Origin of the sequence: Paenibacillus sanguinis 2301083 = DSM 16941 (assembly GCF_000374825.1) — a bacterium.
Lineage (GTDB): Bacteria > Bacillota > Bacilli > Paenibacillales > Paenibacillaceae > Fontibacillus > Fontibacillus sanguinis.
Genome location: NZ_KB895376.1, coordinates 291809 through 349479, shown reverse-complemented (window position 1 = coordinate 349479; position 57671 = coordinate 291809). Strand labels below are relative to the sequence as shown.

Annotated in this window: 58 protein-coding genes and 1 riboswitch (1 of these 59 cut by a window edge); of the genes, 47 read left to right on the top strand and 11 right to left on the bottom strand. The window is 50.9% G+C overall.

Translation table 11 applies throughout. The annotated features are described in order from the left end of the window. The first annotated feature begins 94 nt into the window (after nucleotides 1-94). Nucleotides 95-850 (top strand): amino acid ABC transporter ATP-binding protein, encoded by a 756-nt coding sequence (locus tag C557_RS0101680; RefSeq protein ID WP_018750080.1) that lies wholly within the window; start codon nucleotides 95-97, stop codon nucleotides 848-850. Between the two features lie 119 nt (nucleotides 851-969). After that, nucleotides 970-1437, top strand: a complete 468-nt coding sequence (locus C557_RS0101675) for a hypothetical protein (protein ID WP_026263235.1) — start codon at nucleotides 970-972, stop codon at nucleotides 1435-1437. A gap of 79 nt (nucleotides 1438-1516) precedes the next feature. Here C557_RS0101675 and C557_RS0101670 read toward each other — a convergent pair whose 3' ends face one another. The 3 genes from C557_RS0101670 to C557_RS0101660 are packed head-to-tail and all read right to left on the bottom strand — an operon-like array spanning nucleotide 1517 to nucleotide 3415. Next, entirely contained in the window at nucleotides 1517-2470 is a 954-nt protein-coding gene (locus C557_RS0101670) for a DUF4097 family beta strand repeat-containing protein (RefSeq protein ID WP_018750078.1), read from the bottom strand. After that, entirely contained in the window at nucleotides 2457-3092 is a 636-nt protein-coding gene (locus C557_RS0101665; RefSeq protein ID WP_018750077.1) for a DUF1700 domain-containing protein, read from the bottom strand. Before C557_RS0101665 ends, C557_RS0101670 begins: the two co-directional genes overlap by 14 nt. Continuing rightward, the gene (locus C557_RS0101660) at nucleotides 3089-3415 is read right to left on the bottom strand and encodes a PadR family transcriptional regulator (protein ID WP_018750076.1); all 327 of its coding nucleotides are present in this window, start codon (nucleotides 3413-3415) and stop codon (nucleotides 3089-3091) included. The genes C557_RS0101665 and C557_RS0101660 overlap by 4 nt, the downstream gene beginning before the upstream one ends. A 236-nt stretch (nucleotides 3416-3651) precedes the next feature. On the opposite strand from C557_RS0101660, the gene C557_RS0101655 reads away from it, so the two are divergent. From C557_RS0101655 to C557_RS0101620, 8 genes are all read left to right on the top strand, one after another. Further along, nucleotides 3652-4041: a Fur family transcriptional regulator gene (locus C557_RS0101655; RefSeq protein ID WP_018750075.1), complete on the top strand. Its 390-nt coding sequence runs from the start codon at nucleotides 3652-3654 to the stop codon at nucleotides 4039-4041. Further along, nucleotides 4023-4850 (top strand): winged helix-turn-helix transcriptional regulator, encoded by an 828-nt coding sequence (locus tag C557_RS0101650; RefSeq protein WP_018750074.1) that lies wholly within the window; start codon nucleotides 4023-4025, stop codon nucleotides 4848-4850. The genes C557_RS0101655 and C557_RS0101650 overlap by 19 nt, the downstream gene beginning before the upstream one ends. Before the next feature lie 434 nt (nucleotides 4851-5284). Then, a complete protein-coding gene (locus tag C557_RS0101645) occupies nucleotides 5285-6529 on the top strand; it encodes a methyl-accepting chemotaxis protein (RefSeq protein WP_018750073.1) in 1245 nt (414 codons plus the stop codon). Between the two features lie 69 nt (nucleotides 6530-6598). Next, a complete protein-coding gene (locus C557_RS0101640) occupies nucleotides 6599-7435 on the top strand; it encodes a uroporphyrinogen-III synthase (RefSeq protein ID WP_018750072.1) in 837 nt (278 codons plus the stop codon). A gap of 1032 nt (nucleotides 7436-8467) precedes the next feature. Further along, nucleotides 8468-9904 carry a DEAD/DEAH box helicase gene (locus tag C557_RS0101635; RefSeq protein WP_018750071.1) on the top strand — a complete coding sequence of 479 codons (1437 nt, stop codon included), beginning with the start codon at nucleotides 8468-8470 and terminating at the stop codon, nucleotides 9902-9904. A 204-nt stretch (nucleotides 9905-10108) separates the two neighbouring features. Then, entirely contained in the window at nucleotides 10109-11002 is an 894-nt protein-coding gene (locus tag C557_RS0101630) for a M15 family metallopeptidase (RefSeq protein WP_018750070.1), read from the top strand. A 227-nt stretch (nucleotides 11003-11229) separates the two neighbouring features. After that, nucleotides 11230-12087, top strand: a complete 858-nt coding sequence (locus tag C557_RS0101625; protein ID WP_018750069.1) for an ABC transporter ATP-binding protein — start codon at nucleotides 11230-11232, stop codon at nucleotides 12085-12087. A gap of 266 nt (nucleotides 12088-12353) precedes the next feature. Further along, nucleotides 12354-13175, top strand: coding sequence for a formate/nitrite transporter family protein (locus C557_RS0101620; protein ID WP_018750068.1), 822 nt, complete (start codon nucleotides 12354-12356; stop codon nucleotides 13173-13175). 135 nt (nucleotides 13176-13310) lie between these two features. Here C557_RS0101620 and C557_RS0101615 read toward each other — a convergent pair whose 3' ends face one another. Further along, complete coding sequence (locus C557_RS0101615) at nucleotides 13311-13637, bottom strand: hypothetical protein (protein WP_018750067.1); 327 nt, start codon at nucleotides 13635-13637, stop codon at nucleotides 13311-13313. A 238-nt stretch (nucleotides 13638-13875) separates the two neighbouring features. On the opposite strand from C557_RS0101615, the gene C557_RS0101610 reads away from it, so the two are divergent. The 3 genes from C557_RS0101610 to C557_RS0101600 all read left to right on the top strand — a co-directional run bounded on the left by C557_RS0101610 (nucleotide 13876) and on the right by C557_RS0101600 (nucleotide 17524). Next, nucleotides 13876-15096: an MFS transporter gene (locus C557_RS0101610; RefSeq protein ID WP_018750066.1), complete on the top strand. Its 1221-nt coding sequence runs from the start codon at nucleotides 13876-13878 to the stop codon at nucleotides 15094-15096. A gap of 57 nt (nucleotides 15097-15153) precedes the next feature. After that, nucleotides 15154-15642 carry a GNAT family N-acetyltransferase gene (locus tag C557_RS0101605; RefSeq protein ID WP_018750065.1) on the top strand — a complete coding sequence of 163 codons (489 nt, stop codon included), beginning with the start codon at nucleotides 15154-15156 and terminating at the stop codon, nucleotides 15640-15642. 100 nt (nucleotides 15643-15742) lie between these two features. Next, the gene (locus tag C557_RS0101600) at nucleotides 15743-17524 is read left to right on the top strand and encodes a glutamine--tRNA ligase/YqeY domain fusion protein (protein WP_051082392.1); all 1782 of its coding nucleotides are present in this window, start codon (nucleotides 15743-15745) and stop codon (nucleotides 17522-17524) included. 100 nt (nucleotides 17525-17624) lie between these two features. Here C557_RS0101600 and C557_RS0101595 read toward each other — a convergent pair whose 3' ends face one another. Then, entirely contained in the window at nucleotides 17625-18842 is a 1218-nt protein-coding gene (locus tag C557_RS0101595; protein WP_040676283.1) for an MFS transporter, read from the bottom strand. A 419-nt stretch (nucleotides 18843-19261) separates the two neighbouring features. Here C557_RS0101595 and C557_RS0101590 point away from each other — a divergent pair, with 419 nt between their 5' ends. From C557_RS0101590 to C557_RS0101555, 8 genes are all read left to right on the top strand, one after another. Then, nucleotides 19262-19957: a TorD/DmsD family molecular chaperone gene (locus C557_RS0101590; RefSeq protein WP_018750062.1), complete on the top strand. Its 696-nt coding sequence runs from the start codon at nucleotides 19262-19264 to the stop codon at nucleotides 19955-19957. 233 nt (nucleotides 19958-20190) lie between these two features. After that, nucleotides 20191-21699, top strand: coding sequence for a cardiolipin synthase (gene cls, locus C557_RS0101585; protein WP_018750061.1), 1509 nt, complete (start codon nucleotides 20191-20193; stop codon nucleotides 21697-21699). 15 nt (nucleotides 21700-21714) lie between these two features. Next, a complete protein-coding gene (gene fni / locus C557_RS0101580) occupies nucleotides 21715-22743 on the top strand; it encodes a type 2 isopentenyl-diphosphate Delta-isomerase (RefSeq protein ID WP_018750060.1) in 1029 nt (342 codons plus the stop codon). 72 nt (nucleotides 22744-22815) lie between these two features. Next, nucleotides 22816-23385 (top strand): ECF-type riboflavin transporter substrate-binding protein, encoded by a 570-nt coding sequence (locus C557_RS0101575; RefSeq protein ID WP_018750059.1) that lies wholly within the window; start codon nucleotides 22816-22818, stop codon nucleotides 23383-23385. Between the two features lie 16 nt (nucleotides 23386-23401). Continuing rightward, complete coding sequence (locus tag C557_RS0101570; protein ID WP_018750058.1) at nucleotides 23402-23881, top strand: GNAT family N-acetyltransferase; 480 nt, start codon at nucleotides 23402-23404, stop codon at nucleotides 23879-23881. Between the two features lie 82 nt (nucleotides 23882-23963). After that, nucleotides 23964-25064, top strand: coding sequence for a redox-regulated ATPase YchF (ychF, locus tag C557_RS0101565; protein ID WP_018750057.1), 1101 nt, complete (start codon nucleotides 23964-23966; stop codon nucleotides 25062-25064). A 117-nt stretch (nucleotides 25065-25181) separates the two neighbouring features. Beyond that, nucleotides 25182-25526 carry a TM2 domain-containing protein gene (locus C557_RS0101560; RefSeq protein ID WP_018750056.1) on the top strand — a complete coding sequence of 115 codons (345 nt, stop codon included), beginning with the start codon at nucleotides 25182-25184 and terminating at the stop codon, nucleotides 25524-25526. Next, entirely contained in the window at nucleotides 25526-25951 is a 426-nt protein-coding gene (locus C557_RS0101555) for an NINE protein (RefSeq protein WP_018750055.1), read from the top strand. Before C557_RS0101560 ends, C557_RS0101555 begins: the two co-directional genes overlap by 1 nt. Before the next feature lie 40 nt (nucleotides 25952-25991). On the opposite strand, the gene C557_RS0101550 is transcribed toward C557_RS0101555, so the two are convergent. From C557_RS0101550 to C557_RS0101525, 6 genes are all read right to left on the bottom strand, one after another. Continuing rightward, a complete protein-coding gene (locus tag C557_RS0101550) occupies nucleotides 25992-27269 on the bottom strand; it encodes an MFS transporter (protein ID WP_018750054.1) in 1278 nt (425 codons plus the stop codon). Between the two features lie 95 nt (nucleotides 27270-27364). Further along, the gene (locus C557_RS22800; protein ID WP_018750053.1) at nucleotides 27365-28117 is read right to left on the bottom strand and encodes an isochorismatase family protein; all 753 of its coding nucleotides are present in this window, start codon (nucleotides 28115-28117) and stop codon (nucleotides 27365-27367) included. Nucleotides 28118-28157: 40 nt separating this feature from the next. Continuing rightward, complete coding sequence (locus C557_RS0101540; RefSeq protein ID WP_018750052.1) at nucleotides 28158-29219, bottom strand: ABC transporter substrate-binding protein; 1062 nt, start codon at nucleotides 29217-29219, stop codon at nucleotides 28158-28160. 68 nt (nucleotides 29220-29287) lie between these two features. Further along, nucleotides 29288-30154 (bottom strand): ABC transporter permease, encoded by an 867-nt coding sequence (locus C557_RS0101535; RefSeq protein ID WP_018750051.1) that lies wholly within the window; start codon nucleotides 30152-30154, stop codon nucleotides 29288-29290. A 28-nt stretch (nucleotides 30155-30182) separates the two neighbouring features. Next, entirely contained in the window at nucleotides 30183-30980 is a 798-nt protein-coding gene (locus tag C557_RS0101530; RefSeq protein ID WP_018750050.1) for an ABC transporter ATP-binding protein, read from the bottom strand. A gap of 132 nt (nucleotides 30981-31112) precedes the next feature. Continuing rightward, complete coding sequence (locus tag C557_RS0101525) at nucleotides 31113-32030, bottom strand: LysR family transcriptional regulator (RefSeq protein WP_018750049.1); 918 nt, start codon at nucleotides 32028-32030, stop codon at nucleotides 31113-31115. A gap of 652 nt (nucleotides 32031-32682) precedes the next feature. On the opposite strand from C557_RS0101525, the gene prfA reads away from it, so the two are divergent. From prfA to murA, 26 genes are all read left to right on the top strand, one after another. Further along, complete coding sequence (prfA, locus tag C557_RS0101520) at nucleotides 32683-33750, top strand: peptide chain release factor 1 (RefSeq protein WP_018750048.1); 1068 nt, start codon at nucleotides 32683-32685, stop codon at nucleotides 33748-33750. A gap of 5 nt (nucleotides 33751-33755) precedes the next feature. After that, nucleotides 33756-34649 (top strand): peptide chain release factor N(5)-glutamine methyltransferase, encoded by an 894-nt coding sequence (gene prmC / locus C557_RS0101515; protein ID WP_018750047.1) that lies wholly within the window; start codon nucleotides 33756-33758, stop codon nucleotides 34647-34649. A gap of 144 nt (nucleotides 34650-34793) precedes the next feature. Next, nucleotides 34794-35069, top strand: coding sequence for a hypothetical protein (locus C557_RS0101510; RefSeq protein ID WP_018750046.1), 276 nt, complete (start codon nucleotides 34794-34796; stop codon nucleotides 35067-35069). A 264-nt stretch (nucleotides 35070-35333) separates the two neighbouring features. Beyond that, the gene (locus C557_RS0101505; protein WP_018750045.1) at nucleotides 35334-36539 is read left to right on the top strand and encodes an FtsW/RodA/SpoVE family cell cycle protein; all 1206 of its coding nucleotides are present in this window, start codon (nucleotides 35334-35336) and stop codon (nucleotides 36537-36539) included. A gap of 165 nt (nucleotides 36540-36704) precedes the next feature. Then, a complete protein-coding gene (gene spoIIR, locus C557_RS0101500) occupies nucleotides 36705-37361 on the top strand; it encodes a stage II sporulation protein R (RefSeq protein ID WP_018750044.1) in 657 nt (218 codons plus the stop codon). A 1313-nt stretch (nucleotides 37362-38674) separates the two neighbouring features. Then, a complete protein-coding gene (locus C557_RS0101490; protein WP_018750042.1) occupies nucleotides 38675-39898 on the top strand; it encodes an L-threonylcarbamoyladenylate synthase in 1224 nt (407 codons plus the stop codon). A 23-nt stretch (nucleotides 39899-39921) separates the two neighbouring features. Beyond that, complete coding sequence (locus tag C557_RS0101485; RefSeq protein ID WP_018750041.1) at nucleotides 39922-40788, top strand: DUF72 domain-containing protein; 867 nt, start codon at nucleotides 39922-39924, stop codon at nucleotides 40786-40788. Between the two features lie 147 nt (nucleotides 40789-40935). Beyond that, nucleotides 40936-41496: a manganese efflux pump MntP gene (locus C557_RS0101480; protein ID WP_018750040.1), complete on the top strand. Its 561-nt coding sequence runs from the start codon at nucleotides 40936-40938 to the stop codon at nucleotides 41494-41496. A gap of 325 nt (nucleotides 41497-41821) precedes the next feature. Further along, nucleotides 41822-42409, top strand: coding sequence for a low molecular weight protein arginine phosphatase (locus C557_RS0101475; protein ID WP_018750039.1), 588 nt, complete (start codon nucleotides 41822-41824; stop codon nucleotides 42407-42409). A gap of 71 nt (nucleotides 42410-42480) precedes the next feature. Further along, a riboswitch (ZMP/ZTP riboswitch) is annotated at nucleotides 42481-42563 on the top strand. Between the two features lie 171 nt (nucleotides 42564-42734). Then, the gene (locus C557_RS0101470; protein WP_018750038.1) at nucleotides 42735-43319 is read left to right on the top strand and encodes a TIGR01440 family protein; all 585 of its coding nucleotides are present in this window, start codon (nucleotides 42735-42737) and stop codon (nucleotides 43317-43319) included. Between the two features lie 121 nt (nucleotides 43320-43440). Then, complete coding sequence (locus tag C557_RS0101465; protein WP_018750037.1) at nucleotides 43441-44688, top strand: serine hydroxymethyltransferase; 1248 nt, start codon at nucleotides 43441-43443, stop codon at nucleotides 44686-44688. A 214-nt stretch (nucleotides 44689-44902) separates the two neighbouring features. Beyond that, nucleotides 44903-45784 (top strand): ROK family protein, encoded by an 882-nt coding sequence (locus tag C557_RS0101460; protein ID WP_018750036.1) that lies wholly within the window; start codon nucleotides 44903-44905, stop codon nucleotides 45782-45784. Between the two features lie 296 nt (nucleotides 45785-46080). Beyond that, nucleotides 46081-46710: a uracil phosphoribosyltransferase gene (gene upp, locus C557_RS0101455; protein ID WP_018750035.1), complete on the top strand. Its 630-nt coding sequence runs from the start codon at nucleotides 46081-46083 to the stop codon at nucleotides 46708-46710. A gap of 293 nt (nucleotides 46711-47003) precedes the next feature. Further along, a complete protein-coding gene (gene wecB / locus C557_RS0101450) occupies nucleotides 47004-48170 on the top strand; it encodes a non-hydrolyzing UDP-N-acetylglucosamine 2-epimerase (protein ID WP_018750034.1) in 1167 nt (388 codons plus the stop codon). A 148-nt stretch (nucleotides 48171-48318) separates the two neighbouring features. Continuing rightward, the gene (locus C557_RS0101445) at nucleotides 48319-48552 is read left to right on the top strand and encodes an AtpZ/AtpI family protein (RefSeq protein WP_026263233.1); all 234 of its coding nucleotides are present in this window, start codon (nucleotides 48319-48321) and stop codon (nucleotides 48550-48552) included. Then, nucleotides 48545-48922 carry an ATP synthase subunit I gene (locus C557_RS0101440; RefSeq protein ID WP_018750032.1) on the top strand — a complete coding sequence of 126 codons (378 nt, stop codon included), beginning with the start codon at nucleotides 48545-48547 and terminating at the stop codon, nucleotides 48920-48922. The genes C557_RS0101445 and C557_RS0101440 overlap by 8 nt, the downstream gene beginning before the upstream one ends. Nucleotides 48923-48956: 34 nt before the next feature. Then, nucleotides 48957-49721, top strand: a complete 765-nt coding sequence (atpB, locus tag C557_RS0101435; RefSeq protein ID WP_018750031.1) for a F0F1 ATP synthase subunit A — start codon at nucleotides 48957-48959, stop codon at nucleotides 49719-49721. 93 nt (nucleotides 49722-49814) lie between these two features. Further along, nucleotides 49815-50027: a F0F1 ATP synthase subunit C gene (gene atpE / locus C557_RS0101430; RefSeq protein WP_018750030.1), complete on the top strand. Its 213-nt coding sequence runs from the start codon at nucleotides 49815-49817 to the stop codon at nucleotides 50025-50027. A 111-nt stretch (nucleotides 50028-50138) separates the two neighbouring features. Next, nucleotides 50139-50630: a F0F1 ATP synthase subunit B gene (atpF, locus tag C557_RS0101425; RefSeq protein WP_018750029.1), complete on the top strand. Its 492-nt coding sequence runs from the start codon at nucleotides 50139-50141 to the stop codon at nucleotides 50628-50630. Further along, a complete protein-coding gene (locus C557_RS0101420) occupies nucleotides 50627-51175 on the top strand; it encodes a F0F1 ATP synthase subunit delta (protein ID WP_018750028.1) in 549 nt (182 codons plus the stop codon). Before atpF ends, C557_RS0101420 begins: the two co-directional genes overlap by 4 nt. Before the next feature lie 15 nt (nucleotides 51176-51190). Then, complete coding sequence (gene atpA / locus C557_RS0101415; RefSeq protein ID WP_018750027.1) at nucleotides 51191-52705, top strand: F0F1 ATP synthase subunit alpha; 1515 nt, start codon at nucleotides 51191-51193, stop codon at nucleotides 52703-52705. 135 nt (nucleotides 52706-52840) lie between these two features. After that, a complete protein-coding gene (gene atpG, locus C557_RS0101410) occupies nucleotides 52841-53701 on the top strand; it encodes an ATP synthase F1 subunit gamma (RefSeq protein ID WP_018750026.1) in 861 nt (286 codons plus the stop codon). A gap of 35 nt (nucleotides 53702-53736) precedes the next feature. Beyond that, nucleotides 53737-55128, top strand: coding sequence for a F0F1 ATP synthase subunit beta (atpD, locus tag C557_RS0101405; RefSeq protein WP_018750025.1), 1392 nt, complete (start codon nucleotides 53737-53739; stop codon nucleotides 55126-55128). A 61-nt stretch (nucleotides 55129-55189) separates the two neighbouring features. Further along, a complete protein-coding gene (locus tag C557_RS0101400; RefSeq protein WP_018750024.1) occupies nucleotides 55190-55603 on the top strand; it encodes a F0F1 ATP synthase subunit epsilon in 414 nt (137 codons plus the stop codon). Between the two features lie 296 nt (nucleotides 55604-55899). Continuing rightward, nucleotides 55900-56151 (top strand): DUF1146 family protein, encoded by a 252-nt coding sequence (locus C557_RS0101395; RefSeq protein WP_018750023.1) that lies wholly within the window; start codon nucleotides 55900-55902, stop codon nucleotides 56149-56151. Between the two features lie 258 nt (nucleotides 56152-56409). After that, nucleotides 56410-57671: the 5' portion of a UDP-N-acetylglucosamine 1-carboxyvinyltransferase gene (gene murA / locus C557_RS0101390; RefSeq protein ID WP_018750022.1), read on the top strand. Its footprint extends 82 nt past the window's final position; 1262 of the gene's 1344 nt are visible here — the first part of the coding sequence; it begins with the start codon at nucleotides 56410-56412; its stop codon lies beyond the right edge, outside the window.

Genomic DNA, 57671 nt, shown 5'->3' with positions numbered 1-57671 from the left:
CATTCAGCAGCCGTATGTCCATTTTGTGAAGGAGCTTACAAGAATCTATTGAATCAGGAAAATCCATAAGGGGCAGCGATCGGAAGAACCTTATATGATACAGGTGCGCGGTTTGCACAAATCATTTGGAGCGCAGAATGTGCTCAATGACATTGATCTACAAATCGACCCGGGCAAGGTACTGGTTATTATCGGCCCTTCCGGCTCGGGCAAAACAACGTTATTGCGCTGTCTGAACCTGCTGGAGACCCCGGATGGGGGAAGGATTCAGATTGGCGATATTAGTCTTGCGTTTGGCAAGATTCTGAAGCACAAGCAAAGTGAAATTCTGGCACTCCGCAAGAAGTCGGGCATGGTGTTCCAGTCCTGTTATTTATTTCCACATATGACGGCTTTGCAAAATGTGATGGAAGCCCAGGTTCAGGTGCAAAAGAAGAGTAAGCAAGAGGCTCGTTTATGTGCCGAGGACTTGCTTGCCAAGGTAGGATTGGGCGACCGTAAAGAATTCTATCCGCACCAACTTTCCGGAGGCCAGCAGCAGCGGGTGGGCATCGCTCGGGCCATGGCGGTTAGTCCGGAATTGCTGCTTTTTGACGAACCCACCTCAGCACTTGATCCTGAACTGGTTGGGGAAGTGCTAAAGGTTATGAAGGAGCTAGCCCGTGAGGGCCGTACGATGGTGGTAGTAACCCATGAAATGAAGTTTGCTGCTGAGGTGGCGGACCGGGTTGTATTGATGGATGCCGGGAAAGTGATTGAGTCTGGCACACCCGAGAGGGTACTGGAGCACCCCTCTAGCGAACGGGCGCGGGCCTTCCTGAATCGGATTGCCCAAAAGGAGCTTGTCTAGAATGTACAAGGACAGGATATCCGCTTGCTTGCTTTTGCTTTCAGCGCTGCTAATCTATAATAAATGACAGAGGAAATGACGTGGAAGCCTCGTATTCTACTCAAAGCAAGGAGATTTACGTGAACAGAAGGAAAGCACGGCAAATTATCCGTGAGCTGCTCAACCGCTCGGACGCCGAGGTTGTAGTTCGCTTGCATAACCGTTATCCCGGCCCACGCATGATTGGTGGCAAGTATAGCATGGGGGATCGTTCCGTGACGATGTACCTTGGGGAAGTCAGGAAACAATGTCGATTGTTATTTGGTTCCGTCCAAGGATGGAGAACGTTCTTTGCTATCGTGTTTGCCCATGAGCTGGGGCATGCCAGAGACCCTGAGCTCCCGGCGTTATGCGAGCGGCTGGATGCCTGCGAGAGCGAACGAGAACGCAGCGAGACGGCTTTGCGGATCGAAGAGAATGCCTGGAATTATGCACGAACCTTGATTCCGGATATCGATCCGGGGATGCTGGAACGAGTTATCGACAATTCGTTGCTGGCATACCGGCAAGCAGTGGCTGATAAGCTGGAGGGATCACTTAAAGCCTAGAAGTGCAATGAACAAACAAGCGAGAGATGGGAGTGAGGTTGCAACTCCCAAGCTCTCGCTTGTTTTCGTTACCAGAATATTATTTGATCCGAATATCACCGGAAAAGGATCGGGCCTTGATGATATCTTCGGTCTGTCGCAATGACTCGGGTGCAGTAATCTTGCCCGCACTGGTCTGCAAGTCATACCAACCCTTGAAGGCTGCATCCGGTGACAACCGAATCTCACCAGATTCAGTGGAGATATCCAGATTATCCGAACGTTGATTTTTGAGCCTGATATCCCCGCTAGTGGTTGCTAAGACGCCATTGCCGGTATAGTGGTCCAATTCAATCCTTCCAGAGAGGGTAGTAGCCTGGATCATGCCCGTTGTATTCCGGACAGACATATTGCCCTCCTGCGTCTCGGCCGTGAGGGTCCCTTGCAGAGCATCCACCTGGATGCGGCCGGAATCCACTTTGATATCCGTATCTCCCTCGATCTGCTTGGCCGCGATATTGCCGCCCTCAGTTGCCAATTGCAAGCGATGAGCGGTGATGGACTCCGCCTTCAGATTGCCGCTAGCGGTAGATAAAGTGATGTTGTCCGCCCGCAAATTTCGGAACTCTCCATTAGCCGAGCTTGCTGAATAGCTGATATTCTGGAGTGAATCTGAGCTTGCAAGTGCTACGGTAATTCGTTGCCGTGTGGATTGGAAATTCATGCTGAAAAAGCTCCATTTTGGCGAATGTTGCAACGAGAGCTGCAGGGCATCGCCCGATGAATTCGTGTCGATCAAGTGATTGATCACCTCTGGATCCATATTGCCGCTAATTTCGACATAGCTGGTCCCGTCCGGGCTATCAACAAACTCTATGTCTGTACTATAAGTGCTGTCGATAGCCAGGTTCTTTAGTTGTCCCTCTTCAAAGGTCCACCTTTGTTGGTGGGAGGGCAGAGAATCGCCAAAATCAAATTTTTGCCAGACCATTCCTGCGAAGCCGACGAGAATGAGCCCCAGACCGAATAATAACCATTTTTTATGGCTGTTCATGGCCAACCCCTCCTTTCGCCCAACGCTTATTCCATCTGAAATAGGAAACGCTAAAGGCTAGCGTTTTCCGGATCATCACCCGGGCAGGAAGGAATACAAGAATCCCTAAGCCTGCCAATGTTATCGAGGCAAAAAGCTTGCCCAAATGAAAGTTGTCATGCACGGCGTATTCCAGACCGACGAGAAGCGGGCTCAGCATGAAGCTCATTGAAGCGAGTGCAAGGCTTACCATCAGGCACCAAAGGGTTAACAACAAGGGGAATCCTGCGATGTTCAAGAAGAACAGCCCTATATAGATGAGCACTTGAGTAAAGGCATTCCTCCGGGCCGCTGGCTTGGTTCTCGCCGATTTTTCCCGATCGCTGAATCCTTGCTGCTCACTGGCATAATTGGGTCCGCCATACCAATATACAGGTTCCTTCGGTACATATCGGTTACCAAGTGCTTCCTTGGCTAACTCGGCCGGATCGCCCAACTCGGCAACAATGTCTTCCTCTGATCTGCCGCTCTGAAGCCCAAAGGCAAAATGGGATTCATAATCCTCCAGTAGCTCATGCTGTTCTTCTGGCGGAAGGGGGGATAAGTGGATTTTGAGGAGTGCTAAAAACTCACTTCTATTCATATCGTGCTTCCTTTCTCAATTAAGGTTGATACGTTGTGTACGAACTGTCTCCACTCCACCACCAATTTCCGGGTATGGGCTTCACCTGCAGATGTAAGCTTGTAATACTTGCGAGGAGGACCCCCCGTAGATTCTTGTAAATAAGTAGTGCAATAGCCTTCGGCCACCAGTCTGCGAAGCAATGGGTATAATGCGCCTTCGGCGACTTCAATATGCTTTGAAACGGATTGCGCCAGTTCATAACCATAGCGGTCGTGCTGGCGAATCAGTACCAGGACGCAAAGCTCCAAGGCGCCCTTCTTAAACTGGATGTTGATGTCCAAGGTTGCTCCGCCCCCATCCTATTTATAAATATCACCTGGCGTTATACACCTCATGTATCCGAGGTACTGAATAATGATTAATACCGTATTTACACCATATCACACACTACTGATCAATACAAGGTAGTGGAAATCAAAGGGCAGCTCCGCATGTGTCTGTTCAGGTTGTTCCGTTGACTTACTCTAAAATAAGACTTATACTAATTCTAAAAATAAAAATAAGGATCTGATCATATATGAAGTCATTAAATCTCACAACCCAGCGTCAAGCTGTATACGACGTAGTCCGCCATGCCAACGACCATCCGACTGCTGCGGAGGTTATGAACCGTTTGGTGGAGAAGGGTTATAATTTTGCCTATGGGACCGTGTATAACTCCCTGCGCTATTTAACGGATAAGGAGATGATCCGTGAACTCAAGCTGGGGGAAGCCGCCAGCCGTTATGATGCGAAGATGGATGATCATCAGCATATCCTGTGTGAGGTATGCGGACGCGTGGATGAAGTGATGAGCGGCTTGCCGCCGGAGTGGAACAGTACCGTTGCTAAAGAGACCGGGTATGAGGTGCATCATGCCCATGTCGTATTCGGGGGGGTGTGCCCGGCATGTCAACAGAAGAGATGACATCGCGCAACTTGGTTAATGTGGCCGAAGCTCGCGGGATTTCCCCCGCTACAGAGATAGGCTTCCTAGCGGAAGAGCAGACAGAAGCAAGAGTAGCCTGTCCGATTACCCAGCGGGTGATACTGATCAGCCCGTTCCCACGGGATGTTCATGAACTGGTGCGGGACCTGTCGGAGGAATGCTTTGATGTATTGGTGTTCCACCACTGGGAGCAAGGCCTTCGCAACTCGCTGCACGCCGATCTATTGATCTTTGACGTGACCTCCTTCCGGGAGGGGGAAGAGATTGAAACACTGGCGTCTTTAACAGAGCAAGAGACGGGTGGCATCCCTTCGTTGTTGCTCGTTCACGAGAAGATGTTGTCCTCCTTGGGCGGCCAAGGATTAACGAATCATGAGCTGCTGGTCTGGCCTGCTCGTCCCAAGGAAGCGGTGTACCATGTCCAGCGTATTATACGGGCACATGGAGCCCATCCACGGCCTGTAGCTTCTCAGCTTCTGCCCGGTACCTCTCCCGCAATCTATAAGGACTTGTGGGTAGACCGCAAGAAGATGTCTGTCTATCGGAACGGGGCCCGAATTGAGCTTACGAAGACGGAATATGAGCTTCTGGTGAAGTTGCTGGAGCAAGAGGGAGCCGTCCTGTCGCGGGAGGAGCTGCTCGCAGAGGTGTGGGGCACTTCCTTCCTTGGTGGAAGCAACGTGGTTGATGTGCACATCAAGAGCCTGCGCAAGAAGCTGGGGGATAATGCGGCACGTCCTATGTACATCACTACAGTTCGGGGCGTTGGCTATCGACTCGCCGATTGACTATCGAAGATTAGACCGGCTATATGTTTCCAGCTGCTTTTCCTTAGGGAGAGCGGCTGTTTTTCTTATTTCAAACCGGGGAAGGAGTGAGTATAATTAGGAGGATAGGCCTACTAAATATTTCTAAATAGAGCGAGTTCAAAAAGTGGGGTTTACAGGACCGAAGCTTAGGCTTCCGATGTGCGTTTTTTCAAAACGCTTGAGCCCCGATGAAGCCAGGGACGTAAGAAACGGAGCTACACGTTTTCGCAGAAAACGACTTCGGAAGCAGGGGTATGCGAGCAACTGAAATGTTTCTGAAGGAAACATACTGCGTAAGCATAGGCTAGTCCCGGCTGAATTCAAGATTCGATGTTGAATCTACTCCTCGAACAGCTTCGTCCTGGGAAGACGACTTTTTGAACAACCTCTAAAAGAGAAGGGATTAGAAGACGATGAAAAAGCGCATACGGTTGTCTCTGTTATCAACAACGGTTATTGCGGCTCTTATTCCATGCATCTTGGATTGGCTGTTGAATGGCGGAGTGGGGGGAACGTGGTTCCTGATTGCCGGAATATCCATTGTACTTGCCGTCGTGGCGGCAGCGGTGAATATTTGGTTGGTGGTTGTGCCGCTGGATCGGTTAGGCGAAACGACAAAGAAAATCAGTGAAGGCGATTTGACGAAACGGGTGGATTATTTACAGCGCAGAGATGAGATCGGAATGTTGGCCAATCAGGTTCAGCGGATGGTGGACAACCTCCATGATATGATCACAAGCGTTCAGAATACAACAAATCAAGTTACGCTATCGGCGGGGCAACTCTCTGCCGGGGCGGAACAAACCACGAAAGCGATTGAACATGTGACGGTGGCAATTCAGGAGATGGCTACCGGCAGCGACCAGCAGTTGCAGCAGGTGGAGAACGGTGCTGATGGTGTGGAAGACATGTCTCGTCAGGTCATGACAATTTCAGAGCAAATTCAGGCAGTAACGGAGACGATGGAGCAAACGACAGGGGTAGCTGAAGAGGGCAATAGCTCGGTGCTTAGTGTGGTGGAGAAGATCGAGCATATTCAGCAGACCGTCGACCAATTGGGTTCGGTCATTCAAACGCTGGGCGAGCACACCGACAACATTGGCAATATTGTTGAGGTCATTACAGGTATTGCCCAGCAGACTAATCTGCTCGCACTGAATGCTTCCATTGAAGCAGCCAGAGCAGGGGAAGAGGGCCGGGGCTTTGCCGTTGTCGCTTCCGAAGTACGCAAGCTGGCCGAAGGCTCAGAGCAGTCAGCTCATCAAATCGCCGATCTGGTGGGAGGCATTCAGGCGGAGATGCAGCGTGCTGTCGCTTCGATGGAGCAAGCCAAGCAAGGCGTTCATGATGGCATTTTGGCCGTCGACACTTCCGGGCGCTCGTTCTCTCGTATCCGCAAGGCTGTTCGCGGAGCCGCAGTAAAGATGGAAGGCGTGGCCCAAGCCGCTGTTGAATTGGCTGCTGGAGCCGGTAAAGTAACAGAGTCGATCAAGGATATCCGTTCGATATCGGAAGAAACGGCTGGCAATACACAGACCATTTCAGCCGCTGCCGAGCAGCAGCTTGCTTCGATTGAGGAAATAGCTGCTTCCTCCACAGACCTGTCACGTATGGCCACAGATTTGCAGGAATTGGCCAGTAAATTCAGGGTTCAATAATCATAGATGGATAAGCGGATTACAAATCAATAATTCAAGTCGGAAGATATCTTGATTAGGAGGCACGATATGGCACGGAGACTGGAAGGAAAAAGAATTGCACTCACAGGTCCGCGCCGGGCGGAGGAATTAGGCAAGCTGGTGGAAAATATGGGAGGTATTCCACTGTACCGGCCTGCACAGGGAACGGTGCTGCTGGATGATGATGATTTGCGCAGCGGGCTTGTTCATTGGATCGAGCATCCACCGGACTGGTCGATCTTTACGACAGGCATGGGGCTGGAAGCGATATTTGGCATGGCGGAGAATATGGGCGTTGCCCGGCAGCTCTGGGACCATTTGCATTCCTGCTCCATTGCTGCGCGGGGTTATAAGACTGTCAATGCATTGAAGAAGCGGCAACTGAATCCCATTGTTCGCGACGATGATGGCAGTACGGAAGGTTTGATTCGCGGCTTATCCGGGCATCACTTGCGAGGGATGGAGGTTCTGCTGCAATTGCATGGTGATCCTGCCCCGCGGCTGGTCGCCTGGCTGGAGGAGCAAGGGGCGGTGTGCCGGCAGATATTGCCTTACCGCCATATTGCTCCTTCGGATGAGCAACTGTCCAGGCTGCTGTCGGAGCTTGTTGGCGGACAGGTCGATGCGGTCACGTTCACCAGTGCCCCGCAGGTGCGCTTTCTCATGGAGCATGCCGAGAAGCAGGGGCAACTGAACGAACTGCTGGCAGCGCTTGAGGGGCCGGTGCTGCCTGTAGCGGTTGGCCGGATTACGGCCATGGGCCTGTATGAGGCAGGAGTACCGCGAGTGCTTGCGCCCAAGGAGGAACGCATGGGCAGTATGATGGTGGAACTGGCCCGTTATTATGCAGGGGATGCTCAGCCGCTCATGCGTATGCCAGACTAGGGCGTGGTGGAGAAATAGGGCGAGCCTCGAGTGAAATTGCTTACTTGCGGGACAAGGATTCGCATTAAGCGTCCGAACCTGACGGCCCCAACCTGGCGTCCGAACCTAGCGTCCGAACCTGGCGGCCCCAACCTGGCGTCCGAACCTAGCGGTCCCAATCTGGCGGCCCAACTTAGCGCCGTAACCTTGCGTTCTAACCTTGTAGGAGTTTCACATAAGGGTGGGAATAGAGCTAGAAAGCCTCCCACTCATCTATGGATTTGGAATGGTTTCGATAATTCGTGAGAATAGTGGGAAATCCTCCCGATAATTCGTGAGAATTTGCTGTTTTTCATATTTTAGGTGGAAAACCTCCATATAAATCAGTGTATTTGGTTCATTTCTGGTGTTTTGGACAAAAATATATGGAGGAATTCCCGCTAATTCCCTCTAATGGTTAAATGAATGGATTTTAGTTGGATGATTTCCTGTTAAATAGGGCTTCTACTGTTCCAAACATACGCTCCACTACTGCCCTCAAAAGGCCTGTTCTCAAAAGGCCTGTCCTTAAAAGCCTATCCTCATCCTCAAAGGCTTATACCAACAGCCTATATCGAAATATTATATTGAATCCTATATCGAAAGCTTATCTTATATCGAAAGCTTATATCGAAGGCCTATCCACGCTTAGCGTTTTGAACAAAAACACTCGGAAGTCAGATTTGAGAGATGTGGCCTTAACTTTTTGAACAGGAAGTCAAGGCAGTCAGGCAAGTAAGGCTGAGGAGGTGTACTCTGGGGCTGAAAAACATCCTAAGCTCCTTCAAATCTCCAAGCCCTCCTAAAAACAAAGCCCTTTTAAAATCTAAGCCCTCTTTAAAATCTAAGTGCGCTTTAAAATCTAAAATGTTGAATCTAATTGTAAGTGTTTGCTGGGTGGGATCCTTCCCTCTTTTGAAACTTGGAGGTGTTCTGTTACAATAAGAAGGCCATTTCCTTAAATATAGTAATTGAGTGGACAAACACGAATTGAGATAGGTTGAGGTGAACTTGTTGACAACTTTTGAGAACCTGGGTCTTTCGCCAGCCGTATTGGGTAAGCTGCAAGGGCAAGGCATTACGACGCCAACTCCGGTCCAGGCGGCATCGATTCCGGTGCTCATGTCCGGTGAAGATGTGATTGTACAGGCGCAGACCGGTACAGGCAAGACTCTTGCCTTTCTGCTGCCCATTCTGGAGAAGATTCGTCCCGACCGGACGGATGCCCAGGCATTGATTATTACGCCAACCCGTGAACTGGCGATTCAGATTACAGCAGAGGCTCGCAAGCTGGCCGAAGCCCGCGAAGGCCTATCCGTTCTGGCTGCATATGGCGGTCAGGATGTGGAGCGCCAACTCCGCAAGCTGAAAAACGGAACGCAATTGGTTATCGGCACGCCGGGACGGCTGCTGGATCACTTGCGGCGCGGCTCGCTGACCCTTGGCTCGGTCCGTATGCTGGTGCTTGATGAGGCGGATTTGATGCTGCATATGGGCTTCCTGACGGAAGTGGAGGAGATTATCTCTCTGGTGCCCCGCAGTCGGCAGACGATGCTATTTTCCGCTACGATGCCGGACAATGTAAAGCGGCTGGCGCGAGCGTATATGAATAAGCCTCATGATATACGCATAGCAGAGACGACACGGGTAACGCTGGACAGCATCCGCCAGATTCTGGTGGAATGCACGGATCGCACGAAGCAGGCTGCGTTGCTGGATATGATCCGCAAGGAGCGGCCATATCTGGCGGTTATCTTTTGCCGGACGAAGCGCCGGGCCAGTACGCTGAACGAAGCGCTCCAGGGCGCGGGATTCCAGTCCGCTGAGCTGCATGGCGACTTATCGCAGGCGAAGCGCGAGCAAGTGATGCGCGCCTTCCGCGAGGCGAAGCTGGAGCTGCTGGTAGCCACGGATGTGGCGGCGCGCGGGATTGACGTGGAGGGTGTCACCCACGTGTTCAATTACGATATTCCGCACGATGTGGACAGCTACATTCACCGCATCGGGCGGACGGGCCGCGCGGGAGAAAGCGGCGTGGCGGTGACGTTTGCAGCGCCGAAGGATGTGGAGGAGCTGCGTCTGATCGAGCGAGGCATCGGCCGCAAGCTGGAGCGCCAGCGATATGAGAAGTCCGGCACGGGCGACGGTGCCGAGCGGCGCGGCAGCACTGGCCGGGGCGAAGACGGCGGTGCAGGTGCGGGCAAGCCGCGCCGCAGCGGGCGCGATGAGCAGCGCGGTGGCGCGAAGCGTCAAGGCGGGCGCAGTGGCGATGCCGCAGGAGGGCGTGGCCGCTCTGCCGGAGCGCCGGCCAAGGGAGGCCGCGGCGGGAACAGCCGCCGCGGTGAGGATGCGCGCGCTCAGCGCGGCTCCGCCGGGGGCGCGTCGCGCGCGCAAGGCCAAGACCGCCGTGGCCGCGATGACGGCGGCGGGCGCGGGCGCCGGGGGAGATAGCCCCAGCGCAGCATGGTCCTGCGTGAGCGTGAGCCTTGGGCCCGCGCTGGTCTGGGGCCAACGCGAAGGGGCCGGAGCATACGCTCCCGCATTTGACCATGCAACATCCGGACGGGTAAATCCGTCTATGGATGTACAGAGCAACAAAGAACCGGTCAACCCCTGACCCAAGAATAGGGGGGGCCGATCAGGGAGGAACGAGAAATGCATAGCAGGAAGAAGAGTACGTTTGCGGCAGTGATCGTGCTTATGCTCCTTACCGTTATATGGATCGCTGGTTGCGGCGACAAGCAAGCCGAGTTATCGCCGGCATCCGATGAGAACGAGGCCAACGTATCCGGAGAGAATCAGGGAACACTGGGAGATGACAAGGAGCCTGATGGATCTGATCAGAAGGGAACCGGCGAGGGCAATCAGGCCACGGATTTGGACGGTGCTCCAGAAGGAGAGCCGGGGCAGGATGGTGCTGGAGAGGGTAATAGTGCAGGTCCGGATCAGGCAGCGGCAGCCGACCCACAGAGTATTGCGGTGTTGATCAACAAGCAGTTCGCATTGCCTGAGGATTACGAGCCGCAGGATCTTGTCTATCCGGATGTGCGCTTTACGTTCAAGGAGAAGATCGAGAAGCGTATGCTGCGCAAGGAAGCTGCTGCTGCGCTTGAGGAGCTGTTTGCGGGAGCGGAGAAGGAAGGTATTTATTTGGCCGGTGTATCCGCTTATCGTTCCCACAAGACACAGACGGCATTGTTTAACCGCTATGTGGCCAAGGATGGGGAAGAGGTGGCCAAGACTTATAGCGCTGTTCCCGGCCATAGTGAGCATGAGACAGGTCTAGCTATCGATGTCTCGGGCAGCGACGGCAAATGTGCGGCGGAAAGCTGCTTCGGCGATACAAAGGAAGCCGCCTGGCTTGCCGATCATGCTGTAGAATACGGCTTTATCATTCGTTATCCTGAGGGCAAAGAGAGCATCACCGGCTACAAATATGAACCATGGCATCTTCGCTACGTCGGTAAGGAAATTTCTACGGATATCAGCGAGCGCGGCATTACGCTTGAAGAGTATTATGATGCGGTTCCGGTATCCGGGCAGCCTTAATTTGCTTTGGATGTGCGGCCATTATAAACTGTCTATGAAAGAAAGGAGGGCCTGGCAAACACCAGACACCTTCCTTTCTTTTTTGTTTCACTTCATCAAGCTTTTGAACCTGGCAAATTAACGGTTGACAGATGATAATGATTATCAGTATCTTTAGTTGTAGATGAAAAATAACCCTTGAGCCGATGATTGAGCTGTAAAGCTGCATTCTGGAAAGGAAGAGTGGTATGAATTTCTTAAATACTTCCCATTTAGATATTGCCTACGAGGATCGCCTGATAGTTAAGGATTTAAATATTTCGATTCCCCAAGGAAAAATTACCGCACTGGTAGGGGCCAATGGTTCGGGGAAGTCAACCGTGCTGAAGACGATGGCCCGGATTCTGAATCCCAAGTCAGGCAGCGTATTGCTGAATGGAAAATCCATTCATAAGCAGTCAACAAGGGAAGTTGCCAAGCAACTGGCAATTCTTCCGCAGAACCCAACGGCTCCCGAGGGGCTGACCGTCTATGAACTGGTGTCTTACGGCCGATTCCCTCATCAGAAGGGATTTGGGGGCTTGAAGGCGGAGGATCGCCAAGTGGTAGAATGGGCGATTGAAGCTACCCGCATGGGTGAATTTAGCGACCGTGCTCTGGAGCAGCTATCCGGTGGCCAACGGCAACGGGCCTGGATCGCAATGGCGTTGGCTCAGGAGACGAATATTCTGTTCCTGGATGAGCCGACAACTTTCCTGGATATGGCGCATCAGTTGGAGGTTCTGCAACTGCTGGAAGAATTAAATGCCGACTCGGCCCGTACCATCGTGATGGTGGTGCATGATTTGAACCATGCGGCCCGATATGCTCATTATATGATTGCTATCAAGCAAGGGCAGGCTGTTGCTTCAGGAAGCCCGGAAGAGGTCGTCACCTCTCCCGTACTGCGGGATGTGTTTGGAATTGAGGCAGATATCGTAACCGACCCGCGTAGCGGTGTGCCGCTATGTCTTCCTTACGAGCTGTACCGTGCGGCTACAGAGGGCAAAGTGCGAAAGAGCAAGAACGACGGCCCGGAGATGCCACCAGCCGCAGCTTCATCTTAATAGATTGGGTTTTTAGTGAAATGGCAACTCGCAGCAAGCGCCAGGTTATTGTCAAGAGACTAGCAGCCGCCCAAGCGGCGTAAGCGTGCAGCTTCCTTCATGGAGGCTGCGCTTTTTTTCTGCCAATCCTTTCTGCATCGGAGATTGTGATTTATGTTACTTATTCAGAAAAAAGAGCGGGCTACAATAGATTGGACTGTAAAACTTCGGTGCTGAAAACCTGACTTTAGGAACACACACTTAAATGGATAAAGGAGATTTGGATTATGGCGTATTATAAACCTGCGCAAATTGCTGAAGTTACCGTAGAGAACGGGATCAAGAAGGCGCATAACCCGCTGCTGACCGTGCTGATTCTTGGCTTTCTGGGCGGAGCTTTTATCGCCCTCGGCTTTTTGCTTGATATTCGTGTCATCAGCAATACCCCGGCAGAATGGGGCAGTATAGCTAACTTTGTTGGGGCTGCGGTGTTCCCGATCGGGCTGGTACTTGTTCTGCTGGCGGGGGGAGAGCTGCTGACCGGCAATATGATGGCCGTACCCCTTGCCCGGATGGCGAAGCGGATTACGACCTTGGAGATGTTCAAGAACTTGGTGCTCATTACACTGAGTAACTTCGTGGGCGCTTTGTTCGTTGCTTATTTCTTCGGCCATATTGTTGGCTTGACCTCCAGTGGACCTTACCTGGAAAAGTTGGTGGATATGGTTGCGCATAAGCTGGATGATAGCTTCCTGCAAGCCTTTATTTCCGGTATCGGATGCAACTGGCTGGTTGCTTTGGCCGTATGGCTGTCTTATGGTGCTGATAACATGAGCGGGAAAATCATGGGAATCTGGTTCCCGACGATGGCCTTCGTAGCGATCGGCTTCCAGCACGTGGTGGCTAATATGTTCCTGATTCCGGCAGCCATCTTTGAGGGCTACTATTCCTGGGGGGATTACCTGCGCAATTTCGTTCCTGTATGGCTTGGCAACCTGACGGGCGGAGCAATCTTTGTAGCGGGAGCCTATTGGGCTGCTTATTTGAAGGATAAAGGACATGCGCCGGCTGCTGGACAGTCGACGGACTCGGTCTCCGTTAGCAAATAATATATCTGTCTGGATCACAGTACAAGCGAATTTGCTTTTGGCAAAAACAGCGCAAGCTCTCCAGCCGATTTTGGCTGGGAAGCTTGCGCTGTTTCTCTCATGAATCAAGCTTTTTGAAGCTTGTAGAGGATCAGGCTACCGCTGTGGCCGATATTTCTGTTCCAGGTCTTGCACATAGGTTTTGGCATCGATTAGCGACATACCGGTGGCTATTCTAACCTCCTTGATGGCCCTGATGGTTTGATTCTCCATAATAAGCGCATAAAGCTTTTGCTCCAAATCGGGGTTAATAGCTGCGGCCATGGATGAGGGAGCATATGAATTTACGTTCGTGGTAGAACCAGACTGCCACTTTAGCGAGTTGATTTCCTCCTTCAGCGTATTTAATTGGTTTTCTAAATTGGATAAGCGATTCCACAGCACAACAACCAACAGCAGGGCTACAATTCCGATGTATTCCATACCAACTTTCAACCTCCAGTATCCCAGTTCGTTATTTACTATCTACCTTAGCATGTTATGCCTCTACAACATAGGAACTATTGTCATGGCACCGCAGTCACATGCGTTTTGGACCGTATGAAATGCAAAATTTGCCCCATCAATGCGGCGATGGATGTACTTGCCTGCTCAGTTGTTTTAAGCGATACTATTCTAATCTGTTTATATATTGACGTTGCTGCAGAAGGGAGTGGATAACATGAAATGGCTGCAATCCTATCCACGTGAAGTCAAAATTTTTCTGGCTGCCAGCTTGATTAGCTCGGCCGGGGGCTCATTGATGTGGCCTTTGGTGACGATGTTTGTATTCAAGGTGCTCGGTCGAACGGTTACGGATGCCGGGCTAGTTATTTTGGTTATGTCCGTTGGCGGGATCGCCGGACAATTGCTTGGAGGTGCGCTCTACCACCGATTGGGTGTAAAACGTCTGATTGTAGGCGGTATTGGCTTCAATGCGCTGTTTCTGTTGCTTCTGCCCTATGGCAGTGGCCATTGGTATTTATTTATGCTGCTGATGTTGCTGGTGGGCTTCTTTAATGCCACCTCGATGCCGGCCATTCAGGCATTTATCGGCTTTCGCTTTGCCGAACGGCGGGGAGAGCTATTCAACATTATCTATGTTGCCAACAATATTGGCGTTGCTTTGGGGACGGCCATGAGCGGATTTCTGGCGCAAATTTCCTATAATCTGAGCTTTGTGTTGAACGGTCTGACCTCGGCGGCATTTGCTGCTTTCTTCTGGATTTATTTGAATAAGGTTCAGAAAGATGAAGGCGAACTGCATGTGCAAAAACGCAAAAATACCGTGGAGGGTGAGAGTGTCAAGACATTGCTGCGCCGTTACCCTGTTTATCTGTTTATGGGGGTGGGTTCGTTTTTCCTCTGGCTTGGTAACTGTATCTGGAATAATGGGGTATCTCCGTTTACTATTTCGCAGGGGATGCCTGAATGGAATTATAGTATATTATGGACATTAAACGGAGTGTTGATTTTTGTGGGACAACCGTTTATTTTGTGGGTAAAACGGGTGTTTGCCGGCTCAGCTCAAGCGCAGATGACGGTTAGTGCCTTATTCTACATGATGGGTTACGCCATCATTCTTGGTTTTCATAACTACCCCAGCATGATTGCGGGGATGATCCTGACAACCTTTGGAGAGATGTTAATCTCTCCGGCTATTCCAGCCTTTGTATCTGACCGGACGGGCAAGGCGGCGCCATTTTATCTAGGAGTTGTGGGCGGAATGGGGGCTGCAGGACGTGTAGTTGGTCCATACGCGATGGGGGTCCTGTTCGACTGGAACGGGCTGCTTCCGGTGGCATGGCTCGCCGTTGGCATTGCCGGGCTTTCTGCGCTGTCCTTCCTGATTCATGCTGTGATGAACCGGGATGATCATCAGCCAGCCGGCTCGACTTTCTGATTATGGTATATGATAACATAAGGATATCTGTTAAAGGATTAGAAGGGGGGACCTTGTATGGGGCATACATTCACGACGCGGCTGTCAGAAATGCGTGATGCGGCTGCGCTGATGGACATCGACAAGCTGACTTGGGACCGCAACAATACGCCTGCCGAAACGTTGCAATGGAATTCGCGCGAGCACTATTTGAAGTCCTGTCCTCCGGGCAGTCAGATTGTGGCCTGTCTGGGAGAACAAATCTGCGGATATATCGGCTTCAAAACCCCGACCTCTCTGCCAAGCAATCGGCATGTGCTTGATTTGAACATCGCCATTCATCCGGCTTACCAGCGACAGGGTATTGGCCGTCTTCTGATGGACGCCTTGGTTGAATGGGCGGCAGCACAGGGGGTAAGCAAGCTGTCACTCCGCGTGTTGTCCAGCAATCCCGGAGCGATTGCCTTTTATGAAAGCTGTGGATTTACGAAGCAAGGGCGATTAGTTGAGGAATTTCTCATTCAGGGGCAATATGTGGACGATGTCCTGATGTGGCGGAGAGTATAGGCAGCCAGGCATTGAACTATTGGAAATATATCGGTATATTTAGAAGAAGAAAAATCGGGGAAGCATAAACCAATATTTATTGTACGCAGGTTTGACTTCTATGAATAGAAAGGTGATAGCCGTGGAGAACACACTTACTCCTCCCAATTTCATTAAGAACATTATTTCGGAAGATTTGAAGAGCGGCAAGGTTAAGACCGTCGTAACCCGCTTTCCACCGGAGCCGAACGGCTATCTGCATGTGGGACATGCCAAGGCCATCTGGATTAACTTTGCGCTGGCCGATGAATTCGGCGGCCGGACCCATCTGCGCTTTGATGATACGAATCCAGTCAAGGAGGACGTGGAATACGTTAACTCCATCAAGGAGGATGTCAAGTGGCTGGGCTTCGATTGGGACGAGCTTCGCTTCGCTTCCGATTATTTTGAGGAAATGTACCATCGTGCTACCGTATTGATCAAGAAAGGCAAGGCTTATGTAGATGACTTGAGTGCCGAGCAAATTCGCGAGCTGCGCGGAACGTTAACCGAGCCGGGCAAGAATAGCCCTTGCCGCGATCGTTCTGTCGAAGAGAACCTGGACTTGTTCGAGCGGATGCGCGCCGGAGAATTCAAGGACGGGGAAAAGGTGCTTCGCGCCAAGATTGATATGGCGTCGTCGAATATGAATCTGCGGGACCCTGTTATTTATCGGATCATACATGCATCCCATCATAATACCGGGGACAAATGGTGTATTTATCCGATGTATACCTTCGCTCATCCGCTGGAGGATGCCATTGAGGGTGTGACGCACTCGCTTTGCTCCACCGAGTTTGAAGATCAGCGTCCGTTCTACGACTGGGCGATTGCCGAGACCGAGATGCCGCACGTCTCCCATCAATATGAATTTGGACGGCTTAACCTGACGCAAACGGTGACCAGCAAACGCAAGCTGAAAAAGCTGGTGGACGAGAAGGTTGTAGATGGCTGGGATGATCCACGTATGCCAACCATTTCCGGAATGCGTCGTCGTGGCTATACGCCGGAGGCCATTAAAGCGTTTGTGTATGAGACCGGGATTTCCAAGGCTTACGGCAATATCGACGTGAAAATGCTGGAGCATTTCATCCGTGAGGATTTGAAGATGAAGGCGCCACGCACCATGGCGGTGCTTGATCCGTTGAAGGTTGTTATTACCAACTATCCGGAAGGCCAAACGGAAATGCTGGAGGCTGAGAACAATAGCGAGAATCCTGAGATGGGCCATCGGCAAATCCCTTTTTCACGAGAGATTTATATCGAGCGGGAGGACTTTATGGAGAACCCGCCAAGCAAGTATTTCCGCTTGTTTCCTGGGAATGAAGTGCGCTTGAAGCATGCTTATTTCATTAAATGCAATGAGGTTATCAAGGATGAGCATGGCGAAGTGGTGGAAATCCACTGCACCTATGATCCGGAAACCAAGAGCGGTAGTGGCTTTACCGGACGTAAGGTGAAGGGGACGATTCATTGGGTGGAGGCGAACCAGGCGGTGCCGGCAGAATTCCATCTCTTCGAGCCGTTGATTCTGGAAGAAGAGGTTGAGGGCGTAACGCTGGATGAGCCAGAAGAAGGTTTGCATGGTATCGCTGAAGGGTTGCTGGATGAACCTGATCCAGCATCTACAGATCCGGAGAAGGAGTCGGCAGAGGAGAAGACATTCCTTGATCTGATTAATCCGAATTCACTAACCATTGCCCAAGGCTTTGTAGAGCCGGGGATGAAGGATGCTCAGCCGCAGGATAAGTTCCAATTTTTCCGCCACGGCTATTTCAATGTGGATACCAAGTATTCCGCACCGGGACGGCCGGTGTTTAACCGGGTTGTATCGCTCAAGAGTTCATTTCAATTGCCTAAATAAACCGGGCTGAACTTTAAAAGTAAAGGGCCCTTCGCCTTCAAGCTATGCTGGACACCAGATAGTTTGTAGGACGAAGGGCCCTGTTTGTTTTTTTATTGACCTACGGCTCCCCTTGGAGGATCACCGGAGAATATCCATGGCGGCGGATGCGATACCACATAGACGCTAGACCAAGCGCTCCAATTAGGGTTAAGGCAACTCCCGAACGATACATGATGACGGCCCCGAAGTTCTGAAACATCCAGCCACCGTAGAGACTGGCAAAAATGCCAGCCAGGCCGCTTACGGCAAAAGCATAGGCAGCCTGTCCTGCTGAGCGCAGCGGCTTTGGCAGGAACAAACCGATCAACCGGGTGCCTACATAGAAGAACCCGGCAAATGTGACGGAGTGCAGCAGTTGAATAAGCAGTATCTGTCCTGGACGAGTGGCCTCCGACATTAAGTCCCAACGCACTGCCGACAGGATGCTGACGATGGTAATACAAGCCATTAGCATCGTCATTTTCTTTTTCAAGTATCGATTCAACAGGAGGAATATCAGCATTTCAAAGGCTGTGGAAAGAGCTACGGCTCCTCCCACCTCAAGGCGCGAACCACCCAGATCGACAATGAATAGAGGCATGAAGATGTTGTTCATAAAGTTCGGAATGGCTACCAGCGTGCCAAAGATCACAAAAGCGACAAAGTATTTATATTGCAGCACTTGGCCAAGCTCCTTCTTCCCGAACCAGGGAGTATGGAGCGTTTGCCGTATGGAAGGCAATAGCAGTGTTGAACCGATAGCCAGCATAAGCGTGCTGCTGAACAGCAGGGAGATTCCGTGATGTCCTACCGAATCGATGATCGGGCCGGCGGCCAAGGCAAAGATGGTCCAGCCTAACGAACCAAAGAGGCGATAGCTGCCAAATTTTCGTTCCGTATTGTCGGTATAGCCCAATATCAGCGTATTGCTTTGCGATAAAATAGGGCTCTGAAAGAAATATAGCAAGAGGATAGTCAGATAAAGCATCGTGAATGTAGTTGCCTTGAACATGAGATGCCCCGTCAGGAGCATACCCAGCATCATCACAAGCAATACTGCACGCGGATTGTGCCGTTGATCCCCCCAATGACGCCAGAATGGATGGGCAAGTAACGAGACAAAGGGGCCGATCGCCATCAAACTGCCAATCTCCAGCTTGTCCATACCGATATCCTGTAGATAAAGCTGAAAAAAGGCGGCAAAAATAACCATAGTGCCGTATATGAAAAAGTTAAGGAGTCTTAGCGGCATCAACGAAAAGGACGAATGTCGTTTTGTGTCCTGCAAACGCGCCATTCCTTTCTACCCGGTCCTGATTCGTCACAAGTAGGCATGTGACTATAATCCCAATGTAACACACAGATGAAAAGGGGCACAAACCAAGTTTTAATTTAATTTCCATTGTTTATAGATTTGCGAGAGTGAATGTCCGTTTCCTTACAGGTTTTGATCAGGGTTATACGCGAGACTGACACATACTGTTCAAGTATATGTCAGTCGCTTAAGCGATACAATGAAATAAGGAAGAAATTGTAACAAAGATCACATTAAAGCGCTTACATTTAGGGTTATAATGCAGTTAAGCGATACGTGATCCCCCTTAATCATGTGTCGGTATATGCATCCAAGATGATTTCCGGCAGAACTTAAGGAAGTCATCTTTTTTTAACCCTGAGGCTGCAAGGAAGCGCAACAAGTTAAGGAGATGAATTCAGATGGCTATGCTGTTCAAACCTTTGGTCTACACACAGGAGCAGGTTAGGTGGCTGGAAACTCGCGGATTGGTGTATCATGTGTTAATGGATTTCTTGAGCCGTCCTCCGCGAATGTCCTTGATCGCTCAGTGGAGACACAGATTGGGAATGAACCATAGAATTGAGGGTGACGAAGGTTGGCGCAAGCTCAGGTTGTTCCTGGAGAGTATTGACGAAGACAGCTTCCGCCGCGTATGTCATCAGGAAGCTGAAGAATATACACGTCTGTTCACCGGGCATGAGGCGATTGTGCCCGCTTGTGAAAGCATTTATCGCTCCCGACTAGAAGGAGAGAATGCCGTTGCCTGCATCGCCCGAGTGAGCAAAAATTACATGGACAACGGTATCGTGTTCAATAAGCTGAATGGAGAGCGCGATGATCATATCGCACTGGAATTGGAGTTTATGGCCGTGCTGGCAGAGGGAATGCTGGCGAAGGTTAATTTGCAACAGAGCTGCCTTGCTCTGGCTGATTCACAGATCAGCTTTCTGAGACTTCATCTGTTAAGATGGGCTCATCTGTTCTCCCGGGAATTATTGCAGGCGACAGATAGTCCATTATATCAAGCAGTAGCCGAACTGATGGATCTTTTTCTGACAGAGGATTTCAACTCGCTTTGTGCTTGGCGCAATAGTCAACAAGAAGCGGAGCACTAAACAAGCCCCCTCAACTTTGGAGCTTCTCATGCTGGATTCATGCAGCACGAGGAGCTTCTTTGCGTTTGGGCTATGTAATGAAAAAGCAGGATAACCTATACCTTTATAACACTATAGGATTGCCACGATTGTCCAGGAAAGAAATTTTCATCTATCTGGCTAGGAAGAACGCAGACGTTCATGTAGAATATAAACAAGCTATTCTCGCGAAAACTCATACAAAGGAGACAACCATGCGACGAGGACTACAAATCATAATCATTGTCCTAGTTCTATTTGCGTTTTATTTCCTTGGATTTGGCGTCTTCGGGAAATTTGGGGGGACGCTGCTTAGTATATTCCAGACACTTACAGTTATCACCATCGGGTTGGCTATATTTATGCAGAACCGCAATCCTTCCAGCACACTTGCCTGGATTATGGTATTAGCCCTGTTGCCAGGGGTTGGGCTTGTTCTTTACTTCCTGCTGGGTCAAAATTACTTCCGTCGGCGGAAATTCGATAAAAAAGCCGAACAAGACCGCTTAAGCTATGAACGGATTGACCGTGGCGGCAAATTATTGCCTCGCGATTTGTCCCAATTCAGCCCGGGGCAACAACGATTGCTGCATCTGTCGCAGAGGTTGGCGCGGACGCCCTTCACTATGGCCACTCGTACACAGGTGCTTACCAATGGAGAAGAGACATTCTCTACACTGCTGCGAGAGCTAAAGAAGGCCAAACACCACATTCATATGGAGTATTACATCTATCGTGCGGACGATATCGGGCGGGAGATACAGAAGACGCTGATCGCGAAGGCCCGTGCCGGGGTAGAGGTCCGCTTTATGTTTGATGCTGTGGGCAGCATTGGTTTGCCTAAGGCGTTCATTCATGAGTTAAGGGAGGCTGGCGTCAAGGTTGGCATCTATGGCGAGGTCCGCTTTCTGGCCTTATCAAGCCGGGTGAATTACCGTAATCACCGCAAAATTGTAGTGGTCGATGGCAATACCGGCTTTATCGGCGGGCTTAACGTAGGCGATGAGTATCTGAGCCGGAGCAAGACCTATGGATTTTGGCGGGACACGCATATGCTCGTGAAGGGTGAAGCGGTTCGCTCACTGCAAATCATATTTCTCCAAGACTGGCAATACGTCACTGGTGAAAAAATTATGGATCCGTCTTATTTGTCGCCGGAGATGGAGCAAGGGTGTAGCGGAGCGGTACAGATCGTACCTAGTGGTCCCGATAACGAAAGTCGTACACTCAAAAATATTTTCTTCGCCATGATCACCTCGGCCAAAAAGTCAGTATGGCTGGCTACACCATACTTCATCCCGGATGAGGATATTATGACGGCGCTTCGGGTGGCAGGTCTGGCTGGCATCGATGTCCGTCTGCTGTTCCCGGCCAAGCCGGATAAGCGTCTTCCTTTCCTGGCTTCGCATTCCTACTTTCCCGCATTGCTTGAGGTAGGGGTGAAAATTTATGAATATGAGAAGGGATTTCTTCATTCCAAGCTGTTGATCATTGATGGGGAAGTGGCTACGGTGGGAACGGCGAACATGGATATGCGAAGCTTTCACTTGAACTTTGAAGTGAACGTGCTGTTGGTGCATGACGACAGTATCGGGAATATGGTCAAGGATTTCCAACGGGATTTGTTATCGACCAAGCTGATCGACAAGGATGAATTCATGAATAAGAAGTTTCTGGTTCGCCTGGCGGAGTCGGCGGCCCGGCTGCTGTCGCCGCTGTTATAGAGGAGGGGAAGCGCGATGAGTAACACATCCGAACGCAAGGCCGAGCATATCAGGCTTTGTCTGGAGGAGCAGGTCAATGCGGAGGGAATAAGCTCCGGCTTGGAGCAATATCGGTTTCGTCATCAGGCAGTGCCTGAATTGAATTTTGCCGAGGTGCATTTGAAGACCGTATTTCTGGGAGCCTCGTTGCGGACACCGTTGTTGATTAGCTCCATGACCGGTGGCAGCAAGCTTGCGGGCGAGATCAATGCACGGCTGGCCGAAGCCGCGGAGCGCCGTGGTTGGACGCTGGCTGTCGGGTCTGTGCGAGCAGCCGTCGAGCATGGCGAACTGGCGCCTACATTTAACGTCAGGCGGTTAGCGCCATCCATCCCTATCATTGCTAATCTGGGCGCGGTGCAGCTTAATTATGGATATGGTCCCGAGGATTGCCGCCGGGCGGTGGAGATTGTCGGCGCGGATATGCTCGTCCTGCATCTGAACAGCTTGCAGGAGGTGTTCCAGCCGGAAGGGAATACGAACTTCAGCGGCCTGTTAAGCCGTATTGAGCGCGTGTGCCGGGAGTTGCCTATTCCGGTAGGCATCAAAGAGGTCGGCTGGGGCATCGACGGTGTGACGGCCAGAAGGCTGCGTGAGGCGGGAGCAGCCTTTATCGATGTTGCCGGAGCCGGGGGCACCTCGTGGAGTCAGGTCGAGAAGTTCCGCGGCAGCGATGCCGTCCGCCGGGAAGCGGCTAATGCCTTTGCCGATTGGGGCATCCCCACCGCCGAATGCATCCGTGAAGTGCGGGCAGCCTTGCCGGAGGCTGCACTGATTGGGAGTGGAGGACTCCATACGGGCGTAGATGTAGCCAAGGCGCTTGCTTTGGGGGCGGACCTGGCGGGGCTCGGCAGAACTTTGCTGGAGCCTGCGGTACACTCTGAGGAGCGGCTGGACATGCTGCTGGAGCGTGTGGAGTTGGAGCTGCGCACAGCCATGTTCGGCATCGGCGCTGGCAGTATCGCGGAGCTGAAGAATACAACAAGGTTGATTCGCAGAGAGTAGTGACTGATTGAATTAGGGTTTTTATCCAAAGCTCATAGTCGCGGATTTGGTTGGTTACGAGGAGGGGTGAGTATGAAACCTTCATGGCGGGTCTGGACTTCGAGAACATGGGTCGTTACAGGACTAGGAGCGCTTTTGTACTGGGCGACAAGCTGGATAGGCATTCCGATTACAACTACCGTTGAACTAAGACCGGGAATTGCGCTGCTGACCGTTCTGGGGGCGCTATTTGGTCCGGTTGTCGGCTTTATTGCAGGCTTTGCAGGCCATGCGATCAATGACTTGCTGATGGATGGAACCGTGTGGTGGGGCTGGGCGCTGGGATCAGGGATGACGGCAGCATTTATGGGGCTTATTTGCCTGTCCAGGGGCTTCGATGCGCATGAAGGCAGGATGGAGAAGCGGCACCTGATCCGGTTTGTCCTATATGGCACAGTGGGTATTTTCGTGTCACTTCTGTTCTCGGGGATATTCGATGCCTTAGTGTTGAGAGAACCGCTGGGGAGTCTGGCAGAGCAGGTGCTTTATGCCGGGATAGCTAATGTTGCGGTATTTCTGATTGTAGGTTTGCCCGCCGTATGGGCCTATGCCAAGCGCAACCGGGGATCTGTCCAGCCTACCCAGAATAGACAATATAAATAGGAAGCAGGAAACAAGAATGGTCAAGCTGAATCGCATGAACGCATCAGAATACTCATTATTTCTGGAGCGCTCCATTAGAGACTACGCAGAGGACAAAGTAACAGCGGGCACTTGGAAAGAGAAGGACGCTCTCAGGCTGGCCCGAGAATCTATGGAGCAATATCTGCCGAATCAACAGCATACGGAAGGGGCCCATCTGTTCACCGTGCGGGCCGCAGATAGCGATACTCCCATCGGGCATTTGTGGTTCAGTGCAGTAGAGAAGGAAGGTATCCGGTCTGCATTTATTTATGATATTCTAATCGATGATCCCTTTCAGGGCCAAGGATATGGTCAGGCCACAATGAAGGCACTGGAGCATGAGGTTCGCGCACTGGGATTGAACCGGATTTCCTTACATGTGTTTGGACATAATGAACGGGCTTTTCGTTTGTATCAAAAAATGGGATACCTGTCTACGGACATTACCATGATCAAATATCTGGATGAGATCTAAGTGTCCTTGAAATATATTCAATGTATCGTTACTATGGTTGAAGGAAGAATGAGCAATTACATGAATAGGAGTTGTCAAACATATGGCTTTAAAGGCAGGAATAGTTGGGCTTCCCAACGTGGGTAAGTCTACACTGTTTAACGCGATAACCCAGGCGGGGGCTGAATCCGCAAATTACCCGTTCTGTACGATTGACCCTAACGTGGGTGTGGTTGAAGTGCCGGACGAACGGCTTGATAAGCTGACGGAACTGGTTACTCCTAACCGTACAGTACCGACCGCTTTTGAATTTGTAGATATTGCGGGCCTAGTACGTGGGGCGAGCAAAGGCGAAGGGCTGGGCAACAAGTTCCTGGCTCATATCCGTGAAGTGGATGCGATTGTCCATGTGGTTCGCTGCTTCGAGGACGAGAACATTACCCATGTTGACGGTCAAATCGATCCTATCAGCGACATCCAGACGATTAACCTGGAATTGATATTAGCTGATGTGGAAAGTGTGGAAAAGCGGATTGAGCGCTCGCGTAAAAATATGAAGGGCGGCAATAAGCAATATGCACAGGAAGTTGAGGTGCTGGAACGGATCAAGGACGCTTTGTATAATGATCAGCCGGCACGAAGTGTGGAACTGACCGAGGATGAGAAGCAAATCGTGCGCGATCTGCATCTATTAACCTTGAAGCCGATTTTGTACGCGGCCAATGTGAGTGAAGAAGGTGTCACCGATACCGATAATAACCCTTATGTGCAAAAGGTGAAGGAATTTGCTGCTGCTGAAGGAGCTGAGGTCGTGCCGATCAGCGCCAAAGTGGAAGCGGAAATTGCTGAGCTTGAAGGCGAAGACAAGGCAATGTTCCTGGAAGAGCTGGGACTTAGCGCTTCGGGTCTGGATCGTTTGATTCAAGCTGCATATCGTCTGTTGGGATTGTACACGTATTTCACGGCAGGTGTACAGGAGGTTCGTGCCTGGACCATCCGCAAAGGAACCAAGGCTCCGGGAGCAGCCGGTGTCATCCACTCTGACTTCGAACGCGGCTTTATTCGTGCCGAGGTTGTATCGTATGAGGACCTTGCGGCAGCCGGTTCCATGAATGCTGCCCGCGAACGTGGCCAATTGCGGCTGGAGGGGAAAGAGTACGTGGTGCAGGATGGCGATGTTATGCACTTCCGTTTCAATGTGTAGTTCGGAAGTCACATATTTGAATGGGTCCAATAAATTGGCAATAAATTTCTTGTTTTTTCTGTAAATTCATGATTATACTTAAGCAACTTAGTATATTTAGGGGGAGTTTTAGTGAGTATGAATTACGCATTATCCCGCAAGACTCAATTGGATACCCGCGAATTGTTGCTGCTGGAATCCGAAGTGAAGAGCTATGGCAAGAACATGGTGGTGGCTTATATCCTGTGGTACTTCCTGGGTATGTTCGGCGGACATCGCTTTTACATGGGACGTACAGGTTCAGCAGTAGCTCAACTGGTGTTGTCGATTACACTGATCGGTATGCTTGTTACTTCGGTCTGGTGGATTGTGGATGCTTTCCTGGTGCATACCTGGGTGAAAGATCACAACGCTCAATTGGAGAACCGTGTGATTGATCGTATTTTCTCTGACCGGGGCAGATCTGAGGAGTTTCCCATCTAATGACGTTTAACAAAAGCGATCTGTCGACCACTGAGATGATGCTCTTGAACTCCGAGATGAATAAGCGGGAGAAATCTCTGGTTCTGGCTTATTTGATGTTATTGGCCGGCCATTTAGGGGTACATCGCTTCTATATGAAGCGAATTGTCTCGGGAATTATTCAACTTTGTTTATTTGTGCTTGTACTTGTTTTTTATTTTGTCTTCCTGATTAGCTTCGAGATTGAGAGTTATAATTCACCTGATACGATGTATTACCTGGTTTGGATGATGGGCCTTCTCGTAACGGGGTTAGGCTTAACGATCTGGGTCATCATCGATGCTTGTATGCTTCCGGGGATGGTACAAAGCTGGAACCAGCGTGTGGAACAATCGTTGATTGCCGAGATCGTATCCCACCGGACAGGGGCGGAGAACCGGATTTAATGATCGCAACTAAGGACAGAGGGGGCCACGAGCTTCAACATTATGTTGAAGCTCGTGGTTTTTTGTCGTGACAAGGCTCAGGCGAGCGCGGGGCTCGTTCTACGGAGACATGAAGCTGCACTGTGAACACACAGCAGGCGAGCAGCAAGATGCCTACTAGCAGGAAGGAGGCCTGTAGGCTGACAAAGGCGGTGAAAAAGCCAAACAGCAAAGGGTCCATCAGTTGGGCGGCTCGATTGGACATCAGGCGCAGGCCAATGCCCAGCCCCCGCTCCTCCGGTGCGGTGGAATGAGCGATCATCGATAGGGTCAACGGCTGGTTGATGCCCAGTGCGAGCCCGGTGATGAACACAAGAGCTACAATGCCGTAGAAGTTAGTAAGCAGTGGGGTGACGAACAACAGCAACAGTGAAACGGCATAAGTCAAGATCAGCATCCAGCCAAAGCTCAGTCTGGCCATAAGCCGTGGGTAGATGGGACGGACGAACAGGGCAGACACTGCTCCGATGGATACAAGTAAGCCAACCTTGGTGTTGGAGATGCCCAGAGACTCCAGGTGCAGCGGCAGATAAGCTGTACGCACATCGACGATGAACAGGGAAATGAAGGTCGTTAGCAAAATTACAACGAAGCCAGGGTTGCGCAGCAGTCCGAGACATTGGCCCAGCCAGCGGCGAATTTTTGCGGTCCTGCTCTCCAGCGATAAGGGAGACGCGTCGTTGCCTTCTCTGGAAGGCAGAGCCGAGGGAGCTTCATCCCGGCATTGCCAGGATGTGAAGATCAGCAGCACACTGCTAAGGATGTAACTAACAAACACCATTTTATAACCGAAGTGGTCGGACAAATAGCCGGAAAGAATTGGTGCAAGCATTTGGCCGATCGCCATGTACAAAGCAAAGGTGGCGAAGCGGCCTTCATTGCCGTGGACAGGTCCTTCCGTAATGAGCACCTGCACGGCCAGCCAGACAGCCATTTGACCAAGACCGGCAAGCAATTGGGCTAAAGCCAGTGTCCAAGGGCCGTCTGAAATCCAATACAACAGGCCGCTGCCGAGCATCATGAATGAACCAATGCGCAAAACGGTGGTCCTGCCGAAGCGGTCGGCAATGAATCCGCCGGGGATGGCGGCAAGCATAGGCAATAGAGCATAGACGGCAAGCACGGCGCCGATAGCCAATCCTTGCAAACCCAGTGAGGCTGCATATAAGGTGATGATCGGTCTGGTTAGCGAAAAGGCGAACCAGTACAAACCGCAGGAGATGGATACCCAGATGAAGTTGCGATGATTAGCACGAATGGGTGATGTTGGTTGAAGCATATGCGGCCCCCTTGGCAAATTGACGTTATTGGACAGCAAAAGCGGAGTTCCCAGGGGCTCTGGGCTCCGCCTTTGCTGTCTTCCTTGGGCTTAGGTTACACAGTGGCATTGGACTGGCGGGCTGGGAAGGCGATTTTGCTGTCATGCAGTCCTTTCTCCGTTTGCTTCATATAATTCACAGCTTCCTCCGTGCTGACCACGTCGGCATACTTAGCGTTCATGTCGAAGAGATTAATAGCGTGCGAGGCTTCCCCGCGGTCAAAGGTACAGTCTTCAACCACGCCGACATAGTAGTTGTAGGAGAAGGCATCGATGACCCCGGCTCGTACGCATCCACCGGTTGTGGTGCCACAAATAAGTAATGTATCGATACCTAAATCGGTCAGATATCCAACCAGTGGTGTGCCATGAAATGGGGAGGGCTTTAATTTCTCGATCACGATGTCTTCTGGCTGAGGCGCAATCTCACGTACAATTTCGTTGCCGCCGTATCCGGCAATGGTCTCGGCTTCCGCCGAGCGGGTATTCTTCCGCCGCCAGCCCCCGGCATCAAATCCATCGGGACGGCTTTCAATGCCGGTGGTATAGAAGATGGGTATACGTTGGTCGCGGGCGGCTTGCAGGAGCTTCTGGATATAAGGGATGGCCTCCCAAGCGGCTTCGCCGCAGCTATTGCGCCAGTGCTTGACCGAATCCAGAATCGGCTCCTTCTTATGTCCGCAAAATCCGTAGCTGACATCAATTACCAGCAGGGCAGGGCGCTGGCCAAAGCCAGCCTTGGCGTCATAACCGGCACTACCAAATACTTGCTTATCACGATCCGTCAAAAAGCGGTCCCATACTTTCATATTGATACAGCCTCCTTAGTAGTAGTGTGGTGAATTTGAGTTACTTAACAAATTGGGTGTCTACAATGTCGCTATAGCCGATATTTTCATCTTTCAGCAGCCCGGCAGCCCGGACAACCGACAGGCCTGTAGCTACAGATTCTTCGGTGATTTGACCGGAATACTCCCACATCTCATCCTCATAAGAACGATCGATCGTGGCTTCCAGCAGCTCCTGGGACATTGTAGGGAATTCCAGCTTGGCAATCTCCATGCTCTCTTCCTTGTTGTCGCGGATGAATTCCAGTCCCTTATGAATGCCTTCCACCAATTTCTCGACCGTATCAGGGTCATTGGTGATGTTGTCTAGCTTGATATTGATTGTGGAGTAGGCGTACGGACCAAGCTCCTGAGGAACATTGTAGAAGGGCTCGCCCCAGATGCCTTCCTCAATCCCTTGTGTCAGCAAAGGTTCAGTTACGACGGCTACATCACCCTGATTTTGCTGCAATACGGCAGGGATAGCTCCATTGTCGACTTCCTTTAGCATCAAATCCTTATTGAGTTCCAGTCCCCATTCGCCAGCCAGAAAACGGATAATCGAATTGGGGGTTCCCCCGTATTGAGAGACCGCTACCGTCTTGCCCTTCATGAAGGCGGCGATATCAGCACCGGGTTCCAGATCGGCTCTGGCTACCAGATATACATTGCCCCGGTTCACGATGTTGACGATAGCCCGGAGCTCCGCTCCTTTGGCCTTGGCAAAAGCATTATGCTCCGGGCCGCCGATGAATCCAAAGGCCTGATCGGTCAAGACAGCGTTGGTATGCGCGCTTCCTCCCGAAAGAGTCACGGCCTTAACGCTCAATCCTTCAAACAAATTTTTGCGAATGGCGATGTAAAGCGGTAAATACCCCGTGCTGTGAACGGGCTCGGCAATGGTCAGTTCCTTCGTTTGATTTGAGCCGCCTTGATTACTGGCTTCCGTGCCCAGGGAAGAATCATCTGCTGGAGCAGGTGCCGGACTCTGTGCGGTATTGGTGCCGCACCCGGCAATCAGTGTGATGATCAGCACGATGGCAGGCAGCCAGGCGCAACGAGTGAATAACAAGCGTTGATTCATGATAGTTCCCCCTCCATATCCGTGTTCTCTTTATGTGCGAGTTCAAGATTCGATGTCGAATCCACAATTTATTTATGAGTGAAGCCTTTGAGTAAATATCCCTCCAGCTTGCCGACCAGAATGTACAGCAACATGGACAGGATGGACAAGTTAAATATATTAGCCCAAATGAGACTGATCTCATAGGTTTGACCTGCATAGAAGATCATTCGGCCCAGGCCTTGCTCGGAGCCGATATATTCACCAACGATGGCTCCAGTGAGTGCCAACCCGATATTGATACGCAAGGCGGAGATCATCGCCGGAATGGCTGTGGGAACGATGACTTTACTGAATACTTGCAGCCGGGAAGCGCCCAGAGAATACACCATGCGAACCAAGTCTTTGTCGACGCTCCGCACCCCGTTGTAAGTGGTCAGAGTTGTAATAACGACAGTGATGGCAAAACCCATGGCGACCTTGGAGCCCATTCCGATTCCGAAGACCAACACGATGATGGGGGCGAGGGCCAATTTGGGCATGGCTTCAAACATAATGATGAACGGTTCAAAAATCCGGGCATAATATTTGGACCACCAGAATGATAAACCTAGCAGCGTGCCCCCTGCCGTTCCTAGCAGAAACCCGTACACGGTGGAGCGGAAGGTATAGAAGGTATCCTGCCAGACGGCTCCCGTCTGTACACTGGTTAACCATGTGCGGGCGATCTCTGAAGGCTGACTCCAGAAAAAGGAGTTAATCCATCCGATACCGGCTCCAAGCTCCCACAGGAGCAGGACCGCGAGGAATAACGCCAAACGCCCGATATTAACGAGCCAGGGTTTGGGTGTGGACATTTCGTACTTCAAGGCGTTGGTCCGGGTGCGGGGGAACGGAGCATTTTTTAGCTTGCTCAGGCTCCCGTTGCGTTCTACGACATCTCCTTCACTTGGCATCGTTGCTCACTCCTTTCGGTTTTGGCTTTTAACCGGCAGCTTCCTGCTGATATGCCTTCAGGGTTTCTTCGGAAAGCGTACGTAACGCTTCTTCCTTCAATTGAGTAAATTCCGGCGAGGTGATGATCTGCGGCTTCCGCGGCCGGGGCAAGTCAATCATCAGATGCCGCTTGATTGTGCCTGGACGGGAGGTCATAATGTATACCTCATCAGAGAGGTAGATGGCCTCTTCCATGTCATGGGTGACGAAGAGAATCGTTTTTTGAAAGTCGTCCCAGAGGTCGAGCAGCCACTCTTGCATCATGGCACGGGTCTGGGCATCCAGAGCGCCGAAGGGCTCATCCAGCAAAATGACGTCCCGATCATACAGGATGGTGCGAAGCAGTGCCGCCCTCTGTCTCATCCCTCCGGAGAGCTGGGCCGGGAAATGATACTCAAACCCCTTAAGGCCATATTTGTGTAGCAAGGGGAGCGCCTTGGCTTTAGCCTCCCGTTTGGAAGTGCCTTGAATCTCCAAGCCAAGTATCACGTTGTCCAGAATGGTCCTCCAGGGAAGGAGCAAGTCCTTCTGCAGCATGTAGCCGGTGATACCGGTCAATCCATCGACACGATTGCCATTGACATAAATAGCCCCTTCCGTATTGTCAAGCAGCCCGGAAATGATATTGAACAAGGTGGATTTCCCACACCCGCTGGGACCCACGATGCTGACAAAGCGGTGATTGGGAATCCGCATATCGATCGGGCCTAGTGCTTGAACCAAAGTGCCGTCTGCGGACGGATAGGTTTTACTGATGTTCTCAAGCTCCATCTTGTAAGGATTCATCTTCATCGCACCTCCTTTGTGTTAAATACATAGTAGTATATATAACACAATGAAGGTGATAAGAGATTTTTATGTCAGATAAATTAACTTATATATAACATAGATAATGAGAGAGGGGAATGAAGGAGATGATTAGTTCCTGTTATTGCGGAATTGGTCTACTTGAGTAATAATGCCAGCTTGCAGTTTAGGCAGTGAATTCAGGATTTGATCCGATGCGGATTGCGAATATACACAATAAAAGCTCTGTTGCAGCTGAATTTCGGGTAGGGAGATTCTTTCGATAGACGCATCTCGGCCGGAGGGCCACAGGGAGGAAACGGGCAAAAAGGAGCAGCCTGTCCCTTGCTCGACCATTTGGCGAATGACGTGGGAGGTGTCTACCTCAATCAGCTTTTGGGGATGCATGCGCAGGGGGGCAAACAACTGATGCTCCAGCAACTCCCGCAAAGGCATATGTCTTTTGAGCAAAATAAAGGGGACCTCCTCCAAATAAGTGGACAGGCTGCGGTAGCGAGGGAAAACCGACTGCTTCGGGCCGATGAAGACCAAAGGCTCTTCAAATAGCTTGACACTTTGAAGCTGAGGGAGCGGTGAGAAGGTCTGATTGATGAAGGAGATATCGAGTTCGCCGGAAGCAGTGCGGAGGGCCAAATCAAGAGACTGGCCGGTACTGATCTTCCACTCAATCAGAGAGGTCTGCTCTTTCATCGATTGTATAATGGTGGGAAGCATAACATGGGTCAGCGATTCTACGATACCGATGCGCAGCTTTTTCTCGGTGGGTGGAGCCGATAGCATACAGAGGGATTCCTGCCCGGCTTCCAGGGCACTTAGGGCATATTGGGCGTAGAAGTAGTATTTGCGTCCGGCTTCTGTCAGAAAAGCGCCGGAGCGTGTGCGATGGAACAGGGAAGCACCTAGCTCAGCTTCCAGGCCGGCGATGCGAATGCTGACAGCAGGCTGTGTCAGAGCGACGTAGTGAGCCGCTTTGCTCATGCTCTCCGTTTCGGCTACGGCAATAAAGACTTTCAAGTCCAACAGATCCACGGACGATGCCTCCTCGTTTCCGTTTAATATCCGGTGCAGTAGTGTGAGAATATTTTACATGAAAACAATGAGGGTGGCACTGGTTAAATTTACCTTGAATCAAGCTGGATTCTGCTCGCAACTGGCACAGGAACCCGCTAACGCAGGGGCTACTTTACTTCGCTTAAATACTCAGATTGTTGAGAAATTTGGTTTTACGTGCATCTCGGATAGAAAAGTCCTTAGCCTATAGGGTTCTTCTCCATAAAAATAGTACGTTACGCCCTTTCTTAACAGTCTGAGAAATTCAAGTTACTTGTTTAGGGTTGGGGTAAATGTGAATTTTAGCTGGAAAATTTCCTGTTAGATCATGATGAGCGATACGATAGGCGATTATATAATTTATGAGATAATAGATGATTGAAATTCACGTTAAGGTTCAGATGATGTATTTAAATGACTTATTAGGTGACGTATATATAATCTGAATTGCAGTTTCGTTCCCTTAGCCCCTATCCCAGGCTCCCTCACCCGTCAGGCACTTTTATGAAAAATTCTAGAGAAGTTGACCATAGGGGAGCTATTCAATACGTCCGTTTTGTGCTATAATAAAAAGTCGTTTACCCCGGTTATAATGAAGAATTATTGTGAATGTGAAGAGAGGTGACTTCCCTTGTTGGACCGACTACAATCCCTGGCCGACCGTTATGAAAAGCTCAGCGAGCTGCTTTGTGATCCGGATGTGGCGAATGATTCAAAGAAGCTGCGGGATTACTCCAAAGAACAATCGGATTTGCAGCCGGCTTATGAGGCGTTTGTTGAATATAAAAATGTCATTGCAGAGTTGGATGCGGCCAAGGCAATGCAAGCTGAAAAGCTGGACGATGAAATGCGTGAAATGGTCAAGATGGAGATTGAGGAATTAAGCGCACGCCATCAGGAACTGGAAGAGAAGATTCGTGTGCTGCTGCTTCCCAAGGATCCAAATGATGAGAAGAACGTGATTGTGGAAATTCGCGGTGCTGCCGGAGGGGATGAAGCGGCTTTGTTCGCTTCTGATCTGTACCGGATGTATACACGGTATGCTGACTCCCAAGGCTGGCGTGTTGATATTATGGATATGAACGAAAGCGACCTCGGCGGTTTTAAAGAAGTGATCTTTATGATCAACGGCCGCGGGGCGTACAGCAAAATGAAATATGAGAGTGGCGCGCATCGCGTGCAGCGTATCCCAACGACGGAATCGGGGGGGCGGATTCATACCTCCACCTCTACCGTTGCGGTGTTGCCGGAAGTGGAAGATGTGGATATCGAAATCCTGGATAAGGATATTCGGGTAGACACCTTCTGTTCCAGCGGTGCAGGCGGCCAATCGGTTAACACGACCAAGTCGGCAGTGCGGGTGACACATATCCCGACAGGCATCGTAGCGACCTGTCAGGATGGCAAATCGCAGAACTCCAATAAGGAGAAGGCACTGCAAGTGCTTCGCGCCCGGATTTTTGACCTTAAGCGCCAGGAAGAGGAAGCCAAATATGCCGGAGAACGCAAGAGCAAAGTGGGCACCGGGGACCGCAGCGAGCGTATCCGGACTTATAACTTCCCGCAAAGCCGGGTGACCGATCACCGGATCGGACTCACTTTGCACAAGCTGGATCAGGTCATGAACGGCGAGATCGAAGATATCGTTTCGGCCCTGACGATTGCCGAGCAGGCTGAGTTGATGGATAAAGGAGAATAAGACGATTGAAGAGTGAAGGCTACCGGTTATCCGGAACAGTCACCATTTGGGAAGCCCGCAAAGAGGCTTCTTCTTTTTTAGCTGCAGCCGGCATCGGTGAGCCGGATGCGAATGCCGAGCTGCTGCTTCGGCATGTGCTGGAGCTGGAGGGGGCGGCTTATCTCGCCGCCCTGCGCGATCCCTTCCCGGCGGAGCGCAGAGACGCCTGGGAGGAGGTCATCCGCCGCAAAGCGGCGGGCGAGCCAGCGCAGTATATTATCGGGGAGCAGGAGTTCTACGGATTGACCTTCCAGGTCAATCCGGCGGTGCTGATCCCTCGCCCGGAGACGGAGCTGCTCGTGGAGCGAATCGCGCTTGAAGGCGATTCGCTATGGCCTGGCGGCACGCCCCGCGCCGCCGATATTGGCACCGGCAGCGGCGCGATTGCCGCCGCGCTGGCTTCCCTGCGCCCGGCGTGGCACGTCGCGGCGAGCGATATCTCGCCGGACGCCCTGGCGGTGGCGCAGGCCAATGTCCGGCGGCTCGGCCTTGCCGTCACGTTCAAGCAGGGGGACCTGCTTGAACCGTTCGCTGGCGAGCCGCTGGACATCGTGGTGTCGAATCCGCCGTATATTCCGGCGGAGGAGATTTCGCACCTTCAGCCGGAGGTGCGAGATTATGAACCGCGCGGTGCGCTGGACGGCGGCCCGGACGGGCTGGTTCCCTACCGGATCATGATGGCGCAGCTTGGCTTGTTGCCCCGGCCGCCGCGCTTGATCGGCTTTGAACTGGGGATGGGTCAGGCTGCAGCAGTAGCTGCGCTGCTGCGCGCCGCCGGGCATTGGGACGAGATTATTACCGTGCCTGATTTGGCCGGAATTGAACGCCATGTGCTGGGCGTTGCACGTAATAAAGCTTAGCAGCCCGTTGGACTATTATCCGGAAATCTAGCTAATTGTCTCGGAAATAACAGAAAAATGGATGAATCTCCTCAATCAAATGTCGCTAACCACTAAGAAATAGTTTCATAGAATGTGGTATAACCTGAAAGGAGGAGATTCAACATGGCTGTTACTTTGACGCTGCCCTATACGCAAGCCGCCGGGGTGGGGCAAGGGTATTTTGTGGCCCCTGATCCGCTTGGTGTCACCGGTATTGTCACGATCACGGCGACGGCGGGGAATGTCGAGCTTCGCATCACCCGCTATAATGCTCCCAGCTTCATCCAGCCTGTGGCCGCTGGTAGCACGTTCTCCGTTGGACTTGGCAATATTCAGACCATTGGAGTATTCGCGGGTACTGCAGCGACGGGAATCGTGACTTTAATTACTAACGTGTAAGGTATATCGTGCTTGACAGTGCTTTCGCATGAAGCCTATTGCACAACTCTGAGTTGTGCACCGACTGGTAAGACCTTCCATGCGCGCCCCTTTCTATCCCGAGGTTATTTATTGACGCCGACGATCCGTGTCGGCGTTCTTTTTTTTGCGGGGGAGCAACCAATTGTACTTTAACCGCGTATCTTTTAATGTAGAGATGTGGGTAGATTTAAGCCGAGCAAGCTGGAAAGTCCGCTGATCGACTTGAGGAAAAGAGGGCTTGTCATGCTGAGCAAATTGAAGAAAATCGATTACACCATCGTGTTTATCCTCCTGCTGTTAATGGGGATCAGCATTACTGTGTTGTACAGCGCAACGTCAAATACGGCTTACCATGGCTATCATTTGCGCATGCTGGTGTATTATTTAATCGGCTTCGTGGTGTTTTTCGGCGTTTCTTTGCTGGATTACCGTCTGGTGATCAAATATGCGCCTTACTTATACCTGTTTGGCTTCGGGCTGCTATTGGTTGTTATGCTCGTTGGCAATACCTATTACAATGCCAAGGGGTGGCTAACCATCCCGATTATCAAGCAAAGCTTCCAACCGGCTGAATTCTTCAAGTTGCTGCTGGTTATCTTCCTGGGCTTCATGCTGCTGCGCAAGCGCAAGCCTCGCCTTGCCTTCTGGCGAGATGTTGTGCCGGTCTGTCTGATAACGTTCATTCCGTTCGTGGCGGTTATGGCGCAAAACGATTTGGGCAATGCGCTGAGCTATGTCGTCATTCTCGCCGGAATGCTCTGGATTGGCAACATTAAGTACATGCATGCCTTGATCGCCCTGGTGATTTTTGCCGGGTCCGTTATTGGCGGGATCACCGCATATAAAACCTATCACGACAAGGTATATGATTTCTTCGTGGAGATTGGCCGGGAACACTGGATTAGCCGGATTGATCCGTGGCTGATTCCCGAGAAGGCTACAGAGGACGCGGCCTACCATACCCGCAACGCCAAGCTGGCGATTGCCTCCGGAGGGATGACCGGGGAAGGGTTCATGAAGGGGGAGATGGTACAGTCCGAGCGTGTGCCACTGACGTATTCTGACTCCATCTTTGTCGTTATCGCCGAGGAATTCGGGTTTATCGGCAGCTCCGCGCTCCTGCTGCTTTATTTTGTCCTGATTCATCGGCTTATTCTAATCTCCCTGGAATGCCGGGATACCGGTGGACCGTATTTGATCGTTGGCATCGTGGCCATGCTCCTGTATCAAATCTTCGAAAATGTCGGTATGTTTATCGGCTTGATGCCCTTGACAGGGATCACCCTGCCCTTTATTAGCCATGGCGGGACCTCGCTTATGATTAATATGGCTAGCATCGGGATTGCGATGAGTATACGCATCTATGGTCATGAGAAAGAGGAGGAGAAGCATATGCACAGACCGCGTTATTCCTTGAGATCGCCAAGTAGTCCGGAAGGGCAGCGGTAGAAGCTTAGCCGCAGGTCTCATGGTTCCATTGCACTTCTCCTCACGGCGGTTGCTGGGAAAAATAATAGATTTGTAGTTTCATAGGTTTAGGGCTCTCTCAAGCGGGCATACTGATAGACATCAGCCGCTGAAATACCGTTTTGCAGGTTAAGGAGAGCACTGGTTATGGGGTACGACAAATCCATTTTTCAGAAAGTTGCACTTTTCTTTTTTAGTCTTGTTATGTTGGTGATGTCCTGGGAAGGGCAAATGGTCGATACCGCCGCCGCAGCGGATTCTACGGGGGCTATTCCCCAAAATTCTATTCGGTTGCGCATTTTGGCGAACTCGGATGGCGCAGGGGATCAGTTGGTGAAGCGACGTGTTCGCGATGCCGTTGTTGAGCAAATGAACGAATGGGTGGGCCAGCTTGAAAATCCGCAAAGCCTGGGAGAGGCCCGTCAGGTCATTCGTGAGAATATGCCAGCGATCGAGGCGCAAATTGCCAGGACGCTGATGGAGAATGGCAAGAGTTATGATTATAAGGTGGAGCTGGGGACGGTGCCTTTTCCGACGAAAATGTACGGCGGTGCTGTTTATCCTGCCGGGGATTACGAGGCGCTTCGGGTCACGCTGGGACAAGGCGAGGGTGCAAACTGGTGGTGTGTGCTGTTTCCACCGCTCTGCTTCATCGATGCGGGCAGCGGAGATGCGCTGGCTCAGAAGGACAGCAAAGTCGTTCAAGCTTCGGCCAATGCACCTGCCGGTGTGATTCAGGCAGAACCGGAAAAGGCGGAAGTACGCTTCTTTCTGTGGGACTTGCTGATGAAGCTATGGGACTAGGTAGCGGGCTTGCCTTCTTCAATGTTCGTTGGAGTTGAGGGTCGAAAGACGGTGCGTAACAGGGCCGACAGATTGTACTGTGCACTGGGAGCAGCGTCAAAAGACCGCACCGTACGCTGGGAGCAGCGCGCGGTGCTTGCTGCAAACGGCGGTCGTTTGAACTGCAATGCGATAACGCTGATGAACCTATTGAGGACGGAAAAGGTAAATGGTAAAAGGTAAAAGTGGTATGTGAAATGGCAGGATATTCGTTCGAGGTATTTGTAGGTCAGAAGCTAGAAGGACTTGAACTTCACGGGGAATTGAGCGTGAGGCGAGAAGTCCTTTTGTTTTGCCTTTTTGTCTTAGATCGGTTTGATGGACTGATCTCCATGCGGGGCAGGGGAAAAGGACTATAAGGAGACCGGGTGAGCGCGCCCTGCTTAAAAAGGAAGAGGAGGCATCATGACTATTAGATACGAATAGAACACGAAATGAACTTAAATCAAACACAACCGCAACATAAATCAAACAATAGCTATATATGCAAATCAAATGCAAATCAAATGCAAATGATAGCTAACCACAAACCAACCGTAAACCAACCACAAACCAACCATCAATCAAACCAGATGAGCCGGAAGTAATAACCAAAAGAAATGAAAAGTGTGCTCGGGAGCAGGGAGGAGTGGTATACAACGTGAAACTAGAAGACGTCCCTGCACGCTAGTGGGAAATCCTCCCGCTAATTTTGTGCAAATGAGCTAATATTCAAGATTTAGCTGGAAAAAATACCTATAAATCGGCATGTTCGACCTATTTTTGGCTATAAAGGAAATATTATATGGAGAAATTCCCGCTAATTGACCATTATCGCGGAATAACTTAGATTTAGTTGGAGGATTTCAGACTATCGAGAAAGGGCGTGACGTACCATTTCTATGGAGTAGAACCTTATAGGATAAGGGCTCTTTTATCCGAGATGTACGGAAAACCAACTTTCTCAACAGTCTGAGGATTTCCCGCTAATTGATCATTATTGCTGACTAACTAAGATTTGCCCAGAAGAAATCCGGTTAATCCGTTTAATTAGTGTATTAGGACGGGCGGAAATGTATTGTCGGCTTCCATATTCCTTTTTAACTTGTCTATAGTATACTTAAGGCTTTTTTAAAACTCAAAACTTGTTGTTCGTTCATTCGTTCATTTACTCAAGTCTTATATACGTCCGGCATCTCAACTCGGCATCCCATGCGCAATTTGTAATTGAGGCGCTTTCCCTGGCTTGTTCGGTTATAATAGACCATATACTTTTATGTTTGGGATGAGAAATGATGAAGATCAACGAAGATCGACGCAAGAGTCAAGAGCAAAAGGATGATAAGGGCTTGCTTCCTTTGACAGAGGGGGAGCAGAAGCAAACTCGTTGGTGGACGCTGGGGTCTGAGTCGGTTGCCAGCTTGGGGTCTGAGCGGTTGCCAGCTTCGGGTACAACGTTGAAGGAGGAAGAACAGAACACCTTGGCGGAAGCTGCTGGTGTTCTGGCATCTGGCGGGACGTTGGCCTTCCCGACGGAGACCGTGTATGGGCTGGGGGCGGATGCGCGGAATACGGCGGCGGTGGAGGCGATCTTTGCCGCTAAAGGCCGTCCGTCGGACAACCCGCTCATCGTGCACATTGCCGACATCGGCCAACTGGAGGGCCTCGTCACGGAGGTGAACGAGACGGCCAGGAGGCTGATGGAGGCATTCTGGCCCGGGCCGCTGACACTGGTGCTGCCCGTCGCCCCCGGCGCCGTCTCTCCCCTGGTGACGGCGGGTTTGCCCACCGTGGCCGTGCGCATGCCGGACCACGTGGTAGCGCTGCGGCTGATCGCCGCAGCGGGTTGCCCGGTGGCGGCGCCCAGCGCCAACCGGTCGGGGCGCCCGAGCCCCACGCTGGCGAGCCACGTGGGCGAGGACCTGTCCGGCCGTATTGACGGTATCGTCGACGGCGGGCCCACCGGGGTGGGCCTGGAATCGACGGTGGTGGACGCCGGCGCGGACGGGATCGTGACCGTGCTCCGCCCTGGCGGGATCACGTTAGAGCAGCTCGCCCGCGCAACTGGCGCGGACGTGCGGCTGGACGCCGCCCTGCATCCGTCTGCGGATGCGGGCAGCGGCAAGGACAGCCCGGCGCCGCGCTCGCCGGGCATGAAGTACACCCACTACGCCCCGCGGGGGGAGCTGCGTCTTGTACGCGGATCCGCCGATAGAATGGCGGATCGCATCCAGGCCGAGCTTGCGGCCGCCGCAGGGCGCGGGGAGAAGACGGGGATACTCGCCTTCGACGAGCGTCTCCCGTTCTACCGTGCCGACTGTGCACTCTCGCTCGGCCGCGAGTCCGAGTTGGAGACGGCGGCGCACCGTCTTTATGCAGCGCTTCGCCGCTTCGATGAATGCGGCGTCACTTACATCCTTGCCGAGTCCTGTCTTGAGGACGGACTTGGCTCAGCCGTGATGAACCGGCTAATGAAAGCTGCCGGTCACCGGGTTATCGATGCCGGCGGATCATCATAGAAGCGGGAGGGGGCGAGTGAGCTATGATCCAGATCGGGTTAAGCGGCTGGGGAGATCATGACGATTTGTACCCTCCCCGGCTGCCTGCCAGAGACAAGCTCTCGACATATGCGCGTTATTTCTCGATGGTAGAGGTGGACAGCTCTTTTTATGCCATCCAAAATCCAACCGTGTATGAACGTTGGCTCGCGGAGACTCCAAAGAATTTTACCTTCGTCATGAAGGCTTACCAGGGGATGACCGGACATACGCGAGGGAAGTCCCCATTCGCCGCACCCGGCGAGATGTTTCAGGCATACCTCGATTCCATTTTGCCCATGGCTGAGGCGGGACGCTTAAAGGCGGTGTTGTTTCAATTCCCGCCTTGGTTTGATTGTGTGCCGGAACATATTCGGCAGCTTCGCGCTATTCGCAAATGGATGGGCGAATTGCCGTTAGCCTTGGAATTTCGCCATCAGAGCTGGTTTGCCTCCGGCATAAAGGAGCGTACTTTGGAATTCATGCGTCAGGAGGGCTGGATTCACGTCGTATGCGATGAGCCTCAAATCGGGGCAGGCTCGGTGCCTACTGTACTTGAGCCGACTTCCGAGGCAGTGACTTTAGTTCGGTTGCACGGCAGGAATGCTGCGGGCTGGAGCCAAGGGAGTTCTCCGCGATGGCGGGAGCTTCGCAATCTGTACCGCTATTCGCGGGAAGAACTGTTGGAGTGGCAGGAGCAGCTACAGGAGCTGTTTACCAAGGGTACGCGTGAGATTTGTATGATATTTAACAATAACTCCGGTGGGGATGCCGCAGGCAATGCGCTGGAGATGCGGGGGCTTCTTGGCATGCCCCTACGAGAGCTTCCCCCACGGCAGATAGATCTGTTTGCCGGCTGGGAGATGGAGTAGCTTGCCCGAGTAATAGCTCTGAATATTTTGCGTTAGGCTGGAATAATGTTTTTAATGTTGTTTTTGCAGCAGGCCTATCCCAAGTCATGATCTTGTCCTGGTCCGCATATGGTTGTACAAAGTACTCGGACATGGGGGACACCGGTTATGGCGGAGGCTTATGAACGTCTGGGGGAGCTGCTAACCATTCTGTTGATGGCGGTTGCCCTCGGAATGGATGCCTTTTCTTTGGGAATCGGCATGGGCATGAAGGGGGTCCGGCGGCAAGTAGCGCTGCGTATCGGAATGATGGTGGCGTTGTTTCACGTGCTGATGCCGCTGCTTGGTGTTGTGGCTGGGCAGTATGTTGGCATGCTGCTGGGGCACTTTGCTCAATATGTTGCTGGCGGGCTTCTTTGTCTGCTGGGTGGCCATATGGTCGTTAGTTCGATTCGCGGGGGTGGCATACAACGGGTCAATCCCCATTCCTGGGTGGGGATCATTTTGTTCTCGCTCAGCGTAAGCCTGGACTCCTTCTCCGTAGGTGTCTCTTTAGGAATGTTTCGTGGGGATTGGCTATTTACGGTACTCGCCTTCGGCTTCTTCGGCGGGGTGATGTCACTCGCGGGTCTTGCAATGGGCCGGAGTATGGGGCAAAAATTTGGAGAATATGGAGAGGCTGCAGGGGGTGCCATTTTATTGGCTTTTGGTCTGCTCTTCATCTTTTGATACAATACTAATTACAGTGCGAGTTCAAAAAGTCGGGTTTACAGGACCGAAGCTCAGGCTTCCGATGTGCGTTTTTTCAAACCACTTGAGCCCCGATGAAGCCAGAGACGTAAGTAGGGGAGCTACACGTTTTTGTAGAAAACGACTTCGGAAGCAGGGGTACGTGAGCAACTCTAATGTTTCTGAAGGAACATACGACGGAAGCCTGTGCTTGGCCCGGCTAAATTCAAGATTTGGTCTTGAATTTACACCTCGAACAACTTCGTCATGGAAAGACGACTTTTTGAACAACCTCTTACAGAATACAATATGGAGGTGATAGGGCGTGCGCATTTTATTTGTATGCACAGGGAACACCTGCCGCAGCCCTATGGCAGAGGCGCTGCTGCGCAAGCTGGCTCACGAGCGGGGGCTTGATATGGAGGTGCGCTCTGCCGGAGTGGCGGCGGTGTCAGGCACTCCCATATCCAGACATGCTGAGGCGGTGCTTCGTGATCATGGGATTGTCGAAGCCTTTGCATCTACGCCGCTCCAGGCTGACTTAACGGAGTGGGCGGACCTTATCCTGACGCTGACACAGGGACATAAGCGCCACGTTGTGCAGATGTTCCCTGGTACGGCCGACAAGATTTACACGTTAAAGGAATATGCTGAGGATGACACTAGGGTGTTGGCTGATTTGGAAGAGCTTCGTCGTTTGACCGCAGAATGGGAACTAGCTCGGGCGCTTGACGGTGAATGGACAGAAGAACAAGAGCGGCAGGTGCGCGAATTGCAGCAGCGAACGCCGTCTTATGACATTTCGGACCCGTTTGGCGGGTCGCGCCAGGATTATGACCGAACAGCGGCGGAGATTCGCCTGGCCTTGGACAAATTGGTAGACAAGCTTGAACAAAGAGAGCGTGGGCTTTAAAGACGGTTAAATTTTTAAGCAAACATGGTTGCATTTGTCGGGTTGTTGTTTTATTCTTAAAGCAGTAAGAGTTGTTCCGATGTAACTGGCGACGAGAGTGGATCAAACCACGATGGAGCATCGGGGAATACGGCCGGTCGCCTGGGCAAAGAGCACGACGCACCTGTGTGTGTTATGCTCTTTTTTTGTTGGGATAAATTAGCTCCGGCTGAATTCTGCTTATCATTTTAGGGTACGTCATGGACCGCTTTTAGGTATAATAAGGACAGGCAATGCAGGAATAGACATGGCTTGTAATTTCTAAGTGGAGAGAGGCGTCAAAGTGATGGAGCGGGATAAACTTGGAACCATTCGGGCACAGGTGGCAGCGGTTGTGGAAGAAGTAGCGCTTGCTGCCAAGCTGGGCCCGGGCAAGCTGATGGTCATTGGAGCGAGCACAAGTGAGGTTGTGGGCAAGCGGATCGGGACCTCTGGTGCGGAACAGATCGGGGCTGAACTGTTCGCGGGAATTTCCGAGATTCGCAGCAAGTATGGCTTCGATCTGGCATTTCAGTGCTGTGAGCATCTTAACCGGGCTTTGGTGCTTGAGCGGGAAGTGCTTGAGCGCCTGTCTCTGGAAGAGGTGGCAGCCGTTCCGGTACCTTCTGCGGGCGGATCCATGGCAGCGACGGCCTATCGGCGGCTGGAATCTCCATGCCTCGCCGAACAGGTGCAGGCTCAAGCCGGCATCGATATCGGGGAAACACTGATAGGCATGCATTTGCGACGTGTAGCCGTCCCGTTTCGTCCGGCGATTCGCGAGATCGGGTATGCGCGGGTAACAGCGGCCATCACCCGGCCCAAGCTGATAGGCGGTGAAAGGGCGGTATACACCTTGCCGTCGCAGCCGGGTCCCCGGACTTGTGATTAACCGACCAGGTATCCGTGTGGGTGTGCAGGAATGAAGAAAGCAAGTAAGGACAGTGGGGCTGTAGAAAAACAGTAGCCATTAAATAACAGCGCGGGAGTGCGAATGAGGAGGATTATGGAACATGGAAAAGTTGAGAAAGCAAGATCCGGCAGTTTTGGAGGCAATGGACCTGGAACTCAAGCGTCAACGCAACAATATTGAATTGATTGCTTCGGAGAATATCGTGAGCGAAGCGGTTATGGAGGCGATGGGCTCTGTCTTGACCAACAAATATGCGGAAGGTTATCCGGGCAAGCGCTATTATGGCGGCTGCGAGAAGGTTGATATTGTAGAAGATATCGCTCGTGATCGTGCGAAGGAATTGTTTAGAGCCGAACACGCCAATGTACAACCTCATTCGGGGGCGCAGGCTAACCTTGCCGTATACCTGGCCGCTCTCAAGCCCGGCGATACTGTACTGGGTATGAACCTGGCCCACGGTGGACACTTGACGCACGGCAGTCCAGTAAATGCTTCCGGCTTATACTATAATTTCGTGGCTTACGGTGTACAAGAAGATACCTTCCTGATCGATTATGATGAAGTGCGCAAGACGGCGTTCAAGCATCGTCCACGGATGATTGTGGCCGGGGCGAGTGCTTATCCGCGTATCATCGACTTTGAAAAGCTGGCTTCCATCGCCAATGATGTAGGTGCGTTGTTCATGGTCGATATGGCTCATATTGCGGGTCTGGTTGCTGCGGGCTTGCATCCTAGTCCTGTGCCTCATGCGCATTTTGTAACGACAACAACACACAAAACGCTGCGCGGTCCGCGTGGCGGTATGATTCTATGCAGACAGCCGTGGGCCGCTGCTATTGATAAAGCGGTATTCCCGGGCACCCAAGGCGGCCCTCTTATGCACGTCATCGCCTCCAAAGCGGTAGCGCTTGGCGAAGCGCTGGAGCCTTCCTTCAAGACTTATGCGCAAAACGTGGTTAATAATGCCAAGGTGTTGGCCGAAACGCTAATCGGTGAAGGGCTTAACATCGTCTCCGGTGGTACGGACAATCACTTGATGCTGGTGGATACGCGCAACCTGAACATTACCGGCAAAGAGGCTGAGCATGTACTGGATGCTGTGGGCATTACGGTTAATAAAAATGCGATCCCGTTTGACCCAACCAGCCCGTTCGTGACGAGTGGTATCCGCATCGGTACTCCTGCGGCTACTTCACGCGGTATGGATGAGCAGGCAATGCGTGAAATTGGACAAATCATCGCGAAGGTATTGAACTCGCCGAAGGATGAAAGGGTTCTTGATCTTGCCCGCAAGCAGGTATCTGCGTTGACGGATCGTTATCCACTGTACCCTGAATTAAAATACTAACTATAGAGGTAGTTCAAAAAGTCGTCTTTTGAACTCTTATTCTTTGTTCGTTGCAACTTACTCTGGTCGGAAGGGATGCGTAAATGTGACATCCTTTCTACCGGAGGTTTTGTTCTATTATTAGAAACGGTTACATGGTATAATTGCTCATATACAAGGATATGGTAACGTTGTTCATATCAATTTGAGAGCAGAATAATGGAGGTTGGCACTATTGAAACTATTGGGAGCCATTGAGGCAGGAGGAACCAAATTCGTTTGCGGAATTGGTCATGAGGACGGAACTATACTGGATCGTGTAAGCTTTCCGACAACGACCCCGGAAGAAACGATGAACCGGGTCTTTTCATATTTTGAAGATAAGTCCGTAGAGGCTATCGGAGTGGGTTCATTTGGTCCGATCGATCCGATTCTTGGCAGTCCGACTTATGGGCACATTACAACGACGCCTAAGCCGCATTGGAGCAACTTTGATATTGTTGGCGCTATCAAGCAGGTTAAAAATTGTAAAGTAGGATTTGATACGGATGTTAACGGAGCGGCTCTTGGGGAACTGCGCTGGGGCGCGGCCCAAGGTCTGGACAACTGTCTGTATATTACGGTAGGAACTGGAGTTGGAGCAGGTGCAGCGCTAGGCGGTGGATTGATTCATGGGCTCTCCCATCCTGAGATGGGGCATATTCTGGTTCGACGCCACCCGGAGGATACGTATGAGGGAACCTGTCCATACCATGGCGATTGCCTGGAGGGGCTGGCTGCTGGTCCGGCCCTTGTGAAGCGTTGGGGTGTGAGCAATGGTGCTGATTTGCCGCCGGAGCATCCGGCCTGGGAAATGGAGGCGTATTATCTGGCACAGGCGCTGATGAGTTATGTTCTGATTCTCTCCCCGCAAAAGATTGTGATGGGCGGCGGCGTCATGAAGCAAAGCCAACTCTTCCCGCTGATCGGCAGCAAGCTGCAAACGTTACTGAACGGATACATCCAGCATCCGAGCTTGCAGGATAATATCGATAATTATATCGTTCCTCCGGGTCTTGGCGATAATGCCGGCTTGGCAGGCGCCTTGGCCCTGGCTGAACTGGCACTAAGAAGCTAACCTTCAAGCAAGTGGTTGACTTGAGTCTGAATCTAGCTGAACACGAAAAGAGCTGGCACTGTCCACCAAAGTCTGGTGCGGCGCCGGCTCTTTTTTTGCTCGCATAGAGGTGTGTACACTACAGAAAAGGTTGCTTGGAGATCACTTGTTTTGTGCACAGTCCGGGGAAGGAGACAAGGCTCGTGGCAATCGAAAAAAGACAGTGATATAATAGATAGGATTTGTGGGACGTACGAGACAAAGAAGCGAACTGGCAAGTCGATACTGAGCAATAAAAGCGGAGGGACGAACGGATTATGGCAAAATTGGTGATATGCGATCACCCCTTGATTCAACATAAGCTGACTTTTATCCGCGATATGCGGACGAACACGAAGGATTTTCGTGAATTGGTCGATGAGGTAGCCACCTTAATGGCTTATGAAATTACGCGGGATATCCCGCTGGAATCCATTAAAGTACAAACCCCGGTTGCTGAAGCGGAGTCAAAAGTGATTTCCGGCCGAATGCTAGGACTTATCCCCATTTTGCGTGCGGGGCTAGGAATGCTGGATGGAGTGCTTAAGCTGCTTCCGGCGGCAAAGGTAGGCCATGTGGGATTGTTTCGGGACCCGGATACGTTACAGCCGGTCGAGTATTATATCAAACTGCCGACGGATGTGCAGGAACGCGAACTGATCGTCATCGATCCGATGCTGGCTACCGGTGGTTCAGCTATTGCTGCAATTACGGCTTTGAAGAAGCGCGGCTGCACGCAGATTAAAATGATGAACCTGATCGCTGCTCCAGAAGGCGTGAAGGCGGTGCATGATGTGCATCCTGACGTGGATATCTACGTGGCGGCAATGGACAGCCATCTGAATGAGCATGGTTATATTATTCCTGGGCTTGGCGATGCTGGCGACCGTTTATACGGCACGAAGTAATCCATAAAGCCTGGTAAGAATTTTAAAGTTAGGTTTTCAGCGTTGAGAGGGCCCAAGCCACATCGCGCTGGGAAGCTAACTTTTAAATTACGTTGAGATGAAGATTTAATAGTTAGGTTTTCAGCGCTGAGAAGGTTGAATGAAGCTAGAGACTGAGTAGCGGAGCGTAGATAGATCTACGTGAGCAACGGAAGGCCCGGGTGAATTCAAGATTCGACGTCGAAAAGACTCCTTGATTTGCTTCGTGATCAAAGGACGACTTTTTGAACTACCTCTATAGGAAGGAAATGAGCATGGGGAAGATTAAGGTAATGACTATCTTCGGTGTCAGACCCGAAGCGATCAAAATGGCTCCGCTGATCCTCGAATTGCAAAAGCATCCGGAGCAAATCGAGTCGATTGTTTGCGTAACGGCACAGCATCGTGAAATGCTGGACCAGGTACTGGACGTGTTCAAGATCGTGCCAGACTATGATCTGGATGTGATGAAGCCGAATCAGAGTCTGAATGAAATAACGATTCGTGTGCTGGAAGGCCTGGAGGGAGTGCTGCGTGAAGCCAAGCCGGATATTGTGCTTGTGCATGGCGATACGTTGACGACGTTCCTGGCCAGTTATGCAGCATTTTTGCAGCAGATCAAGGTTGGCCATGTGGAAGCGGGGCTGCGCACCTGGAACAAAATGTCCCCGTATCCAGAGGAAATGAATCGTCAGTTGACTGGTGTTTTGGCAGATATTCATTTTTCTCCCACGGAGTGGTCAGCGGGGAATTTAATGAAGGAGAATAAGCAAAAGTCAACTATATATGTCACAGGCAATACGGTTACCGATGTGTTTCAATATACAGTACAGCCTGATTATCATAATCCTGTGCTTGATTGGGCCGCCGGAAAGCGGCTTATTCTCATGACGGCTCACCGCCGCGAATCGCAAGGCGAACCACACATGAACATATTCCGTGCCGTAAGAAGAATCGCCGATGAGTTCGAGGATGTGGCCATTGTTTATCCGGTCCACCTGAGTCCTGCGGTTAAAGAACCGGCTTACAGAACTTTGGGTGGTCATCCTCGGATTAAGCTTATCGACCCTTTGGATGTAGTGGATTTGCACAATTTTTATCCACATACGCATTTAATACTTACGGACTCGGGTGGTTTGCAGGAAGAAGCACCTTCTTTTGGCGTACCTGTTTTGGTGTTGCGAGATACTACGGAGCGTCCGGAAGGAATCGAAGCGGGGACGTTGGAGTTGGTCGGCACAGATGAGGAGATGGTTTATGAAAGGACAAAGGTGTTGCTCAGCGATTCTGAAGTATACGAATCCATGAGTCGGGCAGCTAATCCATATGGCGACGGTAAGGCATCGCGAAGAATCGTCAATGCGATTTATCACCATTTTGGAGTTTTAAACAATCGTCCTGAAGATTTTCACAGAAAGTTCACAGGTTCAAGTGAAGTATAATTGTGTTTTTAAGTAAGATAGCATACAGTTAGACTGTATGGTTTAGCGCTTTCTTCAAGATTGCGAGCCTGAAGATGCACTATATCGCTTTACTGCTTTCGTTGACAAAAAGTCGACACATTCAGTAAAATAAGTTGGGATTGCAAAGATGAGAAGAAATGATAACAATGTAAACCCTTGGTTTATGGGCGCCTATATTGGAGGTGCCGGTGTTATGCTTGCGATTTATATCATTGCTGGTTATTGGGGCTCAAAGTGGTTGGCGGAATGGCTTGGTGGTCCTGGATACTGGATTGCGATCGGGACAATTACCGGGTTATTATTAGGTATCGCCAATTTATTTATCCTCATCTATAAAGTTGTGGGGGAGAAGGATGGATAACTTGAACTCTATAGTGGCTATGGTAACGCGAATAACGCTGATGTTATTATCCGCTTTGCTGTTAGGATGGGCATTACTCCCGGAGCAAAGACCTCTGTTTGCAGGTTTGCTGTTAGGCTTGGTGGGCGGACTTTCGTATATGCGATTTTTGTCTGTCAAGGTGCGCCAATTGGCGAAAATAGCAGTTAGCACCGAGAAAAGTCGATTTAGCTTTGGGTTGCTCACCAGAATATGTTTGGCTTTGCTGACGGTCATGGTTGCAGTGAAGCTCGAGCAGGTCTCAATGATAGGCACGCTAATCGGTTTTTTCGTTCCACAGTTGTTGACAATTCCGACCAGCATTATGGTCGGGCTTAGAAACAAGTCTTGAACAGTCTAACGCCAGAAGGGGGGGAGTACATTTTATGCATGATGCGCCAATAATCAATCTTGGAGGATTCAACTTAGATTTATCCGCAGTGCTGATGCTCCTAGTTACGATGGGAATCGTGTTCTTGGTCTGCCGGTTGGCTGTAGCAAACGTCTCCGTCGAGAACCCGACGAAAATGCAAAACTTCATGGAATGGGTTGTCGAATTTGTTCATGGCATTATCGGGAGCGCCATGGATTTGAAGAAAGGGAAGCCTTACGTCTCCTTGGGGCTCACACTGATTCTTTTTATTTTCGTATCTAACTTGCTTGGTTTGCCACTGGGCTTTATTACAGAGGCGCATAAGCCGGAGATGGTCTTTGGGCATGTGATCGAAGCGACAAAGACATTGTCAAATGGAGCGCATGCTGAAATTTTATGGTGGAAATCACCAACGGCGGATATTTCGGTTACGGCAGGACTTGCGATCATCGTCTTTATTTTGATGAACTACTTGGGACTGCGCAATAACCGCAAGCATTATCTGAAGCATTACATTGAGCCATTCCCGATCTTCCTTCCGCTTAATATTATTGAAAATTTGGCCAAGCCGCTCGCATTGGCGATCCGGTTGTATGCCAATATTTTTGCCGGCGAAGTATTAATTACGGTTATTCTGAAGATGGGTTATCTCGGAATACCGTTCATGGGTATTTGGCAAGGCTTCAGTATCTTTGTTGGTGCGTTGCAGGCCTATATCTTTACCATCCTGACGATGGTCTATATTTCGCAAACGACGATTCATGAGGAAGAGCATTAATAAACTCTGGGACGGCAATTTTTGCAGATTAGCCTATCAGGGGTCTATTATATTATTAAGACTATTAAAAAGGTCCAGAGGAGGATAATAAAGATGGAATTTTTGGCAGCAGCTATTGCAGTAGGTTTGGGCGCTCTTGGCGCAGGTCTTGGTAACGGGATGATTGTAAAAAGTACGGTGGAATCCATTGCTCGTCAGCCAGAAGCAGCGAATAGACTACAAACTACAATGTTTATCGGTGTTGGTATCGTCGAAGTTATTCCGCTTGCGGCAACAGTTATTGCATTCCTGATCATGTTCACCTAAATAATAGCAACGGGTTTGGCGGGGAGGGCCGGTGCCATCCGCGCCTTCGCTTTATGAGGACATTTCGACGGGTAAACCACCTGTCGTGCTTGACGGAAAGGAGTGACAACGTTGACAGTAATGTGGGAAAACATTGTGATTACCATGATTTCATTTGGTATCCTTTATTGGCTGTTGAATAAATATGCTTTTGGCAAGCTTTTTGCAGTAATGGAGAAACGCCGTGAGTTGGTGCTTGGCCAGTTGGAAGAGGCGAAGCAAACTCGTGAGCAGGCTACAGTTTTTGTAGAAGAACAGAAAGCGGCGCTTCAACAAGCTCGTCAGGAAGCATATAGCATCATCGAGCAATCCAAGCAAAGCAGCAGCAAGCAAGCGCAGGAATTGCTGGAGCAAGCCAAGCAAGATACAACCCGCCTGAAAGAACAAGCTATTCGCGATATTGAAAATGAAAGAAAAAAAACCTTGGAAGCCCTGCGTGGCGAGATTGGTTCTTATTCTGTAAATATCGCGTCCAAGCTGATTGAGCGCGAGGTGGAGAGTAGTCCGGCCGAGCAAGAGAAGCTCGTCAATCAGTATTTGAGCGAAGTAGGTACTAAATCATGAGCCGCAATACAGTGGTAGCTGGCCGATATGCCAAGGCGCTGTATGAAATTGCTGCAAAGGAAGAACGTACTTTGGAAGTGGAGCAAGAGCTGAGTGCTCTCGTGGCCGCGCTCCATGACGATTTTAACGTGCGCAAATTTCTGCTAAGTCCCAAATTCTCGGAAGTAGAAAAGTGGAATGCCCTTCAAGGTGCATTGGAAGGCAAGCTCTCCCAATCTGTTACTTCTTTGGCTAAGTTGCTGGTGGAGAGAGGCAGACTTGATATTTTGCCGGACCTCCTGGATAGCTACGTGAAGGTTGCCAGCGATGCCCTCGGATTGGCCAATGCTACCGTGTATACCGCATACCCGCTTGGCGAGGAAGAGCAGCAGGCGATTGCCAGGGAGTTTGGCGAACTGCTAAAGAAAAAATTGCGCGTTCAGGTACAGCTTGATAAAAGTCTGTTGGGTGGCGTCAAGGTTCGTATCGGAGATACGGTTTATGACGGAAGTCTTGCAGGCAAATTGGAACGGCTCGAAAAGTCTTTTCGAAGACAAGCACTGTAGATAGGGGTGAAACACTTGAGTATCAGACCTGAAGAGATCAGTACACTGATTAAAAGTCAGATCGAACAATATAAATCAGAAATCGAAGTGGCCGAAGTCGGCACCGTTATTCAAGTTGGTGATGGTATCGCCCGTGTCCACGGACTAGAAAACGCCATGGCAAACGAACTGCTAGAGTTTGAAAACGGCGTTTTTGGTCTTGCTCTTAACCTGGAAGAAAGCAATGTCGGTGTTGTTATCCTGGGACCTTACAGCGAAATTCGTGAAGGTGACGAAGTGAAACGCACAGGACAAATTATGCAAGTTCCTGTAGGGGACGCCTTGCTCGGGCGTGTCGTTAACCCGCTGGGTCAGCCGGTAGACGGCAAGGGACCTGTGGAAACAACGGAATTCCGTCCGGTAGAAAATAATTCCCCTGGGGTTATTGACCGCAAATCGGTTCACGAGCCGATGCAAACCGGGATTAAGGCGATCGATTCAATGGTTCCAATTGGCCGTGGTCAACGGGAATTGATTATCGGTGACCGTCAAACAGGTAAAACGGCAATTGCCATCGATACGATTATTAACCAAAAGGGCAGTGGCGTGAAATGTATCTATGTTGCTATCGGCCAGAAGCAATCTACGGTTGTTAACGTGGTTGAAACATTGCGTCGTTACGATGCATTGGACTATACCATCGTAGTTACGGCTGCCGCCTCCGATCCATCACCACTGCTGTACATTGCTCCATATGCGGGCGTCGCCATGGGCGAATATTTCATGTACAAGGGTGAGCATGTACTTATTATTTATGATGACTTGTCAAAGCAAGCGGCGGCCTATCGCGAATTATCCTTGCTGCTTCGCCGTCCACCAGGTCGTGAGGCGTTCCCTGGTGATGTCTTCTACTTACACTCCCGTTTGCTCGAACGCGCGGCAAAATTAAGTGATGAGCTGGGCGGGGGATCGATCACGGCGCTTCCGTTCATTGAAACGCAAGCCTCCGACGTATCGGCCTATATCCCAACCAATGTAATATCGATTACGGATGGACAGATCTTCCTTGAATCTGACTTGTTCCATGCGGGTCAACGCCCTGCGGTTAACGTAGGTATTTCCGTATCCCGGGTAGGGGGCTCGGCGCAGATTAAGGCGATGAAGAAGGTCGCGGGTACCCTGCGTCTGGATCTGGCCCAGTATCGGGAGCTTCAAGCGTTCTCGCAATTTGGTTCCGATCTGGATAAATCTACTCAAGCCCGGTTGACACGTGGCTCCCGCATGATGGAAATTCTGAAGCAGGGTGTCAATCAACCGCTTGTTGTAGAACTTCAAGTCGTGAGCTTGTACACCGCAGTTAAGGGATATCTGGATGACATTCCATTGAGCGATGTTCGCCGCTTTGAGTCGGAATTCCTGGCCTTCATTCAGCATCAGCATAATGATGTGCTGCAATCGATTCGCGATACAAAGGATTTGACGGCAGACAACGAAGCGAAGCTGAAGGAAGTCATTGAGCAATTCAAGCGCGGTTTTGCGACGAAAGGATAAGATGAACTGCAAGGCCGGCATTGGCTCCTATCGCAAAATGTCGGTTTGCAGTTGTATAAAAAGATAACTTTGGCGCAAAATCATCTAATTGCATTCCAGGATGATGGTTTGCCAAAGTTCTGAGGTGGTGAAATCATGGCAAAAGGGATGCGCGAGATCAAGCGTCAAATCAAGAGCGTTCAAAATACCCGGCAAATCACCAAGGCGATGGAAATGGTAGCTTCGGCCAAGCTGCGGAAGGCCCAGGAGAGAGCGCAAGCCTCTCGGCCTTATGCGGACAAAATCAAGGAAGTGGTCTCCAGCATTGCTGCGGGAACCCAAGAGGTTACCCATCCGATGCTTGAATCGCGTCCGGTGAAGAGAACGGCTTACATTGTAATTACGTCGGACGGTGGGCTTGTAGGCGGTTATAATGCCAATATCCTGCGAAGGGTGACGGACTTGATTCAAAGTCGGCATCCATCCAAGTCGGAATACGATTTGTTTGTTATTGGACGCAAAGGTCGCGATTACTTGAACCGCCGCAATTATCCGGTGGTGCATGAAGTGACCGAGCTGTCGGATGCACCCAAATTTGCAGATATTAAATCTCTGACTTATGCAGCGGTTCAAGGCTTTGAGGACGGAAAGTTTGATGAAATTTATATCTGTTATAACCGTTTTGTGAACGCCATTACGCAATTGCCGACGGTAGAGCGTTTGTTGCCATTTGATTCCGTTGAGCACGATGGACCGACCAGCAGCTATGAGTATGAGCCTTCAGCGGAAGGCGTATTGGGCGTTTTGCTTCCTAAATATGCTGAAACACTGATTTTTGGCGCATTGCTTGATGGCAAGGCCGGCGAATTGGCTGCTAAAATGACGGCAATGGGTAGTGCAACGAAGAATGCAAGCAAAATGATCGGGGAATTGACTCTGACTTATAACCGTGCGCGTCAAGCGGCGATTACGCAGGAAATTACGGAGATTGTTGCAGGAGCGAATGCGCAAGGCTGATCGCACCGGGTAGCATTATTAGGAGGGAAACGAAGATGAACAAAGGACGCGTTGTCAGCGTAATGGGTCCGGTTGTCGACATCGAGTTCGAACGTGGTCAACTGCCGGAAATCTTCAACGCAATAAAAATCGAGAAACCAGACGGTGAAGCGGCTTTGATGCTGGAAGCTTCCAATCATCTCGGCGACAACCTGGTTCGTTGTATCGCTATGGCTTCAACAGATGGTCTGGTTCGCGGAACGGCAGCGTTCGACTTGGGCGCGCCAATCTCCGTTCCGGTTGGGGAAGCAACGCTGAGCCGTGTATTTAACGTGCTTGGGGAAACGATCGATAACAAGGGAGAAGCGAATACGGAGCTTAGATTCCCGATTCATCGTGAACCGCCCAAATTTGAAGACTTGTCCACACAAGCTGAAATGCTGGAAACCGGGATCAAGGTTATCGACCTTCTGGCGCCTTATGCCAAGGGCGGTAAAATCGGTCTGTTCGGGGGTGCCGGTGTAGGTAAAACGGTAACTATCCAGGAGCTTATCCGGAACATTGCCCATGAACATGGCGGGATTTCCGTATTTGCCGGTGTAGGGGAACGTACCCGTGAGGGGAATGACCTTTACATGGAAATGACGGAGTCCGGTGTTATTGAGAAAACAGCCATGGTATTTGGCCAAATGAACGAGCCGCCAGGCGCTCGCTTGCGCGTAGCCTTGACCGGTCTGACTATGGCTGAATATTTCCGTGATGAAGAAGGCCGTGACGTATTGCTCTTCATCGATAATATTTTCCGCTTTACTCAAGCGGGTTCCGAAGTATCGGCCCTGCTGGGCCGCATGCCTTCCGCAGTAGGTTACCAGCCAACGCTGGCTACGGAAATGGGGCAATTGCAAGAACGGATCACCTCTACCAAGAAGGGTTCCGTTACTTCGATTCAAGCCATCTACGTGCCTGCGGATGACTATACTGACCCTGCTCCGGCAACAACATTTGCTCACCTTGACGCAACGACGAACCTGGAACGGAAAATTTCCGAGAAAGGGATTTTCCCGGCAGTAGACCCGCTGGCATCCAGCTCGCGGATTTTGACACCGGAAATCGTAGGCGAAGAGCACTATGCTGTGGCTCAAGGGGTTAAGCAAATTCTGGCTCGTTACAAAGAGCTTCAAGATATCATTGCCATCCTCGGCATGGATGAATTGTCGGACGACGACAAGACGCTTGTAGCTCGCGCGCGGAAGATCGAACGCTTCTTGTCGCAGCCGTTCAATGTGGCCGAGCAGTTTACCGGTATTCCAGGTAAATATGTACCGATTGCTGAAACGGTTCGTAGCTTCAAGGAGATTCTGGAAGGTAAGCACGATAACCTGCCGGAAGCTGCGTTCCTGTTCGTAGGAACGATTGAAGAAGCCGTTGAGAAAGCCAAGACGCTGTAAAACCGCGCCGTGAATGCGGATGTTTCAGAAATGAACGGTCCCGCGAACAGGAGGGATAAACTTGAGCACCTTATTATTGGAAATCGTTACGCCGGAACACGTGGTGTTCTCCAAAGAGGTGGACAGTCTGACTGTCCGCGGTATTGAAGGGGAGCTTGGTGTTCTGCCAGGACATATCCCATTGGTGACGCCGCTTCAGGTTGCCCCGGTGGTAGCCAAGAAGGGCAATGAAACGACAACGATTGCGGTGCATGGCGGCTTCGCTGAAATACAGGGCGATAAAGTCATTGTATTAGCCGAAAGCGCCGAGCTTCCAGAGGAGATCGACATTGAGCGGGCCATCGCGGCACGTGAACGTGCTGAACGTCGTCTGGCAGCGCGCAGCAACCAGGACCGCATCGATCATCGCCGGGCTGAATTGGCGTTGCAAAGAGCAGTGACCCGGATTACAGTATCCAGCCACGATAAACCGTAAGGCTGCTTGAATCCGGCTTCTTAACGGGCACCTCATGGGGTGCCCGTTTTTTTGTCCCGGATATAGTTCGTTAGTCTGATTTTTATAGGCTACCGTAAAATGAAAACCCTTGCATTGGAAAGAAAAGCTGGATTATTTGCCTGGTGACAAGTATGATAAAAAGGGTCTATATTTTCACATGTTTGTGACCGATATATATTAAGAGATTGTGAAATTTAACTCAAAAGGTTATAATTGGCGGATTAACCGATTAGAGGCTTGCAGCATAAATATAGAACATGATGGGGGATTAGATTATGAATCCGATCGACCTGGCATCTGCTTCGGTCGGCGCGGGTGGCCTGACGGCTATCCTGGTATCACTGGCCTGTGTCGCCGCGTCTTGGTGGGCACTGCAAAACTTAAAGCTGGATTTGTTTATCCGCAATCCAAAGGGGCCGCAAGGGAAATTGCTACAGCTTCTGCTTGCCGTTGTGTTAGGGCGTTTTGTCGCTTTGTTTGTATTGGATTATTGGGGGTACACTCAAATGTTGAGATACATGTTCTGAATAAAAGCGTAGGCAGAGAAAATGTCGAATAACATCAATTCATTGTGTCAACAATGGTGAATAGGGACTAGAAACTCGAAAGCAGGTCCTTCTATGGGATTGACGGCGATTTCTGAGCCAAAACACGTTTTTTCGACACGTTAAGGGTCTTGTGTACCATAAATGACCGATGATATGATGAAATTTGGGGAATGAACGGGTTTAATTTTTTTCCATATCAGGTAGAAAAGTGAAAATGAACGCGCGGAGGGAAACGTGATGAGCAAATTTATCGTCCGCGGTGGCAATGTTTTGGCCGGGAACGTAAAAGTCAGCGGAGCTAAAAATTCAGTGCTGCCGATCATTGCAGCGTCTTTATTGGGTGAAGAAGGGGTAAGCATCATTCGCGATGCGCCTCCATTAGACGATGTGATGACCATTAATAAAGTGTTGGAATCACTTGGGGCGAGTGTTACATACGACCGGGAAGTGATTACGGTTGATGCACGCAAAATCGCTTCATGTGAAGCGCCTTATGAGTGGGTGCGAAAAATGCGGGCGTCTTTTCTTGTCATGGGCCCTTTGTTGACACGGACAGGATTTACTCGTATCTCCTTGCCGGGAGGATGCGCTATCGGCACAAGACCGATTGATCAGCATCTCAAGGGATTTGAGGCAATGGGGGCCGAGATTAACTTGGGCCACGGGTTTATTGAAGCAAAATCGAATGGCCGCCTCCGCGGCGCGAAAATATATCTGGACGTTGCCAGCGTGGGTGCCACCGAGAACATTATGATGGCAGCGACGCTTGCTGAAGGCACCACGATGATTGAGAATGCAGCTAAAGAGCCGGAAATTGTGGACCTTGCCAACTATTTGAACAGTATGGGAGCTATTGTACGCGGTGCAGGCACAGGAATGATTCGTATTGAAGGTGTCGAGAAGCTGCATGGCTGCGAGCATACCGTCATTCCTGACCGGATTGAAGCCGGGACATTTATGGTTGCGGCTGCGATTACTGGCGGAAATGTCTTTGTAGAAGGAGCCATTGCCGATCATTTAGGTCCGGTGATTGCCAAGCTGGAGGAAATGGGCGTCAAGGTGGAAGCTCAAGAAAATGGGGTTCGTGTGATTGCCGATAAGCCGCTAAAGTCGGTGGATGTCAAAACATTGCCTTATCCCGGATTCCCCACCGATATGCAATCGCAGATGATGGCCTTGTTATTAGTAACAGAGGGGAGCAGCGTCATCACAGAGACTGTATTCGAGAACCGCTTTATGCATGTGGATCAGTTCCGGTTAATGAATGCGGATATCAAGGTGGAAGGACGCAGCGCGATTTTGAGCGGCAAAACCAGGCTGAGTGGTGCTAAGGTCTGCGCGACGGATTTGCGTGCGGGAGCAGCTCTGATTCTTGCTGGTCTTGTAGCTGATGGAACGACAGAGGTAAGCGGCACGCACCACATTGATCGTGGATATGTGAACCTGGCGGAGAAACTGATGGGTCTCGGAGCGAACATTTGGCGCATTTCAGCAGAAGA

What these genes read in the sequence shown, in the direction of transcription:
- C557_RS0101680 (WP_018750080.1), top strand. Translation starts at nt 95, where the DNA reads ATGATACAGGTGCGCGGTTTGCACAAATCATTTGGAGCGCAGAATGTG.
- C557_RS0101670 (WP_018750078.1), bottom strand. Translation starts at nt 2,470, where the DNA reads ATGAACAGCCATAAAAAATGGTTATTATTCGGTCTGGGGCTCATTCTC.
- C557_RS0101665 (WP_018750077.1), bottom strand. Translation starts at nt 3,092, where the DNA reads ATGAATAGAAGTGAGTTTTTAGCACTCCTCAAAATCCACTTATCCCCC.
- C557_RS0101655 (WP_018750075.1), top strand. Translation starts at nt 3,652, where the DNA reads ATGAAGTCATTAAATCTCACAACCCAGCGTCAAGCTGTATACGACGTA.
- C557_RS0101650 (WP_018750074.1), top strand. Translation starts at nt 4,023, where the DNA reads ATGTCAACAGAAGAGATGACATCGCGCAACTTGGTTAATGTGGCCGAA.
- C557_RS0101645 (WP_018750073.1), top strand. Translation starts at nt 5,285, where the DNA reads ATGAAAAAGCGCATACGGTTGTCTCTGTTATCAACAACGGTTATTGCG.
- C557_RS0101640 (WP_018750072.1), top strand. Translation starts at nt 6,599, where the DNA reads ATGGCACGGAGACTGGAAGGAAAAAGAATTGCACTCACAGGTCCGCGC.
- C557_RS0101630 (WP_018750070.1), top strand. Translation starts at nt 10,109, where the DNA reads ATGCATAGCAGGAAGAAGAGTACGTTTGCGGCAGTGATCGTGCTTATG.
- C557_RS0101625 (WP_018750069.1), top strand. Translation starts at nt 11,230, where the DNA reads ATGAATTTCTTAAATACTTCCCATTTAGATATTGCCTACGAGGATCGC.
- C557_RS0101620 (WP_018750068.1), top strand. Translation starts at nt 12,354, where the DNA reads ATGGCGTATTATAAACCTGCGCAAATTGCTGAAGTTACCGTAGAGAAC.
- C557_RS0101615 (WP_018750067.1), bottom strand. Translation starts at nt 13,637, where the DNA reads ATGGAATACATCGGAATTGTAGCCCTGCTGTTGGTTGTTGTGCTGTGG.
- C557_RS0101610 (WP_018750066.1), top strand. Translation starts at nt 13,876, where the DNA reads ATGAAATGGCTGCAATCCTATCCACGTGAAGTCAAAATTTTTCTGGCT.
- C557_RS0101605 (WP_018750065.1), top strand. Translation starts at nt 15,154, where the DNA reads ATGGGGCATACATTCACGACGCGGCTGTCAGAAATGCGTGATGCGGCT.
- C557_RS0101600 (WP_051082392.1), top strand. Translation starts at nt 15,743, where the DNA reads ATGAATAGAAAGGTGATAGCCGTGGAGAACACACTTACTCCTCCCAAT.
- C557_RS0101595 (WP_040676283.1), bottom strand. Translation starts at nt 18,842, where the DNA reads ATGGCGCGTTTGCAGGACACAAAACGACATTCGTCCTTTTCGTTGATG.
- C557_RS0101590 (WP_018750062.1), top strand. Translation starts at nt 19,262, where the DNA reads ATGGCTATGCTGTTCAAACCTTTGGTCTACACACAGGAGCAGGTTAGG.
- cls (WP_018750061.1), top strand. Translation starts at nt 20,191, where the DNA reads ATGCGACGAGGACTACAAATCATAATCATTGTCCTAGTTCTATTTGCG.
- fni (WP_018750060.1), top strand. Translation starts at nt 21,715, where the DNA reads ATGAGTAACACATCCGAACGCAAGGCCGAGCATATCAGGCTTTGTCTG.
- C557_RS0101575 (WP_018750059.1), top strand. Translation starts at nt 22,816, where the DNA reads ATGAAACCTTCATGGCGGGTCTGGACTTCGAGAACATGGGTCGTTACA.
- C557_RS0101570 (WP_018750058.1), top strand. Translation starts at nt 23,402, where the DNA reads ATGGTCAAGCTGAATCGCATGAACGCATCAGAATACTCATTATTTCTG.
- ychF (WP_018750057.1), top strand. Translation starts at nt 23,964, where the DNA reads ATGGCTTTAAAGGCAGGAATAGTTGGGCTTCCCAACGTGGGTAAGTCT.
- C557_RS0101560 (WP_018750056.1), top strand. Translation starts at nt 25,182, where the DNA reads ATGAATTACGCATTATCCCGCAAGACTCAATTGGATACCCGCGAATTG.
- C557_RS0101555 (WP_018750055.1), top strand. Translation starts at nt 25,526, where the DNA reads ATGACGTTTAACAAAAGCGATCTGTCGACCACTGAGATGATGCTCTTG.
- C557_RS0101550 (WP_018750054.1), bottom strand. Translation starts at nt 27,269, where the DNA reads ATGCTTCAACCAACATCACCCATTCGTGCTAATCATCGCAACTTCATC.
- C557_RS22800 (WP_018750053.1), bottom strand. Translation starts at nt 28,117, where the DNA reads ATGAAAGTATGGGACCGCTTTTTGACGGATCGTGATAAGCAAGTATTT.
- C557_RS0101540 (WP_018750052.1), bottom strand. Translation starts at nt 29,219, where the DNA reads ATGAATCAACGCTTGTTATTCACTCGTTGCGCCTGGCTGCCTGCCATC.
- C557_RS0101535 (WP_018750051.1), bottom strand. Translation starts at nt 30,154, where the DNA reads ATGCCAAGTGAAGGAGATGTCGTAGAACGCAACGGGAGCCTGAGCAAG.
- C557_RS0101530 (WP_018750050.1), bottom strand. Translation starts at nt 30,980, where the DNA reads ATGAATCCTTACAAGATGGAGCTTGAGAACATCAGTAAAACCTATCCG.
- C557_RS0101510 (WP_018750046.1), top strand. Translation starts at nt 34,794, where the DNA reads ATGGCTGTTACTTTGACGCTGCCCTATACGCAAGCCGCCGGGGTGGGG.
- C557_RS0101505 (WP_018750045.1), top strand. Translation starts at nt 35,334, where the DNA reads ATGCTGAGCAAATTGAAGAAAATCGATTACACCATCGTGTTTATCCTC.
- spoIIR (WP_018750044.1), top strand. Translation starts at nt 36,705, where the DNA reads ATGGGGTACGACAAATCCATTTTTCAGAAAGTTGCACTTTTCTTTTTT.
- C557_RS0101490 (WP_018750042.1), top strand. Translation starts at nt 38,675, where the DNA reads ATGAAGATCAACGAAGATCGACGCAAGAGTCAAGAGCAAAAGGATGAT.
- C557_RS0101485 (WP_018750041.1), top strand. Translation starts at nt 39,922, where the DNA reads ATGATCCAGATCGGGTTAAGCGGCTGGGGAGATCATGACGATTTGTAC.
- C557_RS0101480 (WP_018750040.1), top strand. Translation starts at nt 40,936, where the DNA reads ATGGCGGAGGCTTATGAACGTCTGGGGGAGCTGCTAACCATTCTGTTG.
- C557_RS0101470 (WP_018750038.1), top strand. Translation starts at nt 42,735, where the DNA reads ATGGAGCGGGATAAACTTGGAACCATTCGGGCACAGGTGGCAGCGGTT.
- C557_RS0101465 (WP_018750037.1), top strand. Translation starts at nt 43,441, where the DNA reads ATGGAAAAGTTGAGAAAGCAAGATCCGGCAGTTTTGGAGGCAATGGAC.
- upp (WP_018750035.1), top strand. Translation starts at nt 46,081, where the DNA reads ATGGCAAAATTGGTGATATGCGATCACCCCTTGATTCAACATAAGCTG.
- wecB (WP_018750034.1), top strand. Translation starts at nt 47,004, where the DNA reads ATGGGGAAGATTAAGGTAATGACTATCTTCGGTGTCAGACCCGAAGCG.
- C557_RS0101445 (WP_026263233.1), top strand. Translation starts at nt 48,319, where the DNA reads ATGAGAAGAAATGATAACAATGTAAACCCTTGGTTTATGGGCGCCTAT.
- C557_RS0101440 (WP_018750032.1), top strand. Translation starts at nt 48,545, where the DNA reads ATGGATAACTTGAACTCTATAGTGGCTATGGTAACGCGAATAACGCTG.
- atpB (WP_018750031.1), top strand. Translation starts at nt 48,957, where the DNA reads ATGCATGATGCGCCAATAATCAATCTTGGAGGATTCAACTTAGATTTA.
- atpE (WP_018750030.1), top strand. Translation starts at nt 49,815, where the DNA reads ATGGAATTTTTGGCAGCAGCTATTGCAGTAGGTTTGGGCGCTCTTGGC.
- C557_RS0101420 (WP_018750028.1), top strand. Translation starts at nt 50,627, where the DNA reads ATGAGCCGCAATACAGTGGTAGCTGGCCGATATGCCAAGGCGCTGTAT.
- atpG (WP_018750026.1), top strand. Translation starts at nt 52,841, where the DNA reads ATGGCAAAAGGGATGCGCGAGATCAAGCGTCAAATCAAGAGCGTTCAA.
- atpD (WP_018750025.1), top strand. Translation starts at nt 53,737, where the DNA reads ATGAACAAAGGACGCGTTGTCAGCGTAATGGGTCCGGTTGTCGACATC.
- C557_RS0101395 (WP_018750023.1), top strand. Translation starts at nt 55,900, where the DNA reads ATGAATCCGATCGACCTGGCATCTGCTTCGGTCGGCGCGGGTGGCCTG.